Source organism: Streptomyces sp. NRRL S-340 (assembly GCF_000720185.1).
In the GTDB taxonomy this organism is placed as follows: Bacteria; Actinomycetota; Actinomycetes; order Streptomycetales; family Streptomycetaceae; genus Streptomyces.
Genome location: NZ_JOIY01000033.1, coordinates 171,699 through 226,299 on the forward strand (window position 1 = coordinate 171,699; position 54,601 = coordinate 226,299).

Genomic DNA, 54,601 nt, shown 5'->3' on the forward strand with positions numbered 1-54,601 from the left:
GCCGAGTTCCTCGCAGATGACGAAGGTGCGGTGGACCTTGTCGAGGAGCAGGCCCAGTTCCGCGGGGCCGGCGCCGGGCGCGGTCAGTACGGCGACCTTGGTGTGGGCGCGGCAGACGTTCACGGCGCGGCGCAGGGTGCGTTTGTGGGCGACCACCACCTGGGCGTCGTCCCAGGGCATTCCGGCGCGGGCGAAGGCGGCGGCGACCGACGAGACGGCGGGGACGACCTCGACCTCCAGGCCGAACTCGGGTGCGCGCAGGGTCCGTACGACGCCGAAGAAGCCGGGGTCCCCGTCGGCGAGGACGACGGCGGTGCCGCGGTGGCCGGCGATGCGTCGGGCGGCGAGGGCGACGCTGCCGAGGCGGATGCGCTCGGCGCCGGGGGGCACCTCGGGCAGCGCGAGGTGGTGCGCCGCGCCCGCCACGAGGGTGGCTGCGCCGAGGGCGCCGCGCGCCGCGTCGGTCAGCGGCGAACCGTCCCAGCCGATCACCGTGACCCGGTCGGCCATCGTTGTCAGTCTCCAGGGGGATGATGCAGGTCGTCAGGGGCGACGCCCGAGTGCGGGCTCCGTGAGATTACCTGGTGGAGCCGCGGGGCGCGCGGCGGGGCGGCGGTGCGGCGGGGCCGCGTCCGGTCAGTTCCAGTCGGGGAACGAGCGGTAGCCGCCGGAGTCGGCGAGTTCTTCCTCGGCGCCGTCCAGGTCCTCCGGGAGCAGGCTCCACACGATGAAGTCGGTGCGCACGTCGGTCCAGGTGCCGTCCTCGGCGCGCACGTGGGCTATGCAAGCGTTGCGGAGCACGCCCTCGCTGATGCAGCCGATCTTCTGGGCGACCTGCTGGGAGGCGGTGTTGCCGGCGGCGGTACGCAGTTCGATGCGTTCGAACTCCTGGTCGCCGAACAGCCACTGGGCGGTGGCCAGGGCGGCCTCGGAGGCGTAGCCCTCGCCGCGGGCCCAGGGGGCGATGATGTACGACAGTTCGGTGGCGCGGACGTGCCAGTTGGTCTTGCTCAGCTGGACGATGCCGACCAGACGCTGGGTGAGGAACTCGGTGACCGCGAGGTCGAGGCCGCGGCCCGCGGTGCGTTCGGCGGGGGCGTGGCCGCCGATCCAGCGCAGGGCGGCCTCCTCGGTGAAGGGCTGGGGGACGTCGGTCCAGGCGGCGACCTGTTCGTCGTTCATCATCGCGGCCAGCGCGGGGGCGTCGTCCTCGTCGAGGGGGCGCAGCACCAACCGCTCCGTGCTGATGGAGATGTTGGGGAAGGTGCTAGTCATGGCGCCGCTCCGTAACCTTCGGAAATACCGTCAGGGCCTGCTGAACTGTCCAGCATGCAGCATCCGCGCACCGCGTCGCACCACGGGGTCCGCCCCCGTGCGGAGGCGGACCCCGGGTGCGGCGGTGCCGGGCGGATCAGAACGCCGGGACGACGGCTCCGTCGTACTTGTCCTCGATGAACTTCTTGACCTCGGGCGAGGTGAGCAGCTTGGCGAGCTTCTTCACGCGCGGGTCGCTCTCGTTGCCCTTCTTCACGGCGAGGAAGTTGGCGTACGGGTTGCCCTTGGCGGACTCGGCGGCGAGCGCGTCCTTGGCCGGGCTCAGCTTGGCCTCCAGGGCGTAGTTGCCGTTGATCACCGCGGCGTCGACGTCGCCGAGCGAGCGCGGCAGCTGGGCCGCCTCGAGCTCCTTGAACTTCAGGCCCTTGGGGTTGTCGGTGACGTCCTTGGGGGTGGCCTCGTAGCCGGCGCCGGCCTTGAGCTTGAGCAGCCCGTTGGCCTCCAGCAGCTTGAGCGCGCGGGCCTCGTTGGTGGTGTCGTTGGGGAGGGCGACGGTGGCGCCCTGCTTGAGGTCCGTGAGCTTCTTGACGCTCTTGGAGTAGACACCGAGCGGTTCCAGGTGCACGGTGCCGCCCGGGACCGGCACGATGTCGGTGCCGTTCTTCTTGTTGAAGTCGTCCAGGTAGGGCTTGTGCTGGAAGTAGTTGGCGTCGACCTGGCCCTGCTGGACGGCCGTGTTGGGGGTCACGTAGTCGGTGAACTCCTTGACCTCCAGCTTGAGGCCGGCCTTCTGCGCCAGGTGGTCCTTGACGTAGGAGAGGATCTCGCCCTGCGGGGTGGGGGTGGCGGCGACGGTCAGCGTGGCGTTCGCGTCGCTCTTGCCGGAGCCGGAGTCCGAGCCGCCGCAGGCGGTGAGCCCGAAGGTGAGGGCTCCGGCGGCCAGGACGGCAGAGGTGATCTTGGCGGTGTTACGCACGAAAAGTGCCTTTCCTTGGGTGGTGCGACCCCGTAGGGGGGAACGGGGAGTCTGGTACGGGCGGGGCGGGACCCGGCGGCGGGTCAGGCCGCCTTGCTCACGTCGGCCGTGGCGGGATCGCCGCCTTTGCCGGTGCCGTCGGCCGCGCCGGCCTTGAGCAGCCGCAGCCTGGGGGCCGGTCCGGAGCGGCCGCCGCGCCGGTGCAGGGAGCGGGCGGCGAAGTCGCCGGCGAACTGGATGAGCGAGATGACCACGGCCAGGATCGCCACGGTGATCCACATCAGCTGGGTCTCGAAGCGCTGGTAGCCGTAGCGGATGGCGATGTCGCCGAGGCCGCCGGCGCCGACCGTGCCGGCCATCGCGGAGTAGCCGATGAGGGCGACGACGGTCGTGGTGGTGCCGGCGATCAGGGACGGCAGGGCCTCGGGCACGAGGACCTTGCGCACGACCGTCCAGGTGTTGCCGCCCATGGACTGCACGGCCTCGACGAGGCCGCCGTCCACCTCGCGCACGGAGGTCTCCACCAGCCGTGCGAAGAACGGGATGGCGCCGATGGCGAGCGGCACGATGGCGGCCTCGCGTCCGATGGTGGTCCCGGTCACCCAGCGGGTGAAGTCCATCAGGGCGACCATGAGGATGATGAACGGCATCGAACGGGCGATGTTGACCGTCTGGCCGATGACCTTGTTGGCGAGGACGTTCTGGAGCAGGCCGCCCCGGTCGGTGAGGACCAGCAGGACGCCGAGCGGCAGCCCGCCGACGACGGCGATCAGCGTGGACCAGCCGACCATGTAGAGGGTGTCCCAACAGGCCTGGGACAGCAGCGGGTGCATCTCGGACCAGCTCATCGGGCGCCTTCCTTCACCAGCGGGCCGTCCTGGCCGACGACGTCGATCTGCAGGCCCTGCTCGCGCAGGAAGCCGACGGGTACGACGTTGTCCTCGTAGCGGCCGGGCAGTTCGATGCGCATCCGGCCGACCTGGAGGCCGCCGACGGTGTCGATGGCGGCGCCGAGGATCGATATGTCGATGTTGTAGGTGCGGGACAGCTGGGAGATGACGGGCTGGGTGGCGGCCTCGCCGTGGAAGGTGACGTCCAGGACGGTCCGGTCCTCGCCGCCGGCCTCGCCGCCCACCGGGAACAGCGCCGAGGCCAGCTGGGAGCCCGGCGTGGCGAGCAGTTCGCTCACGGTGCCGGACTCGACGATCCGGCCCCGCTCCATGAGCGCGGCGGAGTCGCAGATCGACTTGACGACGTCCATCTCGTGCGTGATGAGCAGGACGGTCAGGCCGAGCTGCCGGTTGAGGTCGCGCAGCAGCTGGAGGATGGAGCGGGTGGTCTCCGGGTCGAGCGCGCTGGTGGCCTCGTCGGACAGGAGCACCTTGGGGTCGCCGGCCAGGGCGCGGGCGATGCCGACGCGCTGCTTCTGGCCGCCGGAGAGCTGGGCGGGGTAGGCGCCGGCCTTGTCGGCGAGACCGACCAGGTCGAGCAGTTCGAGCGCCCTGCGGGAACGTTCCTTCCCTGACCTGCCGAGGATCTCCAGAGGCAGTTCGACGTTGTCCCGGACGGTGCGCGTGGACAGCAGGTTGAAGTGCTGGAAGACCATGCCGATCCGGCTGCGCGCCTGCCGCAGCTCCCGGCCGGCCCGCGGGCCGCGCCCGGCGAGGGCGGTGAGGTCCTGCCCGGCCACGGTGACCGTGCCCGAGGTGGGCCGCTCCAGCAGGTTGATGCAGCGGATCAGCGAGGACTTGCCGGCACCGGACTGGCCGATGACGCCGTACACCTCGCCTTCGCGGACGTGCAGGTCGACGCCGTCGAGGGCGGTGACCTCGCGTCCGCGCGAGCGGTAGACCTTGGTGAGGCCCGATGTGGTGATCACGTGGGTTTCCGTCACTGTCGAGTGCGCGGCGCGTCGTGGGCGCCGGGCACGGCGTTCATGGTCGGGTGCGGCCGGAACGCGGCACGTCCCGCAGCGGAGGAACGGGACGCGCGCGGGGGCACGGGCTCAGTCGCCCGCGGCGGACGGGCCGGGCGCGGACATGAGCGGGCACTCGCTTCGGGGCGCGAGGCTCAGGTGGTGCAGGGGCCCTCTAGAAGGCGCGCATTCGACGCACAGGACACATACAACGAGCACCGGGCGTCATCGTCGCCTCGGTCGCAGGGATGCGGCAGCTCGTCGTGGTCATGCGATCAGTAAACCAGACCCATGGTGCTGACACGGCACCGCTGTCCGCATCGTGGACGTTCTTGGGACGCCCCCGGGCGGCGGCCGGGCACGGCCTCGCCCACGCCGCTGACCAGCGGCGACAGGTCCGGCGGGGGTCCGCCCGCGGGGGCACCCGGAGCCGGTCACGGGCCGGGCTGTGGCCAACGCCACGGCCGCACCCGAGCGCGCCGGGCGCCGGCGCCGGGGCGGGCGCGGTGGGGTCTTCGCCCCGTAATAGGGTCACAGGCATGCTTGATGCCCTGACGCTGGTGACCGGCGTCGCCGCGTTGCTGCTCGCCGCCTGGTGCGGCTGGGCCGCCTACCGTGACCAGCCGACGAAGGACTGGCACTTCATCGGGATGGCCGTGGTCACCGTGCTGGCCCTGGTCCAGCTGGTGATCGGGATCGTGCAGCTCGCGCGGGGCGAGAAGCCGGACCAGGGGGCGACGATCTTCGTGGCGTACCTGCTGGGCGCCTTCGCGTGCGTCCCGGCGGCCGCCTTCATGTCGCTGGCGGAGCGCACGCGCTGGGGCTCGGTGACGGTCGCGGCCGGCGGGGTCGTCCTCGCCGTCCTGGAAGTGCGGCTCTACGACATCTGGGGAGGCTGAGATGGCCACTGTCGACCAGAAGCCGGCCAAGGCGGCGAAGGCCCGGCTCATCAGCGGACCGGGCATCCTGCTCGTCTGGCTGTACGGCGTGATGGTGGTCGGCGCGGTCTCCCGCTCCGTCTACCAGATCGCGACCGACTTCGGCCGGGCCCCGCTCGCCTACTCGCTCTCGGCGGTGGCGGGCGTGGTCTACGGCTTCATCACCTACTCGCTGGTGCGCGGCGGGGAGAAGGCCCGCCGGGCGGCCCTGGTGTGCTGCGCCGCCGAGCTGGTGGGCGTGCTGACGGTGGGGACCTGGACGCTCGTCGAACCGTCCGCCTTCCCCGACGCGACCGTGTGGTCCGACTACGGCATGGGGTACGTCTTCATCCCCGTGCTGCTCCCGCTGTCCGCGCTGTACTGGCTGCGCAAGGCCCGCAGGCAGGGACCGGCGGCCGCCTGAGCCGCCGCCGGGACCCGCCCCGAGCCGGACGGGAGACCCTAGGCGGTCGCCACGTACGTGCCGGCCGGCTTCTCCAGGAGGATCATCGGGACGCCGTCGGGGCTGTCGAAGGTGCCCACCGTCTGGTAGCCGACGCGGCGGTACAGGCGCAGGTTGCCCTCGCTGCGGTGGCCGGTGTGCAGGCGGAAGCGGGTGGCGCCGCGCTCCTCGGCCAGGGCCGCCTCGACCGCGCGCAGCAGCCGGGCGCCGATGCCGTGGCCCTGCAGGCGGGGGTGGACGCAGAGTTTGCCGATGGCGGCCGCGCCGTCCTCGGTCGTGCTGCCGCGCACCGAGCCCACCACCTCGTCGCCGAGCCGGGCCACGAAGACGCAGTCGGCGGCGACCTCCTGGCGGAGTGAGTCGAGGCTCTGCACGAGCGGGTCGATGCGGTAGTTGCCGTACAGCGCCGCCTCGCCCTGGAAGCACAGGTACTGAAGCTTGAAGATCTGCTCCGCGTCCTGCTCGGTCGCCGCCGAGATGGTCACGCTCATGCCCATGTGCGCACGCCTCCCGCTCACCTGATCACCTGTTGTCCCCCACTCCTATCCCCGGGCTTCGCGCGCCGCAACCTCCGGCGCGAGCAAACGCCGCAGACATCCCAGACATCTGGAACGTTCCGGTCCGAGGCTGCCCTGTGAGATACCCAACTCCCCGGCGATCTCCCGGTAGGTGAGGTCCCTCGGCGACAGCAGCGCCTCCAGCAGCCGGGGGCAGCGGCCCGGCAGGCGGCCCACCGCGTCGCGCAGCGCGCGCCCCCGCGCGGCGGCCAGCGCCATGGACTCGGGTCCGCGCTCGCTGTCGTCGGCGGGTTCGAGGCCGTACGGACGCTCGATGGTGACGGTGCGTCGGGTCCGGCGCGCCTCGGAGCGGACGGCCCTGCGCAGCCAGCCCTGGGGGTCGTGCGGCGGCCCGTCCGTCTCCAGGCGCTCCAGCAGCCGCAGCCAGACCGCCTGTTCCAGGTCGCCCGGTTCCGTTCCGGAGGCATGTGCCTCGGCGGAGGCCTCCGCGGCGAGCAGCGGGCGCAGGGCGGCGAGCATGTCGGGTGTCATATGCGGCACGACGCGCCCGCCCCGGCGCGGGGTTGCCGGGGCGGCCACGGGTTCACACCGACGGGGGCGGAACGGGTTCAGCGGTTGACGGACCGGCGGCTCAGGAAGTCCTCCCGGGCGAGCAGGCCGGTGTCGGCGTTGTCGGTGAAGATGCCGTCGATGCCGGTGGCGAAGTAGGCCTGGAAGAGGCCGAAGGCGTCACCGTAGGCGTCCTTGGCGGTGCCCTTGCGGAACTTCGGCGGCAGGAACGGGTTCTCGTTGCGCATGGTGTATGGGTGCAGGACCAGTCCCGCCGCGTGCGCGTCCCGCACCAGCGTGCTCGGCCTGCCGAGGTTGCCGTCCGCCTCCTTGGGGATGACCAGGTCCACGGTCGGGCCGATGCCCTGCGCGTAGGAGGCGATCTCCTTCAGGCCCTCGGGGGTGATGAGGTCGGCCACCGTGCGCGGGTCGCCGGCCTCGACGAAGTCGTACGGGCGGCTGTCGGCGCCGGACAGGAGCACGGCCAGGGGGTTGTCCACGAGCCGGCGCAGCCGCTGGATGCTGCTGGGCTCGAAGGACTGGAGGATCACCGGCGAGTTCCTGCGGTCCTTGCCGTGCCTGCGCAGCAGCTTCGCCACCCGCTCCTCCAGGCCGAGGCCCAGCTTGCGGAAGTAGGTGGGGTGCTTGGTCTCGGGATAGATCCACACCTGCCGGCCGCGGCGGCGGGTCTGCTCGTCCTGCCACTTCAGGACCTCTTCGAAGGTGGGGATCTCCCAGCGGCCGTCGTAGAGGGTGTTGTGCGGGCGGTTGGCCGGGATGCGTTCGACGGCGCGCAGCGTCTTCAGCTCGGCGAGCGTGAAGTCCTCCGTGAACCAGCCGGTGGTGGGCACCCCGTCGAGGACCTTGGTGGTGCGGCGGCCGGCGAACTCGGGGTGGTCGGCGACGTCCGTGGTGCCGCCGATCTCCGGCTCGTGCCGGCACACGAGGTGGCCGTCCCGGGTGGGCACCAGGTCTCCGGCCTCGACGACGTGGGCGCCGAGGTCGAGGGCCAGCTCGTAGGAGCCGAAGGTGTGCTCGGGCCGGTATCCGCTGGCGCCGCGGTGGCCGATGACCGTCGGCACGGGCAGGCTCCCGAGACCGCCGCGCCGGCCGGTCCCGCCGTGCCCGGCCGCGGCCGGGGTCTGTGCGGGCCCCGCCTGTGCGGCGCCGGCCGTGCCGGGCGCTCCGAGGACCGCTCCCCCGGCGCCGAGCACGGCGGCCCCGAGCAGCGTCCGGCGCCCGGTCCGGCCCGTGCGCCCGTCGGACTCCCGCGCCTGCCCCTGCCGCTGCGGCTCCTGCGTCCCCATGCCCGCCTCCTGGTCTCGTGTCGTCGGTGCGCGCCGATCGTAGGGGGGCCGGGGTGACGGCCGGGAGGCCCCGGACGGAACACGGGGGTGACGCCGGATGACGCGCCGGCGGGACAGGAGGGACGGACGGGACGGACGGGACGGACGGGAACGAAGGGAGGGGACGGGCCGGGACCGGCGGGTGACGCCCCGTAACCTCCGTCACACCGTTGCGTGCCGTTCACCGGGGCGTGACGGGGCTCCCGCGCAGGTAAACGTACGTCAACAGTACGTAAGAGGTGGTGAGCCCGATGTGCATTCGGGGCCGCGCCGCGAGTATCGTCCTCACCTGCACAGACTTCATAGAGAATCCCTTGACACCGGAGGGCCCGTTGTCCCGCTTCGCGCTCATCAAGGCAGTGCTCGGTCCGATCATGCGCCTGATGTTCCGCCCACAGGTGGAGGGCGCGGAGCGCATTCCCGGCGACGGTCCGGTCATCCTGGCCGGCAACCACCTGACGTTCATCGACTCGATGATCCTCCCGCTGGTCTGCGACCGTCAGGTGTTCTTCATCGGCAAGGACGAGTACGTCACCGGAAAGGGCTTCAAGGGCCGCCTGATGGCCTGGTTCTTCACCGGTGTCGGCATGATCCCGGTCGACCGCGACGGCGGCCGGGGCGGGGTCGCGGCGCTGATGACCGGGCGCCGCATCCTGGAGGAGAACAGGATCTTCGGCATCTACCCCGAGGGCACCCGCTCGCCCGACGGCCGGCTGTACCGGGGCCGCACCGGCATCGCCCGGCTGACGCTGATGACGGGCGCGCCGGTCGTTCCGTTCGCCATGATCGGCACGGACAAGCTCCAGCCGGGCGGGGCGGGGCTGCCCCGTCCGGGCAAGGTCACCGTGCGCTTCGGTGAGCCGATGGAGTTCTCCCGCTACGAGGGCATGGACCGCGACCGGTACGTGCTGCGGGCGGTGACGGACTCGGTGATGACCGAGGTCATGCGGCTGTCGGGGCAGGAGTACGTGGACATGTACGCCACCAAGGCGAAGGCGGCGTAGAGCCGCGGACACAAGCGGGCCCGGTCAGCGGGCGGTGTCCGGTGCGTGCGGTCGCAAGGCGCAGGAAGGCCCCGGCAGCGGAGCTGCCGGGGCCTTCCTGCGACACGGCGAGGGTGCGTGCGGAGCGCCGGTCGCCGGGGCCCGCTTGTGTCCGCGGCTCTTGGGCCCGCGGCGCGCGGGCGGTCGGGCGCCGCGGGGGTTCCTGCGGTCCGCCGGGTGCGGAGCCGGGGTGGCCGGCCGCGTCTACGCGGCGGGAGCCGCACACGGACACGGCCCCGCGCCCCTCTCGGGGTGCCGCCTCACCGGGGTTCGGAGTTCCCGGGCCGCCGGTCTCAGAGCTTCTCGTTCTTCAGCAGGACCCATGCCGCCGCCGCTGCCGCCAGCAGGACCGCCGCGCCGGCGCCCGAGGCCAGGTGAAGGCCGTGGACGAAGGCTTCGCGGGCCGCGGAGAGCAGGGATTCGGCCGTGGGCGCCGGCAGGCCGGCCGCCGCCTCCACCGCGCCGCCCAGGGACTCGTGGGCCCGCGCCGGTGTGCCGCTGGGGCCGCTGAAGCCGCGGTAGGCGGCGGTCACGATGGAGCCGAGCAGGGCGATGCCCAGGGCCGCGCCCAGTTCGTACGCCGTCTCCGAGACCGCGGAGGCGGCGCCCGCCTGGTCCTTGGGCACGCTGGAGAGGATCACGTCGGCGGTCACCGTGAAGGAGAGGCCGGCGCCGACGCCGACCACCAGCAGGGCAGCGCCGAGCAGCGGGTAGCCGGTGGCACCGCTGAGCGCCGTCAGCGCCGCCAGGGCCAGGCCCACCGCGGCGAGTCCGCCGGAGACCACCGCCCGCACCGAGAAGCGCCGGGCCGCGCGGCCGGCCACCAGACCGGCCGCCACGGCGCCCACGGCGGCCGGCAGTTCGGCCAGGCCCGCCTCGAACGGCCGCCTGCCCTGCACCAGTTGCAGGTACTGGGACAGGAAGAAGACCAGTCCGGACATGCCGAGCACGGTCAGCAGGTCGGCGAGGACGGCACCGCTGAAGCCGCGGCTGCGGAAGAGCCGAATGTCCAGCAGCGGCACGGGCATCGTGAGCTGGCGGCGGACGAAGCCGTACAGCGCGGCCACGCCCAGCAGGCCCGTCCCCAGGACCGCCCAGGTGAACCCGTGCGCGGCGGCCTCCTTGACCGCGTACACGGTGGCGATCATGCCGACCAGGGACAGCAGGACACTGGCGAGGTCCCACGGGCCCGGGTGGGGGTTGCGGGACTCGGGCAGCAGGCGGATGCCGACCAGGACGAGGACGGCCATCACGGGCAGGTTGATCAGGAAGACCGAGCCCCACCAGAAGTGTTCGAGCAGGAACCCGCCGACGATGGGCCCCACGGCCATGCCGGCGGAGGCGGCCGCGCCCCAGACGCCGACGGCGAGGCTGCGCTCACGCGCGTCGTGGAAGAGGTTGCGGATCAGGGCGAGCGTGGCCGGCATCAGGGTGGCGCCGGCGACACCGAGCAGCGCCCGGGCCAGGATCATCATCTCCGGCGTGGCCGCGTAGGCGTTGAGCACGGAGATCAGGCCGAACGCGGTGGCACCGCCGAGCAGGATGCGCTTGCGGCCGATGCGGTCGCCGAGGCTGCCCATGGAGACGAGCAGACCGGCGATGACGAACGAGTAGACGTCGCCTATCCAGAGCAGCTGGGTGCCGGAGGGCTCCAGGTCCTCACTGATGTAGGGGGTCGCGAGACCGAGGACGGTCGCGTCGACGGCCACCAGCAGCACGGCCAGGACGAGGACGCCGAGCGCGAGCCAGCGGCCCGGGCGCTTCTCCGTCTCCGCCGCCGCGGCCGGCTGCAGGGTGCTGGTCATGATTCCTCTCTCCGTGGTTCGTCCGTACGCAGGGCGCCGCCGAGCAGCAGCTCCACGATCATGTAGGTGTAGTCCTTGGGGGCCACCCGGCCCTCGGCCACGGCCCAGGCGCCGGAGGCCATCAGGCCGTACAGCGCCTCGGTGAGCCAGGCGGGGGTGAGGTCGATGCGGAACTCACCGCTGCGCTGGCCGCGCCGGAACAGGGCCTCGATCCGTTCGTCGATCCGCGCCCAGCCCGCGTTCCGCTCCTCGCCCTCGAACAGCTGGTTCTCGGAGTAGAGGAAGGCCAGCAGACCGGCCGCGGACTCCGTCTCGCGCACCAGCCGGTGAACGGCCTCGCGCGCCGGGCCCTCGTGGGTCCTGGCCGCGTCGAGCGCGGCCTCGCACTCCTGGATGCCGAGCGCCTCCAGCGCCCGCACGAGCGCGTCCCGACCGGCGAAGTGCCGGTGCAGGGTGGCGCGGCTGATCCCGGCCGCCCGGGCGACCTCGTCCATCGTGGCGGTGGACTTGCGGGTCAGCAGGGCCGCGGCGGTGCGCAGCACGTGGTCACGATCGACAGCCATGAGACAACCATACACCGAATGAGACAACAATGTCTCACGAGCCGCATACGCGTCTCAGAGGCCCGCCGCGCGCGGGAGCGCGGCGGGCCGGAGGGAGAGACGGGTGCGGGGGCGGCGGGGCTCAGTGCCAGGGCAGGCGGGCGCGCCCGTCCCAGTAGGCGCGCGGCTCCTCGGCCAGGGCGTCGAGGCGGGCCGCCTGCTCCTCGTCGAGGTCCACGGCCGGGGCGCGCAGGTTGGAGGCGAGCTGGTCGAGGGTGGCCGCGCCGGAGAGGACGACGCCCGCCCACGGGCGGCGCAGGACCAGGGCGAGGGCCACCGCGTCGCAGCCGTAGCCGGTCTGCCGGGCCACCTCCCGCAGTGCCTCGGGTGCCTGCGGGCCGGCCAGCCGCCCGTTGGCCATGCCCTCCTTGACGATCACGGTGAGCCCGGCGTCATGGGCCTCGGCGAGGGCGGGTCCGGCGGAGGTCTCCAGGGCGTTGTACGTCGACTGGACCGTACGGAAGAGGGGCTCGCCGTCGACGGTCACGGCCAGGGCGGCCCGGATCGCGTCGGCCTGGGCGGGGCCGCTGGTGGAGAAGCCGACGGTCGTGCCGGACGCGGCGGCCTCGGCGAGGCGGGCGTGCAGTTCCTTGTCGGTCAGGGCCGGGCTGTCCGGGGTCACCGAGTGGATCTGGTAGAGGCCGATGCGGTCGCCGAGCAGTGCGGCGCTCTCCGCGCGCTGCCGCTCGTAGGTGGCGAGGCTGTGGTCCTTGACCTCGTGCCGCTCGGCGTCGGTGCGCCAGTCGGCCGTGTAGGTGTACCCCCACTTGCTGCCGACCACCACGTCGCCGGTCTGCGGCCGGGCGCGCAGCCAGTCGGCGAGGAACTCCTCGGAGCGGCCGTAGGAGCGGGCGGCGTCGACGTAGCGCACGCCCTGGGCGTAGGCCGCGTCCAGGAGTTCGTGGGTACGGGCGCGCAGGGCGTCGACGGAGCGGTCGGCGCCGAGGTCGCGGTCACGGCCGAGGTTGATGTACCCGGGGCGCCCGACGGCGGCGAGGCCGAGGCCGAGGTGACGGGTGGGGGTGGTGGCTGCGGCCATGGGGGTACCTCCCTGCTCGAGCGGAGCCGAGAGCCCGTGGGGAGCGCGAAGGGCATCGCGGGCTCCGTTCCGGTCGGCTCCGTGCTGCGACCAACCTACCCGCGACGCCCCACGCGTCACTCACCCGCTACTTCCCGGCGTTCGCCCATGCGTGCTGGGCGGCCAGGTCGGCCTTGACCTCGGCGAGCTGGACGGCGACCGCACTGGGGGCGGTGCCGCCGCGCCCGCTGCGGGAGGCGAGGGCGCCGGGCACGTTGAGCACCGTGCGCACCTCGGGCGTCAGGTGGGCGGAGATCTTCGCGAACTGCTCGTCGGTCAGTTCGTCCAGCTCCTTGCCCTCGGCCTCGGCGGCCTTGACGCACTCGCCGGCCACCTCGTGCGCCACCCGGAACGGCACACCCTGCTTGACCAGCCACTCGGCGACGTCGGTGGCCAGGGAGAAGCCGGCCGGCGCCAGTTCCTCCATGCGCTCGCGGTGGACGGTGAGGGTGGCCATCATGCCGGTGAAGGCGGGCAGCAGGAGTTCGAGCTGGTCGCAGGAGTCGAAGACCGGCTCCTTGTCCTCCTGGAGGTCGCGGTTGTACGCCAGGGGCAGGGCCTTCAGCGTGGCCATCAGGCCCGTCAGGTTGCCGATGAGGCGGCCGGACTTGCCGCGCGCCAGCTCGGCGATGTCCGGGTTCTTCTTCTGCGGCATGATCGACGAGCCGGTGGAGAAGGCGTCGTGCAGCGTCACGAAGGAGAACTCCTTCGTGTTCCAGATGATGATCTCCTCGGCGATGCGGGAGACGTTGACGCCGATCATCGCGGTGATGAAGACGAACTCGGCGACGAAGTCGCGCGAGGCGGTGCCGTCGATGGAGTTGCCGACGCTGCCGCGCTCGAAGCCCAGGTCGCGGGCGACCGCCTCCGGGTCGAGGCCCAGCGAGGAGCCCGCGAGGGCGCCCGAGCCGTAGGGCGACACGGCGGTCCGCTCGTCCCACTGGCGCAGCCGTTCGGCGTCCCGGGACAGGGCCTGCACGTGCGCGAGGACGTGGTGGGCGAAGAGGACCGGCTGGGCGTGCTGGAGGTGGGTGCGGCCGGGCATCGCCACGTCCGGGTGCGCCTCGGCGAGGGCGACCAGCGCGTCCTGGAGGTCGGCGATCAGACCGCCGATGATCCGGGCGTGGTCGCGCAGGTACATGCGGAAGAGGGTGGCGACCTGGTCGTTGCGGGACCGGCCGGCGCGCAGCTTGCCGCCCAGGTCGGGGCCGACGCGCTCCAGCAGGCCGCGCTCCAGGGCGGTGTGGACGTCCTCGTCGGCGAGGGTGCCGGTGAAGGAGCCGTCCGCCACGTCGGCCTCGAGCCGGTCGAGTCCGGCGATCATGCGGGTCAGCTCGTCCTCGCTGAGCAGACCGGCCGTGTGCAGCACGCGCGCGTGGGCACGCGATCCGGCGATGTCGTAGGGCGCGAGCCGCCAGTCGAAGTGGACGGACGCGGACAGTTTCGCCAGGGCCTCGGCGGGTCCGTCGGCGAAACGGCCGCCCCAGAGCCGTACGTCACCGCTGTTGCTGCTCACTCGCTCAGCTCCTAGGGAGGTGTGGGTGTACGAACCGTACTCGTGCCGGGTCCGCGCCGGGCCGTGCCGTGCCCGCGGCACGCGCCGCACGGCGGGCTGGCATGCATGAGTATGCAGAAGTCTGCATGGATCGTCAATCGAGCCGCGATCCGTCGCCGCGTCCCGGCCCAGGGACGCGGCGCCCGGGCCGGCGACGGCCGTCCGGTCCGGGGCGCACTGCCGGACCGAGCGCGCCGGAGCCGCAATTCCTTAGACAGGCGAACGAGTTGCGCGGATAATCGGTGGACATGGGAAAGACCTATGAGCGCATAGACGGCAGGCTCCGTACCTTCATCGAGGAGCAGCCCCTCTTCTTCACCGCGACCGCGCCGCTCTCCGGCGAGGGCACGGTCAACCTCTCCCCCAAGGGGCTCAAGGGCTGCTTCGCGGTGCTCGACGAGCACACCGTGGCCTACCTGGATTTCGCCGGGTCGACCGCGGAGACCATCGCGCACCTGCGGGAGAACGGCCGCATCACCCTCATGTGGTGCGCCTTCCAGGGCCCGCCCAACATCGTCCGCGTCCACGGCCGGGGCGAACCCGTCTTCCGCGACGATCCGCGGTTCCCCGAACTGCTCGCCCGGTTCCCCGACATCGACCCGGCGGCGCACGGGCTGCGCGCGGTCGTGGTCGTGCACGCCTCGCTGATCCGCGACACCTGCGGCTACGCGGTGCCCTTCATGGCGTACGAGGAGGACCGCGACCTGCACGGCAGGCGCTTCGCCCGGGAGGACGACGCCTCGCTGAGCGAGTACTTCACCAAGAAGGAGCACGTCGCGACCAGTCTGGACGGGCTGCCGGGGCTGCCGCTGCCCCTGCCGCCGTCCCCGGTCTGAGCCGCCCCGACGGCAGGTCACCCGGCGACACCGTCCCGTCCGGCCGTGCGCGGGTCACCCGGAGACACCGTCCGGTCCGGCCGTGCGCGGGGCGTCCGCGGCGCCTTTTCCTTCGGCCGTGCGCCGGTCGTCCGCAGGGCCGTCCTCGCCGGCGGGCAGCCGCACCGTGAACGCCGTCGAGCCCGGGCGGCTCTCCAGGCCCACCGTACCGCCGTGCGCCTCGGTCACCGCGGCCACGATCGACAGACCCAGGCCCGCCCCGGCACCGCCGGAACTGCCCGCGCGGCGGCGGTCGGCGCGGGTGAAACGTTCGAAGACGCCCGGCCGGACCTCGTCGGGGACGCCGGGACCGTCGTCGTGGACGCGCAGGACCACGCCGGTGCCGCCGGCCTCGCGGACCACCTCCAGGGAGACCGTCGCCTTCGTCCCCGCGGGGGTGTGCAGCCGCGCGTTGGCCAGCAGGTTGGCCAGCACCTGGTGGAGCCGGTGGGCGTCGCCGGTCACCGTCACCGGGTCTTCGGGCAGCTCCAGCGCCCAGTGGTGGCCCGGCCCCGCCGCCCGCGCGTCCGTCACCGCGTCCAGGACCAGGCGGGTCAGGTCGACCGGACGGCGCTCCAGGGGGCGGCCGGCGTCCAGGCGGGCCAGCAGCAGCATCTCGTCGACCAGTTCGCCCATCCGCGCGGACTCGGCGGCGATGCGCTCCAGGGCGCGGGTGACCTCGGGCGGCACCGGCCCCGGGTGGAGCAGCGCCAGCTCCGCGTGGCCGCGCACCGAGGCGACCGGGGTGCGCAGCTCGTGGCTGGCGTCGGCGGCGAAGCCGCGCAGCCGTTCCTCGCTCGCGTGCCGCTTGGTCAGCGCGTCCTCGACGTGGTGCAGCATGCGGTCGAAGGCGGCCCAGACCCGGCCCACCTCGCTGCGCGGATCGACGTCGCCGGTGCGCGCCGGCAGTGCCACCTCGCCGCTGGCCAGCCGGAGTTCGCTGACGCGGGTGGCGGTGGCCGCCACCCGGCTGAGCGGCCGCAGCGACCAGCGCACCCACAGGGCGCCCGCGACGCCCGTGACGGCGAGCCCGAGTCCGAAGACGCCCCCGGCGACCAGTTCCAGCCGGTGGACCGCGGCCCGCACCGGCTCCATGGGCAGACCGGTGACCAGGACGTCACCGTCGCGTCCCGGGCAGGCCGCCAGCCGGTAGTCGCCGAGCGCCGACAGGTGCGCCGTGTGGCCGGTGCGGTCCGCGGGGAGGGCCGCCAGGGCGGTGCGGTCGGCGGCGGTGAGGGTGACGTCGAAGCCCGGATGGGAGCGGGAGGGGACCACGGCCGCGTTGGTGATCCGGCCGGCGACGAGCCGGGCGCCGAAGGTCGCGGCGGCCTGGCGGCGGGTGTCGCCGTGCTCGTCGCCGTCGTGGTCCGACGGCTTGACGGCCCCCTCGGCCCCGGCCCCGTAGGCGCCCTCGGCCGCCCCGGTGCCCTTGGACCCCTTGGCCACCTTCGACCCCTCGGGCCCGTAGGTCCCGTGCTCCAGGCTCTCGGCGAAACCCGCGCCGGTCTGCCGCAGCTGCTCGTCGAGCCGGCCGGTGAGGAAGCCGTCCAGTTCCAGCACCGCCGCCACCCCGACGGCCGCGCAGCTCACCGCGAGCAGCACGACGAGGCCGGCGGTCAGCCGGGCCCGCAGCGTCCGCGGCCACGGCAGCCGCCGTGCCGGCCCGGAGGCGGCGGCCCGCGCGCGGGCGCTCACGGCGCCGGCTTCAGGACGTACCCGGCCCCGCGCACCGTGTGGATCATCGGATCGCGGCCCGCGTCCACCTTCTTTCGCAGGTAGGAGATGTACAGCTCGACCACGTGGGCCTGCCCGCCGAAGTCGTAGGACCACACCCGGTCGAGGATCTGCGGCTTGCTGAGCACCCGGCGCGGGTTGTGCATCAGGAGGCGGAGCAGTTCGTACTCGGTCGGGGACAGCTCGATCAGTTCCCCGGCCCGGGTGACCTCGCGGGCGTCCTCGTCCATGACCAGGTCGCCCACGGTCAGCCGCGGGCCGTCCGCCTGCTGCCGTGCCATGCCGGCCCGGCGCAGCAGCCCGCGCAGCCGCGCCACCACCTCCTCCAGGCTGAACGGTTTGGTGACGTAGTCGTCGCCGCCCGCGGTGATGCCCGCGACGCGGTCCTCCACCGCGTCCCGGGCGGTGAGGAAGAGCACGCAGACGTCCGGCCGCACGGCGCGCAGTTCCCGCAGCACCGAGAAGCCGTCGGTGTCCGGGAGCATCACGTCGAGCACCACGGCGTCCGGCCGCAGGGCGCGGGCACCGGCCACCGCGGCGGCTCCGTCCCCGGCCCCGCGCACCTCCCAGCCCTGGTAGCGCAGGGCTCCGCAGAGCACCTCGGCGAGATCCGGGTCGTCGTCGACGACGAGGACGCGGACGGGGGAGCCGTCGGGCCGGGTGAGCGCGGGGAGGCCGGAGGCGGCCGGGCGGGGTGTGTCCATGGCCCTTCCAGCATCGCCGACCGTCCGCGCGGGCGGGACGGCGGGCGCCTCTGAGTTCTCTGTGAAGGGCCGGCACGGGCCCCGTTTCAGAGCCTCCTCAGAGGTTCGGCCCGCACAGTGGCGTCCAGGACAGGTGAAAGGACGGACGGGCATGACCACGGTGTACGAACGGCGGGCGGCACCGCCCGTGCCGCCGGTCCCCCGGCGCTCACCGGTGGGCGCCGTGTCCGTGCTGCTGTGGGCCGGGGCCGCCGCGGTGCTCGCCCTGTGGTGGTCGGACACGGCCTCCGTCGTGGGCGCGGCGGGCTGGCTGACCGGCGCCGGACGGATCACGGGGCTGCTGTGCGGCTACTCGTGCGCGGTGCTCGTCGGGCTGATGGCCCGGGTGCCGCTGCTGGAACGCGGCGTCGGTTCGGACCGGGTGGCCCGCTGGCACGCGCGGGCGGGCCGGTACACGGTGTGCCTGCTGGCCGCGCACGTCGTGCTCATCCTGGCCGGGTACGCCGCCCAGGACCGCGACTCGGTGCTGCACGAGGCGGTCACCGTGGTCCTGGACTACCCCGACATGCTGATGGCCACCGCGGGCACGGTGATCCTCTTCGCCGCCGGTGTCACCTCGGCGCGTGCGGTGCGCCGCCGGACCAGCCACGAGTTCTGGTACTACACGCACCTGCTCACCTACGCCGCCGTCTTCCTCGCCTTCTGGCACCAGCTCGCGCTGGGCGAGCAGTTCAACGGCAGGGCCGCCGCCACCGCCGCCTGGTACACGCTGTACGGGGGCGTGAGCGCGCTGGTGCTGTGGTTCCGCGTGCTGGTCCCGGTACGGCTCAACCTGCGGCACCGGATGCGGGTCGAGTCGGTGCACCGGGAGGCGCCCGGCGTGTACTCGGTGGTCGTCCGGGGCCGGAACCTGGACGAACTCGGCGCCCGGCCCGGCCAGTTCTTCCGCTGGCGGTTCCTGGCCGAGGGCATGGCCCGGACGTCGACGCCCTACTCCCTGTCCGCGCCGCCCCGCCCCGGCCTGCTGCGCATCACCGTCAAGGCGCTCGGCGACCACAGCGCGGCCGTGCCGCTGCTGCGGCCGGGCACCCGGGTGTGGGCGGAGGGCCCGTACGGGTCGCTGACCGCCGAGCGGCAGACCTCGCCCCGGTCGCTGCTGATCGCGGCCGGGGTCGGCATCACCCCGCTGCGGGCGCTGTTCGAGACGCTGCCCGGCGAGGTCACCCTGCTGTACCGGGCCCGTACCGCCGGGGACCTGGCCCTGGGCGCCGAGCTGGAGGCCGTCGCGCGCTGGCGCGGCGCCCGGGTGCTCTACGCGCTCAACGACGCGGAGGGCCGGCGCCCCGCCCTCACCGCCGCGGCGCTGCGCGAGGCCGTCCCCGGCCTGTCCGGGCACGACGTGTACCTGTGCGGTCCGCACGCCTTCGCCCAGGACGTGTACGCGGCGCTGCGGGCCGCCGGGGTGCCGGACCGGCGCATCCACCACGAGTCGTTCGAACTGTGAGGCACCCGTGCACCCGTTGAGGAAGAACCGTCCGCTGCGCCGGATCGTGCTGGCGAGCGCCGCGACCGTCTCCGGTCTCGTGATGCTGCTGTCCCTCAAGCCGCACACGCCCGCGACGATCGTCGCGGCGCCCGCACCGGCGCAGGCGTCGGCGCCCGCCGCGTCGGGCGGCAGCGATGCCGCCGGCGGATCCCCCGGCGGGGCCACGGACGGGTCCACCGGCACCAGGACCGTCACCGGTGACAGCGTGCAGACCCGCTGGGGTCCCGTCCAGGTGCGGATCACGGTCGGCGGCGGCCGGATCACGGAGGTGACCGCGGTCGCCTACCCCACGGACAACCCCCGTGACCAGGAGATCAACAGCTACGCCCTGCCCGCCCTGCGCAGGGAGGCGCTGACCGCGCAGAGCGCGGAGATCGACTCGGTCTCCGGGGCCACGTACACCAGTGACGGCTACCGGCGCTCGCTCCAGTCCGCGCTGGACCGGGCCCGTGGCTGAGGGCGCGGCCCGGGCCGTCGTGCGGCACGCCGAGGAGGTCATGGGCACGGTCTTCTCCTTCGACGTCCGCGGCGGGGAGAGCGGCGCGGTGCGGGCGGCGCTGGCCGCGGCGGTGGCCTCGCTGCACCGGGTCGACGAGCGGTTCAGCACCTACCGCGCGGACAGCCAGGTCTCCCGGCTGGCGCGCGGCGAGATCACCGAGCGGGAGTGCGCTTACGAGGTCGCCGAGGTGCTCGCGCTGGGCGCCGAGGCGGAGCGGGTCAGCGAGGGCTGGTTCAGCCTGCGCCACGGGGGGTCCCTCGACCCGACGGGCATCGTCAAGGGCTGGGCGGCCGAGCGGGCGGCGCGGCGGATCGCGGCGGCGGGAGCGGACGCGGTCAGCGTGAACGGCGGCGGGGACGTGCAGGTGCTGGGCGCCCCCGGACCGCGCCGGCCGTGGCGGGTCGGCGTGTCGGATCCGTCGTGTCCGGGGGCCCTGGCCGCGGTGGTCTCGTCGGCCGGGAGGGCGGGGCTGGCCGTGGCCACCTCCGGCACGGCCGAGCGCGGCGCCCACATCACCGATCCGCGCACGGGCAGGCCCGCGGTGACCGACCTGGTGGCGGTCACGGTGGTGGCCCCCGAGCTGACCTGGGCGGACTGCTGGGCCACGGCCGCGTTCGCGAGGGGTTCGCGGGCGGGACTCGCCTGGCTGGAGTCGCTCCCCGGTGTGGAGGCGCTGATGATCACGGCGGACGGTACGGCACGGTCCACGAGCGGCCTGGCAGCCCACCTGGACTGACCGGATCCGCGCCCGCGCCCCACCCCGGCCGATCGAGCCTGCCGCCCCCGCCTCGCCCCGGCCGGCCGAGCCTGCCGGCCCGCCCCAGCCGGCCGGGCCCGGGGTCGCGGCGCCCGCCCGTCGGCGGGACGGCCGCGGCCGAGCCGGTGGGGTGCGGGTCAGTGCCCGTTCTGCGCCAGTCTCAGCAGGTGGTCGGCGAGGGCCTGGCCGCCGCTCGGGTCCCGGCTGATCAGGAGCAGGGTGTCGTCGCCGGCGATGGTGCCGAGGATGTCGTGCAGTTCGGCCTGGTCGATGGCCGAGGCCAGGAACTGCGCGGCACCCGGCGGGGTGCGCAGCACCACGAGGTTCGCCGACGCCTCCGCCGAGATCAGCAGCTCCTGCGAGAGCCGCCGCATCCGCTCCTCCTTGGCGGACTCGCCCAGCGGTGCGCGGGGCGTGCGGAAGCCGCCCTCGCTGGGGACCGCGTAGATGAGGTCGCCCTCGTTGTTGCGGATCTTGACGGCGTTCAGCTCGTCGAGGTCGCGGGAGAGCGTCGCCTGGGTGACGCTCAGCCCGTCGTCCGCCAGCAGCTTGGCCAACTGGCTCTGCGAGCGCACCGGTTGCCGGTTGAGGATGTCCACGATCCTGCGGTGGCGTGCGGTGCGGGTCTGCGGCAGGGCGGGCCCGGCGGCTGAGCCGTCACTGTGCTCGTGGTCCTGTGCCTGACTCATCGTCGTCCCATTTCTGCGGATCATCCCTCCCCGTCGGCCCCGTCCAGGACGCCCGGCAGTGCCCCGAGGAACGCGTCCACGTCGTCGTCGCCGAGGTTCAGCGGCGGCATCAGCCGGACGACGTCGGGAGCGGGCGCGTTCACGAGGAAGCCGGCCTCCTGGGCCGCCTGTTGCACCTGTGGCGCGTGCGGCCCGGTGAGCACGATACCCAGGAGCAGCCCCGCGCCCCGGACGTGGTCGACCAGCGGGTGGCCCAGGGCCTCGATCCCCTCGCGCAGCCGTTCACCCTGCCGTTTGACGTTCTCCAGCAGCCCCTCGCCCGCGATGGTGTCCAGGACCGCGAGTCCGGCGGCGCAGGCGACCGGGTTGCCGCCGAAGGTGGTGCCGTGCTGCCCGGGCCCGAGCAGGTCGGCGGCGCGGCCGAACGCGACCGTCGCACCCAGCGGAAGTCCGCCGCCGAGGCCCTTGGCGAGGGTGACGACGTCGGGCAGGACGCCGTCGTGGGCCTGGTACTCGAACCAGTGCCCGGTGCGGCCGATGCCGGTCTGCACCTCGTCCAGGACGAGCAGCGCGCCGGTCGCGGCGGTGATCGCGCGGGCCGCCTTCAGATAGCCGGCCGGCGGTACGACGACGCCGTTCTCGCCCTGGATCGGCTCGATGACGACCAGGGCGGTGTCCTCGGTGACGGCGGCGGCCAGCGCTTGCGCGTCGCCGTACGGCACGTGCGTGACGTCGCCGGGCAGCGGGCGGAAGGGCTCCTGCTTGCCGGGCTGGCCGGTCAGGGCCAGGGCGCCCATGGTGCGGCCGTGGAAGCCGCCCTGCGTGGCGACCATGTGGGTGCGCCCGGTGAGCCGTCCGATCTTGAAGGCGCCCTCGTTGGCCTCGGCGCCGGAGTTGCAGAAGAACACCCTGCCGTCGCGGCCGAAGTGCTGGAGCAGCCGTTCGGCGAGGGCGACCGGCGGTTCGGCGACGAACAGGTTGGAGACGTGGCCCAGGGAGGCGATCTGCCGGCTGACGGCCTCGACGACCGCCGGGTGGGCGTGGCCGAGGGCGTTGACCGCGATGCCGCCGACGAAGTCGAGGTACTGCTTGCCGTCGGCGTCCCAGAGCCTCGTGCCCTCGCCGCGGACCAGGGGCAGGCGCGGTGTGCCGTAGTTGTTCATCAGCGCGCCCTGCCACCGGGCGGTCAGCTCCGCGTTGCTCACGACTCCCCCTCTTCGTCCGGCACGACCATCGTGCCGATGCCTTCGTCGGTGAAGATCTCCAGCAGGATCGAGTGCTGGACCCGGCCGTCGATGACGCGGGCGGTGTTCACCCCGCCGCGCACGGCGTGCAGGCAGCCCTGCATCTTCGGCACCATGCCCGAGGACAGGTCCGGCAGCAGCTTCTCCAGCTGGCTCGCGGTGAGGCGGCTGATCACCTCGTCGGAGTTCGGCCAGTCCTCGTAGAGGCCTTCGACGTCGGTGAGGACCATGAGGGTCTCGGCGCCCAGTGCCGCAGCGAGTGCCGCAGCCGCCGTATCAGCATTGACGTTGTAGACATGCCCCTTGTCACTGTCGTCCTGGGAGCGGGCGATCGAGGAGACGACCGGGATGCGGCCGTCGGCGAGCAGGGCCTCGATCGCGCCGGTGTCGATCGCGGTGATCTCGCCGACGCGCCCGATGTCGACCGGCTCGCCGTCGATCTCGGGGGTGTGCCTGATGGCGGTGATGGTGTGCGCGTCCTCGCCGGTGAGGCCGACGGCGAACGGGCCGTGCTGGTTGAGCAGCCCGACCAGTTCGCGCTGCACCTGCCCGGCCAGCACCATCCGTACGACGTCCATGGCCTCCTCGGTGGTGACGCGCAGGCCCGCCTTGAACTCGCTGACGATGCCGTGCTTGTCGAGGGCGGCGCTGATCTGCGGGCCGCCGCCGTGCACGACGACCGGTTTGAGTCCGGCGTGCCGCAGGAAGACGACGTCCTGGGCGAAGGCGGCCTTCAGTTCCTCGTCGACCATGGCGTTGCCGCCGAACTTGATGACGACGGTCCTGCCGTGGTGGCGGGTGAGCCAGGGCAGGGCCTCGATGAGGATCTTGGCCTTGGGCAGTGCCGTGTGTTTCCGCGTCGTGGTCATGAGGAGTACGCGCTGTTCTCGTGGACGTAGTCGGCGGTGAGGTCGTTGGTCCAGATCGTGGCGGTCTCGGAGCCGGCGGCGAGGTCGGCGACGATGTGCACCTCGCGGTAGCGCATGTCGACCTTCTCGCGGTCCTCGCCGACCGAGCCGTTCTTGCAGACCCAGACGCCGTTGATGGCGACGTTCAGCCGGTCCGGCTCGAAGGCGGCCCCGGTGGTCCCGATCGCGGACAGGACGCGGCCCCAGTTGGGGTCCTCGCCGTGGATGGCGCACTTGAGGAGGTTGTTGCGGGCGATGGAGCGGCCCACCTCGACGGCGTCGGCCTCGGTCGCCGCGCCCACCACCTCGACCTGGATGTCCTTGCTGGCGCCCTCGGCGTCCCCGATGAGCTGGCGGCCGAGGTCGGCGCAGACCTGCCGTACGGCCTCGGCGAACTCCTCCCGGCCGGGCGTCACCCCGGAGGCACCCGAGGCGAGCAGCAGCACGGTGTCGTTGGTGGACATGCAGCCGTCGGAGTCGACGCGGTCGAAGGTGACCCTGGTGGCCGCGCGCAGCGCCTCGTCCAGGGCGTCGGCCTCCAGGTCGGCGTCCGTGGTGAGGACGACGAGCATGGTGGCCAGGCCCGGGGCGAGCATGCCCGCCCCCTTGGCCATGCCGCCGACGGTCCAGCCGTCCCCGGTGACGACCGAGGTCTTGTGGACGGTGTCGGTGGTCTTGATGGCGATGGCGGCCTTCTCCCCGCCGTGCTCGCTCAGGGCCGCCGCGGCCGTCTCGACGCCCGGCAGCAGCTTGTCCATCGGCAGCAGCACGCCGATCAGGCCGGTGGAGCAGACGGCGACCTCGACGGCGCCGACCCCGAGCACCTCGGCGGCCTTCTCGGCGGTGGCGTGGGTGTCCTGGAAGCCCTTGGGGCCGGTGCAGGCGTTGGCGCCGCCGGAGTTGAGGACGACGGCGGAGACCCGGCCGGTCTTCAGGACCTGCTCGGACCACTGCACCGGGGCGGCCTTGACGCGATTGGAGGTGAAGACGCCCGCGGCGGCGCGGCGGGGCCCGGTGTTGACCACGAGGGCCAGGTCGGGGTTGCCGTTCTCCTTGATCCCGGCGGCGATGCCCGCCGCCTGGAATCCCTTGGCTGCCGTGACGCTCACGGTGCGACTCCGATCGTCGTAAGCCCGGTGGTCTCGTCGAGTCCGAGGGCGATGTTCATGCTCTGCACGGCACCGCCCGCGGTGCCCTTGGTCAGGTTGTCGATGGCGCTGATCACGATGACGCGGTGCGCGGCGGGGTCGTACGCCACCTGGAGCTGGACGGCGTTGGAGCCGTACACGGCGGCGGTGGCGGGCCACTGCCCCTCGGGCAGCAGGTGGACGAAGGGCTCGTCGGCGTACGCCTTCTCGTAGGCGGCACGGACGGCCTCGGCGCCGACACCCGCGCGGGCCCTGGCGCTGCAGGTGGCGAGGATGCCGCGGGGCATCGGGGCGAGGGTGGGCGTGAAGGAGACGGTGACCGGCTCGCCCGCCGCCGCGCGGAGGTTCTGCATCATCTCGGGGGTGTGCCGGTGGCCGCCGCCGACGCCGTACGGGGACATGGAGCCCATGACCTCGGAGCCCAGCAGGTGCGGCTTGGCCGCCTTGCCCGCGCCGGAGGTGCCGGAGGCGGCGACGACGACCGCCTCGTTCTCGACGAGCGCGGCCGCGTAGGCGGGGACCAGGGCGAGGGAGACGGCGGTCGGGTAGCAACCGGGCACCGCGATGCGCCTGGCCCCCTCCAGCGCGGCGCGGCCACCCGGAAGTTCGGGCAGGCCGTAGGGCCAGGTGCCGGCGTGCGGGGAGCCGTAGAACCGCTCCCAGTCGGCCGGGTCCTTCAGCCGGAAGTCGGCGCCCATGTCGATGACGAGGACATCGGGGCCGAGCTGCTCGGCGACGGCCGCGGACTGGCCGTGCGGCAGCGCGAGGAAGACGACGTCGTGCCCGGCGAGCACCTCGGGCGTGGTCTCGGCGAGCACCCGGCCGGCCAGCGGCAGCAGGTGCGGCTGGAGCGCGCCGAGCCGCTGACCGGCGTTGGAGTTGCCGGTCAGGGCACCGATCTCGACCTCGGGGTGCGCCAGCAGCAGACGCAGCGCCTCTCCGCCCGCGTATCCGCTGGCACCGGCGATCGCCACACGTACAGCCATGAGCCCTCCTCCTCGATGGCATGACTATACGTATGGATGCACGTTTATGCAATCCTAGGCGAGGTCCGCCTTGGGCAGCATGATCCAGCGGGAGACGACGAAGGTCACCGGGATCGCCGCCGCGGACGCGAGCAGCGGCGCGAACCGGCTCCCCGCGTGCAGCACGTCGACGATGAGGTAGACACCCGCCGTGGTGATCAGGAAATTGGCCGCGTTCGTCAGCGGGAACAGCAGGAATTTCCGCCAGGTCGGCCGGGTCCGGTAGGTGAAACGCGCGTTCAGGAAGAAAGAGCCGATCATGCTGAGGAAGAAGGCGAGCACATGCGCGAGGAGATACGGCAAACGCGTGAGGAACAACAGGTAAAGAACGTAGTACGTCGCCGTATTGAGAACGCCGACCACGGCGAAGGTGACGATCTGCCTCGTCATCGGGTTACGCATCAGGGAATGAGATCCTTCGTTCGCTCCACATTGCTCTCCTTCACCAGGAAGTGCGGGCGTCCCTTCACCTCGTAGTAGATCCGGCCGGTGTACTCCCCGATGACACCGAGCATGACCATCTGCACGCCGGCGAGCGCGGTGACGGCCGTGATGATCGTGACATAGCCGGGGGTCTGCACGCCGTTGACGAGCGCGGCCCCCACGATCCACGCCGTGTACACCCCGGCGCACAGCAGCAGCCACATGCCCAGGTGGAGTGCGGCGCGCAGCGGCCGGTTGTTGAACGAGAGCAGTCCGTCGAGACCGTAGTTCAGCAGGGACTTCAGGGTCCAGGAGCTGCTGCCGTGCTCGCGGACGGCGTTCTCGTACTCGAAGGTGGTGGTGGGGAAGCCCACCCAGGCGAACAGGCCCTTGGAGAAGCGGTTGTACTCGGTCAGCCCCAGCACCGCGTCGACCACCCGCCGCGACAGCAGCCGGAAGTCGCCCACGCCGTCCTTGAGTTCCACGTCGACCAGACGGTTGACGAGGCGGTAGTACAGGCGGGCGGTGAGGGTGCGGGTGAGGCGGTCGCCATTGCGGCTGCGGCGGGCCAGCACCTGGTCGTAGCCCTGGTCGCGCAGCTCGACCATGCGCCGGATCAGCTCCGGCGGGTGCTGGAGATCGGCGTCCATGACGACCACGGAGTCCCCCGAGGCGTGGCGCAGGCCGGCGAGCAGGGCGGCCTCCTTGCCGAAGTTGCGGCTGAAGGAAACGTAGCGCACCCGCGCGTCGGCGGCGGCCAGTGACTGGAGCAGCGTGAGCGTCCGGTCGCGGCTGCCGTCGTCGACGTACACGAACTCCATGTCGTGGCCGAGCGGCAGCAGGTCCTCGGCGACCTTCTGGACGGCTTCGTGGAAGCGTTCGACGACGTCTTCCTCGTTGTAGCAGGGGGCGACGATCGAGATGAGCATGGTTCTCTCCCCGGGGGGCGCGGTCAGAGAGCGCTGGGCGTGCGCTCGCGCGGGCGTGTGGGTGTGCGGTGCGGGGCGGGACGGTCGGCGGCCCGCCGGCGGCGGACGGCGCCGAGGACGCCGAGCAGGGCCAGGACCAGGAGCGAGGCACCGCCCGCGGCGGTGCCCAGGCGCAGGCCCGGCGGGTGGAAGGTGCAGGTGACGCCGGTCGCGGAGCCGTCCAGGGGGACGGCGATCAGGCCGTAGTACTGCTCGGCCGGGGTCTCGGGACCGCCGCCCGCCGCACACCGCCAGCCGGCGATCCGGGGCGCGGCGACGACGGCGGTGCCGGTGCTGCCGGCCGGGAGGCGGGCGTGCAGCGTGCCGTCCGAGACGGTCACCTCGCTCGCGCCGGTGGCCTTGAGGTGCTCGACGGCGGTGTGCAGCCGGGCGGTGTCCAGGCAGCCGACGGCGCCGTCCGGGACGGTCCCGGCCCTGGTCGGGGCCAGCTCGATCCGCAGCAGCCCGGAGGCCGGGACCCGGCCGAGCCGCTGCATGGCGGCGATCTTGGCGGCGTCGGAGGTGAACCGCCCGGTCGGACCGTAGGCGGCGCCGCCCGCTCCGGTGCCGCCCGCTCCGGTGCCGCCCGCCGGGGTGGCGGTCAGGCGGGCGGTGCCGGAGAAGTGCGGCGCCCACAGGTAGACCTCGCTGCCGGCCGGGCACCGGGCGGTGATCGACGGCTTGCGCGCGGGGCCCTGCCCGGCGGTGCGGCGGGCGGTGCCGATGCGCAGGCCGGGACGGGCCGCGTCGCCGTCGCGCTCCGGCCGCTCCCCGCCCCAGGTGCGCACGGTGAGGGACGGCACGGTGTAGACGCGGGCCCCGAGCACCAGCTCCTGGTTGCGGTACGGCGACGGACCGAGGGCGGAGACGCCGGCCGTGCCGGGCGCGGCGGCGCCGTACGGGCGTACGGTCACCAGCGCGGGCACGTCCTGGCGGGACACGGTCAGCGGACTGCGGTCGCGCGGGTTCCAGTGCTGGTGCTGGTCCGGCGGGGAGTGCACGCGGGCGCCCACGGAGAAGATCGCGTCCGTGACGGCGTTGTCCAGGCTCTGCACGTTCCGGCCGCGGGAGGTCCAGCCGTCGCCAAGGGCGGTGAGCATGCGGCTGAGGACGTCGGCGGTGAGGCTGCTGTAGTACTGGGCGCCCTGGCCGCCCACCATCATCGGGTCGTTGCCCACGGTCTGCTCACGGCCCGGGTCGGTGCGGTAGCGGGGCCAGTCCTCGGCCCTCGCTATGGCGTCCGCCTGCCGCTGCTGCCGGCCTCCCCAGGGCGCGTAGTCGTCCAGGTGGGCCAGCCGCAGCCGGGTCGCGACGGCGGAGGTGGCGGTGGCCTCGCCCAGCTGGGCCCCGACGAGCAGCAGGGCCGCAAGACCGAGCAGACCGGCACGGCGCCGTCCGGCGGCGGCGGGCCGAGGGCGCGGGACACCTGCCGGGTGCGCGCCGGCGGTCGGCGGGCTCGAGGCGTCGGGGGACGGCCGTGCGTCGCCGGCGGCGGGCCGCGCGTCCTCGTCCGCCGGCCGGACCGGTTCCCCGGGGGCGGCCACGGGCACCGCGTCCCCTGCCGGCTCCCCGGCCCCCCTCGTCTCCCCGCGCTCCGCGCGGCCGAGGAGGAGCAGGCCGCCGACGGCGGCCGCGGCGGCCAGGAGCAGCACCGGCCAGGCGAAGGAGCGCACCAGGCCGCTGCCGCTCGCGGCGGCGGCGATCACGGCGAGCAGGGCGCCCGCCGCGCCGAGCGCGCGCGGGCCCGGGGTGCCGTACGAGAGGGCGTACCAGGCGGCGGTCACCAGCAGCGCGCACAGCACGAAGGCCTGGCGGTACGGGCTGCCGTTCGGGGTGGCGAAGGCGTGCCAGGCCAGGTGGGTGGGCGTCCACTGCAGGGACAGCGTCACGGCGGCCACCAGCAGGGGCCATCCGGCGCGCACCCGCTTCGGGGCTCCCCGGTGGAAGGGCAGCGCGAGGGCGAGCAGCAGGGCCGTGGTGCCCACGAAGAGGGCGGGGCTGCCGAAGCCGTAGGTGGTGGGCAGCAGGCGGGCCAGCAGGTCCTCGGTGGGCACCGGCGTGAAGTGCGTGACCCGGCCCGGATAGGCGTGCTTGGTACCGAGGTAGATCACCGTCACCAGCGGTGCGGCCAGTCCCACGCCGAGGACGACGGTGACCGTGGCCCGCCCGGCGGCGGCCAGGGCGCGCCGGCGCGGCAGGCGGCCCAGCCAGAGCCGCAGCAGCAGCACCAGTGCGGCACCGAGCGTGGCCATGTAGGCGGTGTAGAAGTTGGCGGTCCAGGCGAGCGCCACGATCACCACACCCAGCAGCGGGCGCCGTCCGGTGAGCGCCCATTCGCCGACGAGGCACAGCAGGGGCAGCGCGACGAGGCCGTCCAGCCACATGGGGTTGTACGAGGCGTCCGCGAGGGACCATCCGCACAGGGCGTAGGCGGAGCCGAGCAGTCCCGCCGCCCACCAGCGGCCGGGGCGCAGGCGCAGCAGCAGCCAGGCCATGGCGGCGCCGGCCGACGCGGTCTTCAGTACGGTCACGGCGTAGACCGCGAGGTCGATCTCGTCCCGCGGGAAGAGGGCGACCAGCAGGGCGAAGGGGCTGCTGAGGTAGGTCCCGAGGTCGGGCAGGAAGCTGGATCCGTAGCCGGACTGCCAGTTGACGAGGAGGCCGCCGTCGGCGCGCCCGTGGAGCAGGTCCCACAGGTGGGCGTGGAAGGGCACGTACTGGTTGCCCAGGTCGTTGACGCTGCGGGTGCGGGGGCCGAAGGGGTAGCTGCCGGCCACGGCGTCGGCGGCGCAGAAGGCGGTGGCGGTGAGCAGCGCGGCCAGCAGGGCGGCCGACTGCCCCGGCCGCCGCCACCAGGGCGGGGCGGGCGGGCCGCCGTCCGGGGCGCCGGCGCCCCCGTCCGCTCGTCGCCGCGCGGCTCCGAAAACGGTCCTCGGCAGGCTTGGGCGATCCATTCTCGGCAGGCTCCCAGGGAATTCGGGACGTACGGCGTCTCGTCGGGGGGAGGGGAGATCACTCCCCGCGCGTTGCTGATTCGCCGGCCTGGACGGCCGGAGTTCCCGTTGGCCGTTGCCGTCGCCCAGAATTGGTGCCGCGAATTCGAATGCGCAGCAGTATTCTCCGGCACCCTGTTTCCGTCAGGGAAACTCGAACCGTCGCGTAAATGATCCGGCGGTTAATTGAATTGCCGCCGGGTGTCGGGGCGGTGACGCCACGGCCCACGGAGGGGCGGGCCGCGGCCCACGGGGTGGCTCACGCGGCGGCTCACGGGGGTGGCGTGCGGCTCGCAGGGCCGAGGGGGCGGGAGGTGCCGGGGGGCCGCTCTTGACCTGGAGCGCACTCCAGGTTCTACGGTCTTCCCATGACCAGTGGACAGCCCCGACCGCGAGGCCGGGGAACGACTCTGACCATCGCCGAGGTCGCCGAGCGCACCGGCCTCACGCACGACACCCTGCGCTACTACGAGCGGGCCGGCCTGATCGAACGGGTCGGCCGCACCACCGGCAACCAGCGGCGTTACGAGGCGGCGGACCTGGCCTGGCTTGAGTTCCTGCTGCGGCTGCGCGAGACGGGCATGTCGATCGCCGACATGCAGCGCTTCGCCCGGCTGCGGGCCCAGGGCGAGGCGACGGTCGGCGACCGGCTGACGATGCTCCGGGAGCACCGGGCCGAGCTGGCCGCGCGGATGCGGGCGCTGCGCCGCAGCGCGGGCGCGCTGGACGAGAAGATCGATCACTACGAACGACTGCTGCACGAGCAGCGGACGGGGACGGACGACCCGACATGAGCGAGAGCACCACCCGTGAAGAGCGCTTCGCCCGCGGCCTGGAGGTCCTGCGGAGCGTGGACGGCGAGGGCGGGCAGCGGGTCATCGACTCGCTCGCCGACATCAGCCCCGAGCTGGGGCACCAGGTCGTCTCCTGGGGCTTCGGCGAGATCTACGCGCGCCCCCAGCTCGTCCCGCGCGACCGCCAGCTGGTGACCCTGGGGATGCTGACCGCGCTCGGCGGCTGCGAGCCCCAGCTGGAGGTGCACGTGAACGCGGCCCTCAACGTCGGTCTGACGCCCGAGCAGATCGTCGAGGCGATGCTGCACGCGGCCGGGTACTGCGGTTTCCCGAAGGCCCTGAACGCCACCTTCGTGGCCAAGAAGGTCTTCGCCGAGCGTGGGCTGCTGCCGCTCGGACAGCAGCCCACGGCGTAGGGGTCCGGCCCGGCCGGCTACTTCTGCCTGATCCTGAGGGCTTCGTCGTCGACGGCCCGGTTCTGGCCGCAGCCGGTGACCAGGGCGGGGACGACGGGCAGGGGCATGGCGCCGACGTCCTCGGCGAAACGGAAGTACTCGTAGTAGCCGAGTCCGTAACTCCGGTTGTAGCCCCGGAAGTCGGCGTTCACCGCCCGCTGCTCGACCGGGCCTACGGTGTCCTTCCACTGGTAGGAGCGCTTGCGCTGCCAGCCGGAGACCTCGCTGTAGTCCTGCATGGAGCCGGTGTTGACCAGGCAGCCGCCGGGGAAGCGGACGAAGCCCGGGTGCAGGGCGGCGACCCTCTCGGCGAGGTCCTTGCGCAGGCCGTTGGGCTCGTGCCGCTAGGTGTCGCGCGGGAAGAGCGAGACCATGTCGAGGGCGGCGGCGCCCGAGGAGGCGACGGTGAGGCGGCCGGTGGTACTGGTGCGGGTCGCGGTGAAGGCGGCCCGGTACCGGGCCCAGCCGCCGCGCACGGCCACCCGGCGCGCGGTGGCGAGGGGTCCGGAGGCGTCCTGGAGGGCGACGGTGGCGGCGGCCACCAGGAGGGCGCTCGCCGTGAGACCGAGTCTCCAGCGGGTGCGGACGGTGCGTGAGATGGACACTCCACGGCCCGCGGCTCAGTTGATCGTTCGAAATATCGGCCAATGGTCAGCACTTCGAACGGCAAGATAGGCAGGGGCGAGAGCCCGTCAATGGGGCCGACGGGGTCCTGTCGTCGGCCTGCTGAGGGCCGGCCGGCGCGGGCAGGACCGGCCGGGCCCCGCACCCGGCGGCACGCGAGCGGAGGGCGGAACACGATGGGCGAGTACTGGCCGGTGCCGGACACGCTGGCCTACCTGGCCGGGCGGTGGCGGGCCGAGCGGTCGGTGCGGGACCTGGCCAGCGGCGACGAAGGCGTCTTCACGGGCGTGACCGACTTCGCTCCGCTGGACGGCGGCGGGCTGCTGCACCACGAGTCGGGCACGTTCGTCTGGCGGGGCGTGGGCCGTCCCGCCGAGCGCACCCTGCGGTTCCTGCCGGGCACCTCGCCGGGCGGGGCGGACGTGCGGTTCGCGGACGGGCGGCCCTTCCACGACCTGGACCTGACCTCGGGCCGGCACATCGCCGACCACCCCTGCTCGGCGGACCTCTACCGCGGCGAGTTCACCGTCCGGGACGCGGACCACTGGCGGACGGTGTGGCGGGTGGGCGGCCCGGCGAAGGACCTGGTGCTCACCACCGACTACACGCGCTGCCCGCGCGAGAGCTGAGCCCGTCCCTCGTCAGGGAATCCCGCCCCGGCGGAGGAGCCGAGCCCCCGTCTCACTCGAAGACGAGCGCCATCCACTGGCCGGGGCGCTCCAGCGGCCGGAAGCCCAGCTTCTCGTAGACGCCGTGCGCGTCGTGCGTGGCCAGCAGGATCCGGCGCAGTCCGTGGGGCCGCAGGTGTTCGCGGACGGCGACGACGAGCGCGGTGCCGATGCCCTTGCCGCGGACCGTCCGGTCGACGTACACATCGCACAGCCAGGCGAAGGTCGTCAGGTCGGTGATCACCCGGGCGTACGCGACCTGTTCACCGCCGGCGGTGTCGAACACACCGAAATTGAGCGACCCGTCGATGGCCCGGTCCTGCTTCTCCCGCGCCCGGCCGTGCGCCCAGTACGCGTCCGTCGACAGCCAGTGGTGCACGCGCGCGGCGTCGATGCGGGCGCGGTCGGTGGAGATCTCGTAGCCGTCGGCCAGGCGCGGGATGTCGTCCATGCCGGGAGGCTGCCAGCCGGGACGGTCCGTGTCGACCGGGTTTCCCGCCGACGCGGGCCGCCGCGGCGGCGCCGTGGGCCGGGCGCGTCCAGCCGGGCGCGTCCAGCCGGGTGGGGGTCGAGCACGTCCGGCCGGGCACGCCGGGCCCGTGACGGCCGCCCGTGGAGGCCGGGCACGCCGGACCAGACGTGCCCGGGGGGCGTGCGCGCCGGGACGGTCGTCAGGGAAGGGACTCGGCGCAGGCTGTGCGCAGGCGGCGCACGCCTTCCGTGATCTCCGCGGTGCCGCCGACCGCGGCGAAGCTCAGCCGGGCGTACGCGGCCGGGGGCTCGGCGCTGAAGTACGGGCGGCCCGGGGTGAGCGCGACGCCCGCGCGCAGGGCGGCGGCCGTGAAGACGGTCTCGTCCGTGCCGTCCGGCAGGCGGACCCACAGGTGGTAGCCGCCGGACGGGACGTGGGGGAGGGCCAGTTCGGGCAGGTGCAGCCGCAGCGCACTCGTCATGGTGTCCCTGCGGGCCTTCAACTCGGCGGCCAGCGACCGCAGATGCCGCGGCCAGGCGGGCGATCCGACGAGTTCCAGGGCCGCCTCCTGCAACGGCCTGGGCACGAAGAAGGTGTCGACGACCTGGATCGCACGCAGCCGCTGCAGGACCGGCCCGCGGGCGGCGAGCGCGCTCACCCGGAAGCTGGGCGAGGTCGCCTTGGTCAGGGAACCGACGTGCACGACGACGCCGTCCGGGTCGTCGGCGGCCAGCGGCGGCGGCAGGGGGCCGGCGTCCTCGTGCACGAGCCGGCGCACGAAGTCGTCCTCGACCACGAACGCGCCGGCCTCCCGGGCGATCCGCACCACCTCGGCACGCCGGCTCGGTGCGAGCACGGCACCCGTGGGGTTCTGGAACAGCGGCTGGCAGACGAAGACCCGCGCACCGCTCGCCCGGAACGCGTCGGCCAGCAGCTGCGGCCGCACTCCGTCGGCGTCGACCGGTACCGGGACCGGCCGCAGCCCGGCGGAGCGGGCGATGGCCAGCATCCCCGGGTAGGTCGGTGACTCGACCAGCACCGGGGCGCCGGGCGGGGCGAGCGCGCGCAGCGCCGTGGTGAGCGCCGACTGACCGCCCGCCGCGATCAGCACCTCGGCGGCGGTGACCGTCCCGCCGGGGCCGCCGATGCTCCGCGCGAACCACGCGCGCAGCTCGGGGAGCCCGTCCAGCGGCGGCCTGCCCCAGGCGCCGGGGCGGCGGCCCGCGCGGGAGAGCGCGGCGGCCATGGCCCGCTCGGGCTGGAGCGAGGGGTGCAGGTAGCCGCCGCTGAACTCCACCACCCCGGGCGGCGGCGCGGCGAGCGAGACGGTGACACCCCAGGCGTCGACCGTGCGCGGTACGAGGTCGGCGGCTCCGTCCGCGCTGAGCGCGACCGCCTGCCAGGAGGTGTCGCCGGCCGCGGGGGCGGAGGCCGGCGGCGCGGCCCGGAAGGCGCCGGCCCCGGGACGCGTGACGACGAGCCCCTCGGCCGCCAGGTGCGCCAGGGCGCGGGAGACGGTCACCGGGCTCACCCGGTACCGCTCGACCAGGGCCCGGCTGGACGGCAGCTTTCCACCGGGAGAGTAGCGCTCCAGCTCCTTGCGGAGTTCTTGGGTCAACTCCCCCACACTGCTACGCTCATGCATGGAAGCAGAGAGTAGCGCTACTGCGCGAAAGTCGATAGCGGTCGACAGCCCCGCACCCGGAACTCCGGACGGGCCCGGGAAGGCTCCGGGGCCTGCACCGGCTCCGGACGCACCCGCGGGAGCTGACGGACCCGCGAGGGCTGACAGGCCCGCCGGGCCCGCCGCGGTTTCCGGCCGGACGCGGTCCGGGCTCCTCCAGGCCGCCGCCGGTGTCCTCGCCTTCTCCCTCACCTTTCCCGCCACCGCGTGGGGCCTTCGGGGCTTCGGCCCCTGGTCGCTGGTGGCCGTGCGCAGCGTGCTCGCCGCCGCCGTCGCGGGCGGCTGCCTGCTGGCGCTGCGCGTGCCCCCGCCCGCGCGCCGCCACCGGCCCTCGCTCGCGGTCGTCGGCGCCGGGGTGGTCCTGGGCTTCCCGCTGCTCACCACGCTGGCCCTGCGCACCTCGACCACCGCGCACGCCGCGGTCGTGGTCGGCCTGCTCCCCCTCACCACGGCGCTGCTGTCGGCGCTGCGGGTCGGCGCCCGTCCGTCGCGGACGTTCTGGGCGGCGGCACTCGCGGGCGCGGGGGCCGTGGTCGCCTTCACCGTGCAGCAGAGCGGCGGCGCGCTGACCGCCGCCGACGGCTTTCTGTTCGCCGCGCTGCTGGTGTGTGCGGCCGGCTACACCGAGGGCGGCCGGCTGGCCCGCCTCATGCCGGGCTGGCAGGTCATCGGCTGGGCGCTGGTGCTGTGCCTGCCCGTCGCGGTCCCGCTCACGGCGGTCGCGCTGGCGTACGAGCCGGTGCACCCGGGGGTCCACGGCGTGGCCGGGCTGCTGTGGCTCGCGGTCGGCTCGCAGTTCGTCGGGCTCGTCCTCTGGTACCGGGGCATGGCGGCGGTGGGCATCCCCAGGGCCAGCCAGTTGCAGCTGGCCCAGCCGCTGCTCACACTGGTGTGGTCGGTGCTGCTGCTCGGCGAGCGCCTGACGCCGGCCGCCCCGCTGACGGCCGCCGCCGTGCTCGTCTGCATCGCCGTCACCCAGCGGGCGCGCGGCTGACCGGCCTCACCGGCGCCGACCGCACACCCGGTTCCGGCCGCACGCCGGTCCGGCCGCGCTCCGCGCCGTAGACTCGGGAACCGAGGACCGCTGCTCCCCCGCATGGTGAGGAGGCCCCGCAGATGCGCGCAGCCAAAGGCGACAAGCTCGTGCAGCACGGCCGGGTGGTCGGCCAGCACGACCAGGTCAGTGAAGTGGTCGAAGTGATGGGTACGGAGGGCAACCCGCCCTACCGTGTCCGTTTCCCGGACGGGCACGAGGCCGTGATGTCACCCGGCCCCGACTGCCAGGTCCGTCATCACCAGGAAGAACGGCAACAGCCCCGGTGATCCGGCGCGGCACCCGGTTCCGCAGCCGGTGCCGGGTACCGCGGATACCGGACGATCAGCGCGGGGGGCGCGCCGGCTGCCGGTAGTGGCCGGCGACCACCCGTGCCATCGCGCCCGCCGGGTCCGCCGCGACCTCCTTGGCCGCGAAGAAGACGTGCCCGCGCACTTGGGGGTACTTCTTCGCCAGCGTGAGGTGCCGGGACAGCTCGTCCGGGTCGCGCCACGCCTTGCCCTGGCTCGCGTCCCCGGCCTTGTAGAGCGCCTCCCCGAGGTAGAGGCGGGTCCGGCTGCCGCGCGCCACCTCGGCCCACCAGGGCACCAGCTTCGCGTAGTCGGCGGCGCTCAGGCCGATGTTCCAGTACAGCTGGGGCACGATGTAGTCGATCCAGCCCTTGCGGACCCAGGTGCGGGTGTCCGCGTACAGGTCGTCGTAGGACTGGGCGCCCGCCCTGGTGTCGGAGCCGCGCGCGTCGGTCGAGGCGTTGCGCCACACGCCGAACGGACTGACCCCGAACTGGGTGCCGGGCCGGACCCGCGCGATGCCCGCCGCCGTCTCCCGGACCAGGCGGTCGATGTTGTCCCGCCGCCAGGCGGCCCGGCCCGAGAAGCCGCCGCCGTGCCGGGCGAAGGCCGCGTCGTCGCCGAAGGAGTGGCCGGCCACCGGGTACGGGTAGAAGTAGTCGTCGAAGTGGACGCCGTCGACGGGGTACCGGCGCACCGCGTCGAGCATCGCCTCCTGCACGAAGGCCCGGACCTCGGGCAGGCCCGGGTTGTAGTAGAGCTTCCCGCCGTACGGCACCACCCAGCCGGGGTGCTTGCGCGCGGGGTGCGAGGCGGCGAGCCGGGACGGGTCGTCGTGCAGGGCGACGCGGTAGGGGTTGAACCACGCGTGCAGCCTCAGCCCGCGGGCGTGCGCCTCCTCGACGGCGGTGCCCAGCGGATCCCAGCCGGGGTCCTTGCCCTGGGTGCCGGTGAGGAACTGCGACCAGGGCTCGTACGGCGAGGGCCACAGCGCGTCGGCGGTGGGCCGCGCCTGGAAGAACACCGTGTTGAGGCGGCGGCGCACCGCCGCGTCGAGCAGCGCGGTCAGTTCGCCGCGCTGTCTGGCCACGCTCAGCCCGGTCCGCGAGGGCCAGTCGCGGTTGGCCACGGTCGCCAGCCACATGCCGCGCATCTCGGTCGCGGCGCCGTCACCGCGCGCGCCGTCGGCACGTGCTCCGTCACCGCGCGCTCCGTCACCGCGTGAACCGGCATCGCCCGCGCCGTCACCGGGCGATCCGCCGCCGTGGGGCCCCCGGCCGCGCGTCCCGGCAGGAACGCCGGGGGGCTGGGGCGCCGCCGTGGCGCCCGGTGTCACCGCAAGGGTCGACAGGGCCGCCACCGTGAACGCCCGTCGTGTCACTCGGCCCATCCGGGCACCCCCAGTACGCCGTGGATCCGCGCCGTCACGGATCGTGCACCGGGCCAGCATGCACGACCCGGCCGGGCGATCGGCGTCACGACGGGGGTAACGTGCTCGATCGGAGCAGGCACCGCACACATGGGCCGCCTGCCACAGCCGTAGATCAGCAGCGAAAGGGACGATGTGACCGACATCGAACGCGTCGGAGTGGTGGGCTGCGGCCAGATGGGCGCGGGCATCGCCGAGGTGTGCGCCCGGGCCGGCCTGGACGTGAAGGTCGCCGAGACCACCGGCGAGGCCCTGGAGATCGGCCGCACCCGGCTGTTCAACTCCCTGGCCAAGGCGGCCGAGCGCGGCAAGATCACCGAGGAGGAGCGGGACGCCACCCAGGCGCGGCTCACTTTCACCACCGACCTCGGCGAGTTCGCCGACCGCGACCTGGTGATCGAGGCCGTGGTGGAGAACGAGCAGGTCAAGACGGAGATCTTCCAGGTCCTCGACCAGGTGGTGACCCGGCCGGACGCGATCCTGGCGTCCAACACCTCCTCGATCCCGCTGGTCAAGCTGGCCGTCGCCACCGCGCGCCCCGACCAGGTGATCGGCATCCACTTCTTCAACCCGGCCCCGGTGCAGCAGCTGGTCGAGCTGATCCCGGCGCTGACCACCTCCGAGGGCACCCTGAGCCGGGCGCAGCTGTTCACCGAGAAGGTGCTCGGCAAGCACGCCATCCGCGCCCAGGACCGCTCCGGCTTCGTGGTCAACGCGCTGCTGATCCCCTACCTGCTCTCGGCGATCCGGATGTTCGAGTCGGGCATCGCCAGCCGCGAGGACATCGACAACGGCATGGAGCTGGGCTGCGCCCACCCGATGGGCCCGCTGAAGCTGTCCGACCTCATCGGCCTGGACACGGTCGCCTCGGTCGCGTACTCGATGTACGAGGAGTACAAGGAGCCGCTGTACGCCGCTCCCCCGCTGCTCCAGCGCATGGTCGACGCCGGCCGGCTGGGCCGCAAGAGCGGCTCGGGCTTCTACACCTACGGCTGACCACGCAGCGCGACGCCCCCGCGGGCCCGGCACCTGGATGGTGCCGGGCCCGCGGCGTTCACACGGCGTGTGCGTACCGGACTCGCATATGCCGTTCGCACACTCTCCCCCCGCGCCCACCAGGCGAGTTGACTCCTCATGCACATGCAAGGGATGTGAGACGACTACGGAAAGGAGCGGATCTGTGACCGCCGATCCCGAGCATCCCGCCGTTCCCGGAGAACTCGCAGAGTTACGACGCCGTCTGGACGTGGCCTACGCCCGCGTGGAGGGCGGACTGGCGCTGCTGAACCACCGGACCGAGGAGACCGCGAAGGAACTCGACGAGCTGAGCGCGCGGCTCGTCACCGTCGAACACTCCCGCTGGCCGCTGCCCGCCGTCTCGGCGCTCGCGGCCGTGGGCGCCCTCGTCGTGGCCGTGTGGCAGGCACTGGGCCGCTAGCTAGGGCGTGTCGCGGAGGTCCCGCCCGCCCCGGGGCGCGGGCGGGGTGTCCTGCCCGAGCCGGAGATGGTGCAGGAGCAGTAAGGCCGCCGCCATGTTGGCGGCCGGGACCTCACCGCGGGCGACCATGTCGGGTACGAGCTTGAGGGGGACCCATTCCCGGCGGTCCGACTCGAAGTCGTCCACGGGGTGTCCGACGTACTCGCCCTCGTCCGCCCAGTAGATGTGGTGCCGGGCGTCGGTGAGACCGTTGGACGGCTCCACGCTCATGAGGTGGTGCAGCCGTCCCGGCCGCCAGCCGGTCTCCTCCTCCAGTTCCCGGGCCGCCGCGTGCGCGATGTCCTCGCCGTCCTCGACGACGCCCGCGGCCAGTTCCCAGCCCCAGCTGTCGGTGATGAAACGGTGGCGCCACAGGAGCAGGACCTCGTTGGCGTCATTCACCACCGTGGCCACGGCGACGGGCCGCAGCCGTATGAGGAAGTGGTCGAGGTGCCGGCCGTCCGGCAGCGCCACGTCCGCGAGATTGACGGTGAACCAGCGGTTTGCGTACACAGTCTGTTCGCTCTGTTTCGTCCACTGCACGGTTCTGCCACCTTCCGTCGGGTCAGTGGCAATATCGCAGCCGGGGCGGTCCATGAGGCAGGCGCACGGCGAGCCGCGCACGGCGCAGCGGCGGGCGCAGAGCGGCCGACGGGGGCGGACGCTGCGGGCCGCGGGCCCGGTCCTGGGCGCGCTGGGCAGGCCGCGGGCGCGGCGGCCGGGTCGCGGGCGCGGGGCCAGGCGGCGGGCGCGAGGGGTCAGCGGGTCGTGAACAGCGGTACGCGCAGCGCCCCGTCGATGAGTTCGGCCGCCTCGGCCGTACCCGCGCAGCCGCTGCGCGCCAGGTGCTCGCGCACCGCCCGCAGTCTGTCCCGCAGCCGCTGCGACTCCATCCCGCGGGCCTGCTCGGTCATCCGCACCGCCGTGGCCACGGCCTTGTCCACGTTGCCCCGGCGCAGCTCGATGGTGCTGAGCATGGCCAGCCGGTGCACCCGGCCGCGGTCGTGCGCGGGGGTGTCCACCGCCGCCGCGGCGTGCTCCTCGGCCGCCGCCAGCTCGCCGAGGCTGAGCAGCGCCTCCGCCACCTGGACGTTGACCAGACCGGGCTGGACGTAGCCGGTCTCGTCGGGCTCGTGTCCGCGCCGGATGCGCTCGGCGGCCTGCTCGGCGCGCCGGATGCAGGACAGCGCGCTCGTGCCGTCGCCGAGGTGGGCGTACGCCTTCGCCTGCATCGCGAACAGGTCGGAGGCGAGCGCGGGGGTGATGTGCCGGCCGGCGGTGCGCAGCGCCGCCTCGGCGAAGGCGACGGCCTGCCGGTACTCCCGCATGAACAGCGACTGGTTGACCAGCAGCGCTATCACGTACGCCCCCAGCCCCCGGTCCCCGCTCGCCTTGGCGAGCCGCAGCGCCTGGTGGAAGTAGCGCTGGGCGAGCCCGTGCGCGTCGGAGTCGTACGCGCAGATGCCCGCGACCGCCACCAGCCCGCCGGTGGCCCGGTGCAGCTGGCGTCCGGTGGCGTCGGTGTAGCCGCCGCGCAGCAGCGGGGCCGCCTCGGTGTTGAGGAAGCCCACGACGCGGCTGCGGGTCGCCACCCCGCCGGCCTTGCGGTACATCTGCTCGTAGTGCGTACGGGCCGCGCGCAGCATCTCGATGTCGGCCGGGGTGACCCGGTGCCGGCCGCCCCGGGAGACGTCCACGTCCTCGGGCGGGTTCTCCCACTCCCACACCGGCATCACCGCGGGGGTGCCGGTCACGGCGGGCGCGCCCAGGACGTGCGGGCGCTGCTGCTCGTCGGAGCGCCACAGGGCGGTGGCCCGTTCGACGAAGCCGGACAGGGAGGTGCCGTGCGGGGCGGACGGCTCGCCGGGCACCCCCAGGCCGATGTCGTCGAGGGTGACGGGCCGGTGCAGGCGGGCGGCCAGCACCTCGCAGATCAGGTCGGGCACCTGGCCGCGGGGCCGCTGGCCCTTCAACCACCGTGCGACGGCGGTGTGTTCGTAGCGCAGGGCGAGGCCGCGTGCCCGGCCCGCCTGGTTGACGTGCGCGGCCAGACCGGCGTGCGAGATGCCCGCCTCGTCCAGGATCGCGTCGAGCAGTGTGTTGGGCTGCATGTCGGGCCCCCCGGGTGGCTCGGTGCGGACAGCGTAGTGCGGCCCGGTTCACACGGGGTGTGAACCGAGTGCCCGCATCCGGACCGTGCGCGCGCTGTCGCGCAGCGTGGGCGGCCGGTTGACTGAGATGCCTCCTCCAAGAGGCCGGCCGGACCGCCGGCTCCCCCTCGTACAGTGCGGCGGTCCGCTTCCGCGCCGCCCGCTCCGCCGTCTGCCCGACACTCCATGGCGGAGCGGGCGGCGACCGGGACGGCGGGGTGAGCGCGAGCGCCTCACGGGCAGCGTCGGACGACGAGGACGGCCGCGTCGTCCGCGGGCCGGTGACCGGTGTGCCCCAGGAGGCGGGTGAAGACGGCCCGCAGCAGCGACTGCGCGGCGAGCGGGCCGGGGCGGCTCGCCTCCGCGAGCACGGCCCGCAGCGGGAAGAACCGGCCCCGGGCGTCCCGGGCGTCCGCCACGCCGTCCGTGTGGAGGACCAGGCTCTCGCCGGGCAGCAGACGGCCGAATTCGGCGACGGGCAGGCGGGAGGGCAGCGGGAAGAGGCCGAGCGGCGGCAGCGGGACCGCGCGGGAGACGGGCTCCACGGTCCTGCCGCTCAGCCGGTACGGCCACGGGTGCCCGCAGTTGAGGGCGTGCAGGGTGCCGTCGTCGGCGACCTCGACCACGAGGACGGTGACGAAGTCCTCGGCGGCCGGGTGGTCCGGATCGTCCCGGACGTGCGGCCTGCGGGCGAGGGCCCGGTCCAGGCGCCGCAGCACACCGGCGAGATCGGCCTCGTCGTGGGCGGCCTCGCGGAAGCTGCCGAGCACGGTGGCGACGGTACCGAGTGCGGCCAGGCCGTGGCCGCGCACGTCACCCATGACGAGCCGTACGCCGTGCTCGGTGGCGAGCACCTCGTACAGGTCGCCGCCGACCGCCGCGCCCCGGTCGGCGGACAGCTGGGCCGCCGCCACGTCCAGTCCGGCGACGCGGGACGGCAGGGGCCGCAGCAGCACGCTCTGCGCGGCGCCCGCGACCGCGCGGGCCTGCCGCAGCTCGCGCAGCATCGTCCGCCGGGCGTGCAGGAAGAGGCCGGTGCAGGTGCCCACGGCCAGGAACACGGCGCCCTGCCGTACTCCGCGGGGAGCCCCAGCCCTGATGCGGATCATGACCATGGCCCCCCAAGAGGCGCTGCCAGCGCGGACCGGCCCCGAAGGGCCGGTCCGATTCTGTCGATCGTGCGCAGAGTCAGGGCCGGATCACCGGGCCCGCCACCCGAACGAGTGACCGTGGTCTCCCGTTCCGGCCGCACCCTCATGCGCTCGTGCTGTGGCCGGGAAGGTTCGCCGGGAAGCTCGCGGCGACGCGGCGAGGTGCCGGGCGTCGCGAGCCGTTGAACCTTCCCGGTCGCAGCACCAGGGCGCGTTTCGAAAGTCCCGCCTGCCCCGCGGCGCCTGGCACGCGCGCTCGCCGCGTTGTCGGGATCGTCCACGTACGCCCGGTACGAGGACGACCCTCACCGGCGCCCTCGCGCAGCGCGGCCTCCACGTCGGCGGCCGGGACCGGCTTGTCGACGACGAGGGCGACGTCCTGCGTGGCGACCGGGAACGCGGAGATCCGCGGCGCCCGGGTGATGCCGTCCCCGGCCCGCTGGAGCAGGTCGAGGTCGATCTCCATCGCGCAGGTGCGCTCCGGCAGGTGCATCGCCTTGACCACGCGCGGGTGCAGCTCACCGGCGTGGCCGACGAGGGTCTCGGCACCGTCCACCTCGGCGTACAGCGCAGCGCACCGGCCGGGGTGCCAGGGGGCGTGCTGGTCGGCGCGGATGCTCAGCTCCGCACCGGCCTCGCGGGCCACGGTCCGGGCCGCCTCGATCGCGTCCGCCCAGTCGGCCGGGCGGCCCTTGCCCCACCAGCCGGCCTGCTCCCGGGCGCCGGCGAGCACCACGGCGGCCCGGCGGGGCTGGCGCGGCAGCGCGGCGTCGAGGGCGGCGAGCTGCTCGTCGGTGGGCCTGCGGTCGGCAGGCAGCCGGACCGCGGGCTCCTCCTGCCCGGTGGGCCGGAAGACGAGGCCGGTCTCGAACAGCGCCAGGTCGTGGCTGCCGCGTCCGACGTTGCGGCGCAGCGCGCCGAGCAGGCCCGGCAGCAGCGTCGTCCGCAGGGAGGGCTCCTCGTCGGAGAGCGGGTTGAGCAGGGTGACACGGGTGCGGCGCGGGTCGTCGGCGTCCAGGCCGAGCTGGTCGAGCACGGCCTCGCCGAGGAACGGGTAGTTCGGCGCCTCGACGTACCCGGCGCCTGCCAGGGCACGGCCGACGCGGCGGTGCAGCCGCTGGCGGGCGGTCAGACCGCGGCCGGGCAGCGGCCGCGGCAGCGTGGAGGGCAGGTTCTCGTAGCCCTCCAGGCGGATGACCTCTTCGGCCAGGTCGTTCGGGTCGGTCAGGTCGGGCCGCCAGGACGGCACGGTGACGATCAGCTCGTCCTGCCCGTACACGTCGCAGCCCACCTGCTGGAGCCGCCGTACGACGGTCTCCCGGCCGTAGGTGACGCCCGCGACCTTGTCGGGGTGGTCGGCCGGGATGGTGATGGTGCGCGGCGCGGAGGGCGCGACGACCTCGGTGACGCCCGCCTCGGCGGTGCCGCCGGCGAGCAGGACCAGCAGGTCGACGGTGCGCTGCGCGGCGGCGGAGGCGGCCTGCGGGTCGACGCCCCGCTCGAAGCGGCGGGAGGCCTCGGAGGACAGCTTGTGCCGGCGGGCGGTGCGCGCGACGGCGACCGGGTCGAAGTGGGCGGCCTCGATGACGACCTCGGTGGTGGTGCCCTCGGTGTCGTCGATCTCGGTGTTGGCGCCGCCCATGACGCCCGCCAGGCCGATCGGGCCGCGGTCGTCGGTGATGACCAGGTCCTCGGCGGACAGCGTGCGGGTGACCCCGTCGAGGGTGGTGAGCTGCTCGCCGCGCTCGGCCCGGCGCACGCCGATGGTGCCCTGGACGCGGGAGCGGTCGTAGGCGTGCAGCGGCTGGCCCAGCTCCAGCATCACGTAGTTGGTGATGTCCACCGCGAGCGAGATCGGGCGCATGCCGGCCTTCTGCAGGCGGCGCTGGAGCCAGATCGGGGAGCGCGCCTCGGGGTCGAGGCCGGTCACCGTGCGGGCGGTGAAGCGGTCGCAGCCGAACGGGTCGGCGATCTTCACCGGGTGCCCGAAGGCGTTCGGCGCCGGGACGTCCAGCAGGGCCGGGTCGAGCAGCGGGCGGCCGTAGGCGATGGCGGCCTCGCGGGCGACACCGCGGATCGACAGGCAGTAGCCGCGGTCGGGGGTGACCGCGATGTCCAGGACCTCGTCGACGAGCTGGAGCAGCTCGATGGCGTCGGTGCCGACCTCGTGCTCGGGCGGCAGCACGATGATGCCGTGCGTGCCGTCGTCGCCCATGCCCAGCTCGTCGGCCGAGCAGATCATGCCGTGCGAGACCCGCCCGTAGGTCTTGCGGGCGCTGATCGAGAAGCCGCCGGGCAGGGTGGCGCCGGGCAGGACCACGACGACCTTGTCGCCGACGGAGAAGTTGCGGGCGCCGCAGACGATCTCCTGCGGCTCACCGGTGCCGTTGGCCCGGCCGACGTCGACGGTGCAGAACCGGATCGGCTTCTTGAAGCCCTCCAGCTCCTCGATGGTGAGCACCTGGCCGACGACGAGCGGCCCCTTGAGGTCGGCGCCGAGCTGTTCGACGGTCTCGACCTCGAGGCCCGCCGGAATGAGCTTGGCCTGGACGTCGCGCCCGGTCTCCGTCGCCGGCAGGTCGACGTACTCCCGCAGCCAAGAAAGCGGGACCCGCATCAGATCTCCATCCCGAACGGCCGGGTGAACCGGACGTCACCCTCGACCATGTCTCGCATGTCTTCGACGTTGTGGCGGAACATCAGCATCCGCTCGATGCCGAACCCGAAGGCGAAGCCGCTGTACTTCTCCGGGTCGACGCCGCAGGCGGTCAGCACCCGCGGGTTGACCATGCCGCAGCCGCCCAGTTCGATCCAGCCCTCGCTGGAGCAGGTGCGGCAGGGACGGTCGGGGTTGCCGACGGACTCGCCGCGGCAGACGTAGCAGACCATGTCCATCTCGGCGCTGGGCTCGGTGAACGGGAAGAAGTTCGGCCGCAGCCGGGTCTTCATGCCCTCGCCGAACAGCGACTGCACCATGTGGTCGAGGGTGCCCTTGAGGTCCGCCATGGTCAGGCCCTCGTCCACGGCCAGCAGCTCGACCTGGTGGAAGACCGGGGTGTGCGTGGCGTCCAGCTCGTCGGTGCGGTAGACCCGGCCGGGGCAGATCACGTAGACCGGCAGCTCACGGCCGAGCAGGGAGCGGATCTGCACGGGCGAGGTGTGGGTGCGCAGGACGAGACCGGAGTCGGCCCCGTCGTCGCCCCGCACGAAGAACGTGTCGTGCTCGCTGCGCGCCGGGTGGTCGGGGCCGATGTTCAGGGCGTCGAAGTTGAACCACTCGGCCTCGACCTCGGGGCCCTCGGCGACCTCGTAGCCCATGGCGACGAAGATGTCCTCGATGCGCTCCGAGAGCGTGGTCAGCGGGTGCCGGGCGCCGGCCGGTACGCGGTCGTGGGGCAGCGTGACGTCCACGGCCTCCTCGACCAGGACGCGGGCGTCGCGCTCGGCCTCCAGCTCGCCCTGCCGGGCCGCGAGGGCCTTGTTCACGGCGCCGCGGGCCATGCCGACGCGCTTGCCCGCGTCCGCCTTGGCGTGCGGGGGCAGGGCGCCGATCTCCCGGTTGGCGAGCGACAGAGGGGAGGCCGGGCCGGTGTGGGCGACCTTGGCCTCGTGGAGCGCGTCGAGGGAGTCCGCGGCGGCGAAGGCGGCGAGCGCCTCGTCCCGCATGCGCTCGATCTCTTCCGGTTTCAACGCCTCGACCTCGACAGGGTCGTACGACTTATTCGGTGCCGACATCTCTTCCCGTGCTTCCGATTGTCCCCCAGCTACCGCTGGGGCCAGGCTGACGGTCCCCGTCTGCGACTCGTGGACGAATCGTCTCCGTTTCTGGGACGCAAAGGTGCCAAAGGCCGAGTCTAACGGGGCTGGGGAAAGCGGATGCGCCCGTGGGGCCCGGCCGGTGCTCAGAGCAGGTGCGCCGGGGTGCCCACGGGCAGCGTAAATCGGAACCGAGCGCCGCCGCCGGCGGCGCGTCCGACCGTGATGGTGCCGCCGTGGGCCTCCACGATGCCCTTGACGATGTAGAGCCCGAGGCCCGTGCCGCCGCGCTTGCTGCCCCGCCAGAAGCGGGTGAAGACGCGGTTCATGGACTCCTCCGGGATGCCGGGCCCCTCGTCGCTCACCGTGACCGACGTGCCGGCGTCCTCCCCGTCCCGGGGCGACGTCGCGGGCGTGATGTCGATGGTGACGGTTCCCTCGCCGTGCCGCACGGCATTTTCGATCAGGTTGCTGAGCACCTGGTCGATCTTGTCCGGGTCGGCCCACAGGTCGGGCAGCGGCTGTTCCAGGCGGACCAGGAACCGGTCGGCGGGCTGGCCCGCGGCGACGTAGGCCTGGACGTGCCGGCCGACCGCGGCCCCTATGTCGACGAGCTGGCGGCGCACCTCCAGGCGGCCGGAGTCGATGCGGGAGATGTCGAGGAGTTCGGCGATGAGCCGGGTGACGCGGTCGGCGTCGGCGTCGACGGTCTCCAGCATCAGCCGCTTCTGGTCGTCGGTGAACCGCTCCCACTTGGCGAGCAGGGTGGCGGTGAAGCCCTTGACCGAGGTCAGCGGCGAGCGCAGCTCGTGGGCGACGGTGGCGATCAGCTCGGCGTGGCTGCGTTCGGTGCGGCGGCGCGCCTCGGTGTCCCGCAGGCAGACGACCACGCGGCGGACGGGTCCGGTGGGACGGTCGCGCACGTACCGGGCGGACACGAGGACCTCCCGGCCGCCGGGCAGCAGCAGGTTGCGTTCGGGCTGGGCCACGCGGATGGCGAGGCCGCCGTAGGGATCGGTGAGCTGCCACCAGCGGCGGCCCTCCAGGTCCTCCAGCGGCAGGGCCTTCTCCAGGTGCTGCCCGAGGGCCCGGTCGGCGGGGACGGCGGTGATGCGGGCGGCGGCGGTGTTGAAGCGGACGACCCGGCCGTGCTCGTCGGCGATCACCAGCCCGTCGGGCAGGTCGTCGGGGTCGACGGCCCCGCCGGCCACCTCGGCGGCGGCCGGTGGCGCGGGCGTCCGGGGCGCGCCGCGTGTGCCCGGTACCGCCCCGCTCGTGCCGACACTCATCCCGTACCCCACCTTCCCGACGGTGCAGCAGGCCCCCGAGCTGGTCACCCTACTAGGGTCTTTCGTTCGCAAGAGGCCGGATCAGGGAGCGGGGCCGGCGCCGGGGGCACCCCGCGCGCCGTCCGGCCGGCGGGGCCCCCTCACCGGGCGCCGCGGGCTTCCCGGCGGACCTTCCCGGCGACAGCACTAGCCGGCGGTGCCGGAGCGGCATCCTCCGCGGGCGCGCTGCGCGCGGGCCGACGCGTACAGGCACACGGCGGCGGCGGTGGCGAGGTTCAGGCTCTCGGCCTTTCCGTGGAGGGGGACGCGGACCACGGCGTCGGCCAGGTCCCGGGTCTCCTCGGGCAGGCCCCAGGCCTCGTTGCCGAACACCCAGGCGGTGGGGCCGCCCATGGTGCCGCGGTCCAGCTCGTCGTCGAGGTCGTCCGCGCCCGCGCCGTCGGCGGCCAGCACGCGCACTCCGCTCTCCTTGAGGCCGGCGACCGCCTGTTCGACGGGGACACCGACGGCGACCGGCAGGTGGAACAGCGACCCCACGGAGGCCCGTACCGCCTTCGGGTTGTACAGGTCGACGGAGGCGTCGGTGAGGATCACGGCGTCGGCCCCGGCGGCGTCGGCGCAGCGCAGCACCGTACCGGCGTTGCCCGGGTCGCGTACGTGCGCGAGGACCGCGACCAGGCGGGGGCGGGCGGCGAGGACCTCCTCGAACGGGGTGTCGAGGAACCGGCAGGTCCCCACCAGGCCCTGCGGGGTGACGGTGGTGGAGATGTCGGCGATCACCTCGTCGGCGGCGAGGTGGATCCGGGCGCCGGCGGCGCGGGCCTCGCCCACGATGTCGGCGTAGCGCTCGGCGGCCTCCACGGTGGCGAAGAGTTCCACGAGTGCGGCGTCGCCGCCCGGTGTCCGGTGCGCGGCGGCCTCCCGCACGGCCTGGGGCCCCTCGGCGAGGAACAGCCGGTCCTTCCCCCGGAAGTTCCGCTTGGCCAGCCGCCGGGCGGCGGCAACACGGGCGGAGCGGGGGGAGATCAGCTCAGGGGTGGCGGGGGGCATCCTCTTACCTTCGGAGAACTTCGTGCGGCGGCGTACACGCCCGTCAGGGGCGCGGGGCGGTTGCGGCGGGCGGCTGCGCCGCGCGGGCGCGGGCGACCGCGGCGGGCCCGCGGCCGGACGGCGGCCGCGGGCCCCCAACAGCAGGACCCGCAAGCCTCGGAAGCTTGCGGGTCCTGCGACACCGGGTCATGGCCGGTGCGGCGTCACGCGGCCTTCGGCGCGTTGACGTCGCTCGGCAGAGCCTTCTGCGCGACCTCGACGAGCGCGGCGAACGCGTTGGCGTCGTTGACGGCCAGCTCGGCCAGGATCTTGCGGTCGACCTCGACGTTGGCGGCCTTCAGACCCTGGATGAAGCGGTTGTAGGTGATGCCGTTGGCGCGGGCAGCGGCGTTGATGCGCTGGATCCACAGCTGGCGGAAGTCACCCTTGCGCTTCTTGCGGTCGTTGTAGTTGTAGACCAGCGAGTGGGTGACCTGCTCCTTGGCCTTGCGGTACAGGCGCGAGCGCTGACCGCGGTAGCCGGAGGCCTGCTCGAGGATCGCCCGGCGCTTCTTGTGGGCGTTGACTGCCCGCTTGACGCGTGCCACTTGTTTGACTCCTTGTAGCGGGGCCGTGGGTGTGCTCACACGGCCCGGAAACGATTGGGTCCCGGTCCTGACGGACGGCGCGCGGGGTCGGCCGGTACGAGATCAGCCGGCCGGGCGCCGCGGCGTCACTTGCCGAGAAGCTTCTTGATCTTCTTGGCGTCGCCCGGGGCCATCTCGGCGTTGCCGGTGAGGCGACGCGTCAGACGGGACGACTTGTGCTCGAGCAGGTGGCGCTTGCCGGCGCGCTCACGGAGCACCTTGCCGGAGCCGGTGACCTTGAAGCGCTTGCTGGCACCGCTGTGCGACTTGTTCTTCGGCATAGCGCCGTTCTCTCCTCGTCGGTGGCGCTCCGGTGCCCGGTCGCGAGAACCGGGCACGATGGAGCGTCGCTCTTGTTTCGGTTACATCCTGGGACGCGGGGTCCCGGGGGTCACGCCTCGGCGTGCTCCTCGGCGGGCTCCTCGGCAGACGCGTCGATGTCCGCGGCGTTCTGCGAGCGGCCGGGGTTGGCCTTCGCCTCCGCCTTGCGGGCCTCCTGCGCCTGGCGGGCCTCGGCCATCGCCTCGGTCTTCTTCTTGTGCGGACCGAGAACCATGATCATGTTGCGGCCGTCCTGCTTCGGGTTCGACTCGACGAAACCGAGGTCCTGGACGTCCTCCGCGAGACGCTGCAGCAGCCGGTAGCCCAGCTCGGGGCGGGACTGCTCGCGGCCACGGAACATGATCGTGATCTTGACCTTGTCGCCCTGCTTGAGGAACCGGACGACGTGACCCTTCTTGGTGTCATAGTCGTGCGGGTCGATCTTCGGCCGGAGCTTCATCTCCTTGATGACCGTGTGCGCCTGGTTCTTGCGCGCCTCACGGGCCTTCATGGCCGACTCGTACTTGAACTTCCCGTAGTCCATGAGCTTGCACACGGGCGGACGGGCGTTCGCCGCGACCTCGACCAGGTCCAGGTCGTACTCCTGCGCAAGCTCCAGTGCCTTGGCCAGGGGGACGATGCCCACCTGCTCGCCACTGGGACCGACAAGTCGCACCTCGGGAACGCGAATCCGGTCGTTGATGCGGGGCTCGGCGCTGATGGATCCTCCTCGGTAGCACCACACGGCGGTCTGGCGGACAGCCGCGTACGTCTGTGTTCGATAGACCTAACCGCGCCGAAGCAGCAAAAATGCCCCGGACGATCACAGGCGGGGCTCCTCGAACTACCGGAGCGACCGCCGCGATGGCCGCGGGGCGCGCGTTTCGGGCGGGTCACCGCCGCTGGGACGGGACCGCCTGACCGGTGACCCGCCGCCCGGGAGGCGGTCAGGTGGGAGTTCGAAGCCTCCACTTGTGGGCCGGAACCGTTAGCCCTGGGGCACACGTCTCCGACCGGTCGCCCACCAGATTAGCAGGAACGCTTGACAAGGGCTAACCGGAGCCCGGCCGACGGGACCGCCTATCGTGTGGGGCATGAGTGAGACCCCTCCTGAGACCCCCGACTTCGACGCCATGACCCGCGACATCGCGGAGGTCCCCGCGGTCGAGGTGATCGTGACGGTCGCCGTCAACCTGATGAGCGCCGCCGCCGTGAAGCTGGGACTGACCGAGGAGGGCGACACCTACAAGGACCTGGACGAGGCCCGCAAGCTCGTGACCGCGCTCGCCGGGCTGCTGGACGCGAGCGCGACCGAGATCAGCTCCTTCCACGCGGCGCCGCTGCGCGACGGCCTGAAGTCCCTGCAGCTGGCCTTCCGCGAGGCGTCGCTCGTCCCGGACGAGCCGGGCCAGGGCCCGGGCGAGAAGTACACGGGCCCGGTCTACGGCTGACCCGTCCGTCCCGTCCGCGCTCGTACGGGACTCATCCGCGCACGTACAAGGGCTCGCCCGGCGGCGTCGCCCCGGCCGGCAGCAGTGCCAGGTCGAGGCCGCGCACCAGGCGGGCCCTCAGCGTGTCACTGGCCGCCAGGCGGGCGGCGACGGCACGGGCGGTGCCGGCCGGGGCCCCGGTGGCCGCCGGGTCGAGGACGAGGGCGAGGGTGCCGTCGGCCCGCCCCGGCCCCAGGCTGGCGCTCAGCACGGCCGGCTCGGCGGCCACCGCCTCCCGTACGGCCGCCACGACCGCCGGGTCGGCCAGCGGGTCCGCCGTCGTACGGCCCTCGGCCAGCGCGCGCAGCGCGGACCCGGTCAGCTCGAAGGGGACCGGTCCGGCCAGGTCCAGCACGACCGTGTCCGCCTTCTCGTGCGCGGCGGCCTCCAGCGCCTGGTGCAGGGGCACGGCGACCGGGCGGGCCGCCGGGTCCCACAGCGCCAGGGAGGCGGTCGAGGTGAAGGCGGGCAGCGCGGTGCGGTGACCGGCCTTCAGGGTCGGCACGGCCATGTCGCTCGTCTTCTCCCGGCGCAGGCCGTTCTCGTCCTCCTCCACCTCACCGAGCACGGCGACGACGGGCACGAGCAGCCGGGCGCCCTGGAGCGCGCCCAGCACCGGGTCCACGGCGGCGCGGTCCTCGGCCCAGGCGGCGAGCGCCGCGCTCAGCGCCGGGTCGGCGGAGCCGTCGTCGTCGGAGAAACCGGGGTCGGGGATGTTCTTGTTCGCCACGGTCCCGACCCTATCCGGGGCCGTTCACCGTTTTCTCAGGGTCCCCTGACGCCCGTCTCACGCGGGTCCCACGGCACCCGCAGCCGCCGCCACCAGCATCGCGGCCATGGGTACCCCCTCCCCCGGCCCCCGGCGCCGACGCCGCGCCCGCCCCTCCCGGCGCGGGCGCCTGCTGCGCGCCGCGCTCGTCCGCGCCGTCATCGCCGACGGCACGGCCGCGGGCGCCTCCCGGTCGACGGCCCGGACGGGCTTTGCCGGGCCGGGCACCGTATCGTCACCGGCGGCGCCGGCACCGTCCCCGGTGTCAGGGCCGGCTTCGGTGTCCAGTGACGGAGCGGGGGTGGAGGCGGTGGCGGACCGCGCGGCGCTGCCGGCCGCGGCGATGCGGTCGGTGGCGGTGCCCGAGGGCGCCGCCGTGTCGGTGTCCGTCCTCGGCCTGGACTCCGGCCAGGTCGCAGGGTACGGCGACGGGACGTTCGAGACGGCGTGCATCGTCAAGACCGACATCCTGGCGGCCCTGCTGCTCCGGGCCCAGGACGCGGGGCGGCGGCTGACCGCGCAGGAGCGTGCGTACGCCACCGCCATGATCGAGAACAGCGACAACGGCTCCGCGTCGGCGCTGTGGCGCAGCATCGGCGGGGCCGGCGGGCTGAACGCGGCGAACCGCCGGTTCGGGCTGACGGCGACGGCCGGCGGCGACGGCCCGCTGTGGGGCCTGACCCGGACCACCTCCGCCGACCAGCTCACCCTGCTCAGGCAGGTGTTCGGGGACGGTCCGCTGCTGAGCACGGCCTCGCGGGCGTACCTCCAGGAGCTGATGGGGCGGATCGCGGACGGCCAGGACTGGGGTGTGTCCGCCGCCGCCGACGGCTCCGCGTGGGCCCTCAAGAACGGCTGGCTGCCGCGCGGCACGACCGGTCTGTGGGTCGTCAACAGCATCGGCAGGGTGACGGCGGGCGGGGACGACTGCCTCGTGGCGGCCCTCTCGCACGGCAACGCGACGAAGGAGGCCGGCGTTTCGCTGGTGGAGGAGTCGGCACGGGCGGCGGTGTCGGTGGTCACGGCGCCGACGGCCTCCGCCCCGCCTTCCGCCCCGCCTTCCGCCCCGCCTTCCGTCTCCGGCTCGTCCGTCTCCGGGGCAGGCTGACCGCGGCGGAGCGGAGGGGGCGGGGCGCGGGACGGGCCGTGCGCCCCCGGCCCGGGGTGCCTACGGCTGGAAGTCGCGGGGGCCGACGCGTCGGCGCCGGCCGCGCCACAGGACGGTTGCGGCCACCAGCAGCACGCCGCCGGCGCCGCCGGCCAGGGGCCCCGCCCAGTCCGCGTCGCCGTCCGGTTCCGCGGTGTGGGGGCCGGCACCGAAGTACCGCTCGCCGTACGCCGTCGCGCGCAGCCCCGCGGGCTTCAGCCGGCCGGCTGCCTCGATGGCGGCCACCGGGTCGATCATGCCGAAGCCGCGGGAGTCGTCCCGTCCGCCGACGGGGGCGTCGCGTGCGGTGTCCTCCAGGAGCTTCTTGATCTGCGCGGGCGTCAGGCCGGGGTGCGCGGCCTCGACGAGCGCGACGACACCCGAGACGAAGGCCGAGGCCGCGCTCGTCCCCCAGCCCTTGTAGTACGCGTGGTCCGGCTCGGCGATGACGACGTCCACACCGGGCGCGCTGACCGTGGCGTACCAGCGGCGGGTGGAGAAGGCGGCGCGGGTGCCGTAGCGGTCGACGGCGGTCACCGCGATCACGCCCGGGTAGGCGGCCGGGTAGGAGACGTGGTCGCCCTTGTCGCCGCCGTTGCCCGCCGAGGCGACGACGACGGTGCCCTTCTTCAGCGCGTACTGGACGGCCTCGTCCTCGGCGGGCTCGGGGTGCGCGGAGTCGGAGTCGTCGCCGAGGGAGAGGTTGATGACGTCGGCGCCGTGGTCGGCCGCCCAGCGGATGCCGTCGGCGAGCGCGCCGCCGCGGCTGGTGCGGGCGCGGGCGCGGGCCTTGTCGCCGTCCTCGAGGATCACCCGCACGGGCAGGATCTTCGCCTCGGGGGCGACGCCCATGACGCCGTCGGCGCCGCCGCTGCCATGGCCGTGACCGGCGATGATGCCGGCCATGGCGGTGCCGTGCCGCGCCCAGGTGTCGTCGCCGCGCCGCGCGCCGAAGCCGATCAGGTCCTTCGCGGGCAGCACGTTGCCCGCGAGGTCGGGGTGGTCGGTCTCGACACCGGTGTCCAGGACGGCGACGGTGACGCCCTTGCCCTTGGTGTGCTGCCAGGCCTGCGGGAGGCGCAGGGCGTCCAGGGCCCACTGCTGGGCGCGGATGCCGTCGGCGTGCGCGGCGGTGGCCGGTACGAGGGCGAGCGCGGCGGCGAGGAGCAGGCCGAGGAGGCCGCCGCGGCGCGTGAGGGCGGGTTCGGCGGGGACGTTCACGAGGGCTTCTCCGTGGCGGAGCCGGCGGTCTTGCGGAAACCCCGTTCGATGCGGTCGGCCAGGCCCTGGGCCTCGTTGCCGAGCCCCGCCTGGGCGACGGCCGTGGCGGCACCGGCCTTCGTCGCGTCGGCGGCCGACTGGGGGGTGTCGACGGTGCGGCCGTCGGCCCAGCCGGAGACGGCGTAGACGACCACGGGGGCCTCCGTCAGCACGGAGACGGTCCAGGAGGCGCGCTGCCGGACGCCGAAGGCGGCGGCGACGGTGCCCCCGGCCGCGTACGGGCGGGGCATGAGGTCCGTGCGCCTGCCGAGCCCCTCGTTCCTGAACCGGGCGGCCAGGGAACTCATGGCGGGCGCGTCGGCCGTGGTGAAGAGCAGGCCGACCGTGGTGACGAAGCTCTGGGTGGCGTCCGTGTAGGTGGCGCGCAGCAGGCGCGCGCAGCCGACCGGGGCGAGGGTCTCGCGCAGCAGCGGGTCGAAGGCGTCCGCGCAACCGCTGTCGGGGGCGACGGCGACCCGGGTCCAGGTGCGGTCGGCTCCGCCGGGTCCGGCGCCCCGGCCCTCGACCGTGGGCGGGAAGAGCCGGTCGACCGGGGTGCTGTGCCACAGGGTGCCGGCCGTGGCGAAGGACCCGGCGGTGGCGCTGTCGCCCGTCTCCCCGGTGAGCCGGCTGCCGGCGACGGCGCCGCCGATGAGTCCGAGCCCGAGGACCAGGCAGGCGGCGGCGACGGCGGTCCGGGGCCGTATCCGCACGCCGAGGGCGCGTCCCCGCCCGTGTTCGTCGTACCCCTCGGGCGCGCCGAGGGTCACGAAGGGCCGGGCCGCGGCGGCGGGACGGCCCCCGGCCACCGCGTAGGCACCGGACGCGCTCCGGACCGGCGCCGCGGCGGACGGCGTGGCGGTGCGGGCGGGGGCGGGCGGGTACGCGTCGCGGTCCCGGTCACGAGAGGGGCGCGCGGAGGGCACGGGGGGCACCGGGGCTTCGGGACGTGCGGGTTCTCCGGGCGCCCAGGTCGCCAGTCCGGCCCGGCCCGTGCGGGGCGGCGCGTCGGGGAAGCGCGCCGAGGCGGGGGGCGGGGGCGGCGCGGCGGGGTCCGCGGGGCGCCGGACCGGGGGCGGTCCGGGGGGGG

54 protein-coding genes and 1 pseudogene (1 of these 55 running past the window's edge) are annotated in these 54,601 nt (G+C 73.9%); 16 read left to right on the forward strand and 39 right to left on the reverse strand.

The window, feature by feature from the left end:
- The 5 genes from cbiE to IG64_RS25085 all read right to left on the reverse strand — a co-directional run.
- Positions 1-510 carry the 5' end (the start) of a precorrin-6y C5,15-methyltransferase (decarboxylating) subunit CbiE gene (cbiE, locus tag IG64_RS25065; protein ID WP_037860111.1) on the reverse strand. 735 nt of this gene lie to the left of the window's left edge, so only the first 510 of its 1,245 coding nucleotides appear in the window; the start codon lies at positions 508-510; its stop codon lies off the left edge, out of view.
- Between the two features lie 126 nt (positions 511-636).
- Positions 637-1,275 carry a GNAT family N-acetyltransferase gene (locus IG64_RS25070; RefSeq protein WP_037860115.1) on the reverse strand — a complete coding sequence of 213 codons (639 nt, stop codon included), beginning with the start codon at positions 1,273-1,275 and terminating at the stop codon, positions 637-639.
- Positions 1,276-1,411: 136 nt separating this feature from the next.
- Positions 1,412-2,251, reverse strand: coding sequence for a MetQ/NlpA family ABC transporter substrate-binding protein (locus tag IG64_RS25075; RefSeq protein WP_037860120.1), 840 nt, complete (start codon positions 2,249-2,251; stop codon positions 1,412-1,414).
- Between the two features lie 83 nt (positions 2,252-2,334).
- Positions 2,335-3,099, reverse strand: coding sequence for a methionine ABC transporter permease (locus tag IG64_RS25080; RefSeq protein WP_037860122.1), 765 nt, complete (start codon positions 3,097-3,099; stop codon positions 2,335-2,337).
- On the reverse strand, positions 3,096-4,130 hold the full coding sequence (locus tag IG64_RS25085; RefSeq protein WP_037860125.1) for a methionine ABC transporter ATP-binding protein: 1,035 nt from the start codon (positions 4,128-4,130) through the stop codon (positions 3,096-3,098). The genes IG64_RS25080 and IG64_RS25085 overlap by 4 nt, the downstream gene beginning before the upstream one ends.
- 575 nt (positions 4,131-4,705) lie before the next feature.
- Here IG64_RS25085 and IG64_RS25090 point away from each other — a divergent pair.
- Both IG64_RS25090 and IG64_RS25095 read left to right on the forward strand, forming a co-directional pair.
- Positions 4,706-5,065, forward strand: coding sequence for a hypothetical protein (locus tag IG64_RS25090; protein ID WP_037860126.1), 360 nt, complete (start codon positions 4,706-4,708; stop codon positions 5,063-5,065).
- Between the two features lies 1 nt (position 5,066).
- Complete coding sequence (locus IG64_RS25095) at positions 5,067-5,507, forward strand: hypothetical protein (RefSeq protein ID WP_037860127.1); 441 nt, start codon at positions 5,067-5,069, stop codon at positions 5,505-5,507.
- Positions 5,508-5,545: 38 nt separating this feature from the next.
- On the opposite strand, the gene IG64_RS25100 is transcribed toward IG64_RS25095, so the two are convergent.
- The 3 genes from IG64_RS25100 to IG64_RS25110 form a co-directional block, all read right to left on the reverse strand.
- Positions 5,546-6,043 (reverse strand): GNAT family N-acetyltransferase, encoded by a 498-nt coding sequence (locus tag IG64_RS25100; protein WP_037860128.1) that lies wholly within the window; start codon positions 6,041-6,043, stop codon positions 5,546-5,548.
- A gap of 45 nt (positions 6,044-6,088) precedes the next feature.
- The gene (locus tag IG64_RS25105; protein ID WP_037860130.1) at positions 6,089-6,595 is read right to left on the reverse strand and encodes an RNA polymerase sigma factor; all 507 of its coding nucleotides are present in this window, start codon (positions 6,593-6,595) and stop codon (positions 6,089-6,091) included.
- A gap of 77 nt (positions 6,596-6,672) precedes the next feature.
- Positions 6,673-7,920, reverse strand: a complete 1,248-nt coding sequence (locus tag IG64_RS25110; RefSeq protein WP_037860132.1) for a glycerophosphodiester phosphodiesterase — start codon at positions 7,918-7,920, stop codon at positions 6,673-6,675.
- A gap of 290 nt (positions 7,921-8,210) precedes the next feature.
- On the opposite strand from IG64_RS25110, the gene IG64_RS25115 reads away from it, so the two are divergent.
- Positions 8,211-8,963: a lysophospholipid acyltransferase family protein gene (locus IG64_RS25115; RefSeq protein ID WP_078884201.1), complete on the forward strand. Its 753-nt coding sequence runs from the start codon at positions 8,211-8,213 to the stop codon at positions 8,961-8,963.
- A 332-nt stretch (positions 8,964-9,295) separates the two neighbouring features.
- On the opposite strand, the gene IG64_RS25120 is transcribed toward IG64_RS25115, so the two are convergent.
- From IG64_RS25120 to argH, 4 genes are all read right to left on the reverse strand, one after another.
- The gene (locus tag IG64_RS25120) at positions 9,296-10,807 is read right to left on the reverse strand and encodes an MFS transporter (protein ID WP_037860135.1); all 1,512 of its coding nucleotides are present in this window, start codon (positions 10,805-10,807) and stop codon (positions 9,296-9,298) included.
- The gene (locus IG64_RS25125; RefSeq protein ID WP_037860138.1) at positions 10,804-11,370 is read right to left on the reverse strand and encodes a TetR/AcrR family transcriptional regulator; all 567 of its coding nucleotides are present in this window, start codon (positions 11,368-11,370) and stop codon (positions 10,804-10,806) included. The genes IG64_RS25120 and IG64_RS25125 overlap by 4 nt, the downstream gene beginning before the upstream one ends.
- A gap of 121 nt (positions 11,371-11,491) precedes the next feature.
- On the reverse strand, positions 11,492-12,448 hold the full coding sequence (locus IG64_RS25130) for an aldo/keto reductase (protein ID WP_037860140.1): 957 nt from the start codon (positions 12,446-12,448) through the stop codon (positions 11,492-11,494).
- A gap of 127 nt (positions 12,449-12,575) precedes the next feature.
- Positions 12,576-14,003, reverse strand: a complete 1,428-nt coding sequence (gene argH / locus IG64_RS25135) for an argininosuccinate lyase (RefSeq protein ID WP_037860142.1) — start codon at positions 14,001-14,003, stop codon at positions 12,576-12,578.
- 287 nt (positions 14,004-14,290) lie between these two features.
- On the opposite strand from argH, the gene IG64_RS25140 reads away from it, so the two are divergent.
- Entirely contained in the window at positions 14,291-14,878 is a 588-nt protein-coding gene (locus tag IG64_RS25140; protein WP_037860149.1) for a pyridoxamine 5'-phosphate oxidase family protein, read from the forward strand.
- A gap of 54 nt (positions 14,879-14,932) precedes the next feature.
- Here the strand turns inward: IG64_RS25140 and IG64_RS25145 are convergent, their stop codons facing one another.
- Both IG64_RS25145 and IG64_RS25150 read right to left on the reverse strand, forming a co-directional pair.
- Complete coding sequence (locus IG64_RS25145) at positions 14,933-16,612, reverse strand: sensor histidine kinase (RefSeq protein ID WP_234438604.1); 1,680 nt, start codon at positions 16,610-16,612, stop codon at positions 14,933-14,935.
- Positions 16,609-17,355 (reverse strand): response regulator transcription factor, encoded by a 747-nt coding sequence (locus IG64_RS25150; RefSeq protein WP_037860152.1) that lies wholly within the window; start codon positions 17,353-17,355, stop codon positions 16,609-16,611. Before IG64_RS25150 ends, IG64_RS25145 begins: the two co-directional genes overlap by 4 nt.
- A 151-nt stretch (positions 17,356-17,506) precedes the next feature.
- On the opposite strand from IG64_RS25150, the gene IG64_RS25155 reads away from it, so the two are divergent.
- The 3 genes from IG64_RS25155 to IG64_RS25165 are packed head-to-tail and all read left to right on the forward strand — an operon-like array spanning position 17,507 to position 20,136.
- Positions 17,507-18,859: a ferric reductase-like transmembrane domain-containing protein gene (locus IG64_RS25155; protein WP_037860153.1), complete on the forward strand. Its 1,353-nt coding sequence runs from the start codon at positions 17,507-17,509 to the stop codon at positions 18,857-18,859.
- Positions 18,860-18,866: 7 nt separating this feature from the next.
- Positions 18,867-19,358 carry an FMN-binding protein gene (locus tag IG64_RS25160; protein ID WP_037860154.1) on the forward strand — a complete coding sequence of 164 codons (492 nt, stop codon included), beginning with the start codon at positions 18,867-18,869 and terminating at the stop codon, positions 19,356-19,358.
- 40 nt (positions 19,359-19,398) lie between these two features.
- Entirely contained in the window at positions 19,399-20,136 is a 738-nt protein-coding gene (locus IG64_RS25165; RefSeq protein ID WP_037860267.1) for an FAD:protein FMN transferase, read from the forward strand.
- Between the two features lie 158 nt (positions 20,137-20,294).
- Here the strand turns inward: IG64_RS25165 and IG64_RS25170 are convergent, their stop codons facing one another.
- Genes IG64_RS25170 through IG64_RS25205 form a run of 8 tightly spaced genes read right to left on the reverse strand, consistent with a single transcriptional unit; the run spans position 20,295 to position 29,516 of the window.
- Positions 20,295-20,846 (reverse strand): arginine repressor, encoded by a 552-nt coding sequence (locus tag IG64_RS25170; RefSeq protein ID WP_037860155.1) that lies wholly within the window; start codon positions 20,844-20,846, stop codon positions 20,295-20,297.
- Positions 20,847-20,866: 20 nt separating this feature from the next.
- A complete protein-coding gene (locus IG64_RS25175; protein WP_037860156.1) occupies positions 20,867-22,051 on the reverse strand; it encodes an acetylornithine transaminase in 1,185 nt (394 codons plus the stop codon).
- Positions 22,048-22,959: an acetylglutamate kinase gene (argB, locus tag IG64_RS25180; RefSeq protein ID WP_037860157.1), complete on the reverse strand. Its 912-nt coding sequence runs from the start codon at positions 22,957-22,959 to the stop codon at positions 22,048-22,050. The genes IG64_RS25175 and argB overlap by 4 nt, the downstream gene beginning before the upstream one ends.
- A complete protein-coding gene (gene argJ / locus IG64_RS25185) occupies positions 22,956-24,107 on the reverse strand; it encodes a bifunctional glutamate N-acetyltransferase/amino-acid acetyltransferase ArgJ (protein WP_037860158.1) in 1,152 nt (383 codons plus the stop codon). Before argJ ends, argB begins: the two co-directional genes overlap by 4 nt.
- Positions 24,104-25,132 carry an N-acetyl-gamma-glutamyl-phosphate reductase gene (gene argC / locus IG64_RS25190; protein ID WP_037860161.1) on the reverse strand — a complete coding sequence of 343 codons (1,029 nt, stop codon included), beginning with the start codon at positions 25,130-25,132 and terminating at the stop codon, positions 24,104-24,106. Before argC ends, argJ begins: the two co-directional genes overlap by 4 nt.
- A gap of 54 nt (positions 25,133-25,186) precedes the next feature.
- Positions 25,187-25,573, reverse strand: a complete 387-nt coding sequence (locus IG64_RS25195; RefSeq protein WP_037860163.1) for a GtrA family protein — start codon at positions 25,571-25,573, stop codon at positions 25,187-25,189.
- Complete coding sequence (locus IG64_RS25200; protein WP_037860164.1) at positions 25,573-26,523, reverse strand: glycosyltransferase family 2 protein; 951 nt, start codon at positions 26,521-26,523, stop codon at positions 25,573-25,575. The genes IG64_RS25195 and IG64_RS25200 overlap by 1 nt, the downstream gene beginning before the upstream one ends.
- A gap of 23 nt (positions 26,524-26,546) precedes the next feature.
- Positions 26,547-29,516 carry a YfhO family protein gene (locus IG64_RS25205; protein WP_037860166.1) on the reverse strand — a complete coding sequence of 990 codons (2,970 nt, stop codon included), beginning with the start codon at positions 29,514-29,516 and terminating at the stop codon, positions 26,547-26,549.
- A gap of 407 nt (positions 29,517-29,923) precedes the next feature.
- Between IG64_RS25205 and IG64_RS25210 the strand changes: the two genes are divergently transcribed.
- Together IG64_RS25210 and IG64_RS25215 are read left to right on the forward strand one after the other, a co-directional pair.
- Positions 29,924-30,349 carry a MerR family transcriptional regulator gene (locus IG64_RS25210; protein ID WP_037860168.1) on the forward strand — a complete coding sequence of 142 codons (426 nt, stop codon included), beginning with the start codon at positions 29,924-29,926 and terminating at the stop codon, positions 30,347-30,349.
- On the forward strand, positions 30,346-30,765 hold the full coding sequence (locus tag IG64_RS25215) for a carboxymuconolactone decarboxylase family protein (RefSeq protein ID WP_037860170.1): 420 nt from the start codon (positions 30,346-30,348) through the stop codon (positions 30,763-30,765). Before IG64_RS25210 ends, IG64_RS25215 begins: the two co-directional genes overlap by 4 nt.
- A gap of 35 nt (positions 30,766-30,800) precedes the next feature.
- On the opposite strand, the pseudogene IG64_RS42900 reads toward IG64_RS25215, so the two are convergent.
- Positions 30,801-31,334, reverse strand: a pseudogene (locus tag IG64_RS42900) (alpha-N-arabinofuranosidase); the annotation flags it as partial.
- Positions 31,335-31,604: 270 nt separating this feature from the next.
- Here IG64_RS42900 and IG64_RS25230 point away from each other — a divergent pair.
- Complete coding sequence (locus IG64_RS25230) at positions 31,605-32,057, forward strand: DUF6314 family protein (RefSeq protein WP_037860176.1); 453 nt, start codon at positions 31,605-31,607, stop codon at positions 32,055-32,057.
- A 52-nt stretch (positions 32,058-32,109) separates the two neighbouring features.
- Here IG64_RS25230 and IG64_RS25235 read toward each other — a convergent pair whose 3' ends face one another.
- Positions 32,110-32,547 carry a GNAT family N-acetyltransferase gene (locus IG64_RS25235; RefSeq protein WP_037860177.1) on the reverse strand — a complete coding sequence of 146 codons (438 nt, stop codon included), beginning with the start codon at positions 32,545-32,547 and terminating at the stop codon, positions 32,110-32,112.
- Between the two features lie 220 nt (positions 32,548-32,767).
- A complete protein-coding gene (locus tag IG64_RS25240; RefSeq protein WP_037860179.1) occupies positions 32,768-34,213 on the reverse strand; it encodes a PLP-dependent aminotransferase family protein in 1,446 nt (481 codons plus the stop codon).
- Between IG64_RS25240 and IG64_RS25245 the strand changes: the two genes are divergently transcribed.
- Positions 34,212-35,246, forward strand: a complete 1,035-nt coding sequence (locus IG64_RS25245; RefSeq protein WP_063758835.1) for a DMT family transporter — start codon at positions 34,212-34,214, stop codon at positions 35,244-35,246. The genes IG64_RS25240 and IG64_RS25245 overlap by 2 nt on opposite strands.
- A gap of 122 nt (positions 35,247-35,368) precedes the next feature.
- Positions 35,369-35,575 carry a DUF1918 domain-containing protein gene (locus tag IG64_RS25250; RefSeq protein WP_037860183.1) on the forward strand — a complete coding sequence of 69 codons (207 nt, stop codon included), beginning with the start codon at positions 35,369-35,371 and terminating at the stop codon, positions 35,573-35,575.
- 55 nt (positions 35,576-35,630) lie between these two features.
- Here IG64_RS25250 and IG64_RS25255 read toward each other — a convergent pair whose 3' ends face one another.
- A complete protein-coding gene (locus tag IG64_RS25255) occupies positions 35,631-36,986 on the reverse strand; it encodes a glycoside hydrolase family 10 protein (RefSeq protein WP_107474347.1) in 1,356 nt (451 codons plus the stop codon).
- Positions 36,987-37,160: 174 nt separating this feature from the next.
- Here IG64_RS25255 and IG64_RS25260 point away from each other — a divergent pair, with 174 nt between their 5' ends.
- Both IG64_RS25260 and IG64_RS25265 read left to right on the forward strand, forming a co-directional pair.
- On the forward strand, positions 37,161-38,021 hold the full coding sequence (locus IG64_RS25260; protein ID WP_037860187.1) for a 3-hydroxybutyryl-CoA dehydrogenase: 861 nt from the start codon (positions 37,161-37,163) through the stop codon (positions 38,019-38,021).
- Positions 38,022-38,205: 184 nt separating this feature from the next.
- Positions 38,206-38,463 (forward strand): hypothetical protein, encoded by a 258-nt coding sequence (locus tag IG64_RS25265; RefSeq protein WP_037860189.1) that lies wholly within the window; start codon positions 38,206-38,208, stop codon positions 38,461-38,463.
- Here the strand turns inward: IG64_RS25265 and IG64_RS25270 are convergent, their stop codons facing one another.
- The 10 genes from IG64_RS25270 to infC all read right to left on the reverse strand — a co-directional run bounded on the left by IG64_RS25270 (position 38,464) and on the right by infC (position 49,590).
- A complete protein-coding gene (locus tag IG64_RS25270) occupies positions 38,464-39,045 on the reverse strand; it encodes an NUDIX hydrolase (RefSeq protein ID WP_051813316.1) in 582 nt (193 codons plus the stop codon).
- A gap of 215 nt (positions 39,046-39,260) precedes the next feature.
- On the reverse strand, positions 39,261-40,613 hold the full coding sequence (locus tag IG64_RS25275) for a hypothetical protein (protein ID WP_037860191.1): 1,353 nt from the start codon (positions 40,611-40,613) through the stop codon (positions 39,261-39,263).
- A gap of 272 nt (positions 40,614-40,885) precedes the next feature.
- Complete coding sequence (locus IG64_RS25280; protein WP_037860276.1) at positions 40,886-41,761, reverse strand: PP2C family protein-serine/threonine phosphatase; 876 nt, start codon at positions 41,759-41,761, stop codon at positions 40,886-40,888.
- A gap of 145 nt (positions 41,762-41,906) precedes the next feature.
- Entirely contained in the window at positions 41,907-44,420 is a 2,514-nt protein-coding gene (gene pheT / locus IG64_RS25285; protein ID WP_324609591.1) for a phenylalanine--tRNA ligase subunit beta, read from the reverse strand.
- On the reverse strand, positions 44,420-45,538 hold the full coding sequence (pheS, locus tag IG64_RS25290) for a phenylalanine--tRNA ligase subunit alpha (RefSeq protein ID WP_051813318.1): 1,119 nt from the start codon (positions 45,536-45,538) through the stop codon (positions 44,420-44,422). Before pheS ends, pheT begins: the two co-directional genes overlap by 1 nt.
- Before the next feature lie 167 nt (positions 45,539-45,705).
- The gene (locus IG64_RS25295; protein WP_037860193.1) at positions 45,706-46,848 is read right to left on the reverse strand and encodes a sensor histidine kinase; all 1,143 of its coding nucleotides are present in this window, start codon (positions 46,846-46,848) and stop codon (positions 45,706-45,708) included.
- Positions 46,849-47,034: 186 nt separating this feature from the next.
- Positions 47,035-47,898, reverse strand: coding sequence for a TrmH family RNA methyltransferase (locus IG64_RS25300; RefSeq protein ID WP_037860196.1), 864 nt, complete (start codon positions 47,896-47,898; stop codon positions 47,035-47,037).
- Positions 47,899-48,101: 203 nt separating this feature from the next.
- A complete protein-coding gene (gene rplT / locus IG64_RS25305; protein ID WP_006141703.1) occupies positions 48,102-48,485 on the reverse strand; it encodes a 50S ribosomal protein L20 in 384 nt (127 codons plus the stop codon).
- Between the two features lie 125 nt (positions 48,486-48,610).
- A complete protein-coding gene (gene rpmI / locus IG64_RS25310; RefSeq protein ID WP_007829094.1) occupies positions 48,611-48,805 on the reverse strand; it encodes a 50S ribosomal protein L35 in 195 nt (64 codons plus the stop codon).
- A 110-nt stretch (positions 48,806-48,915) separates the two neighbouring features.
- Positions 48,916-49,590 carry a translation initiation factor IF-3 gene (gene infC, locus IG64_RS25315; protein WP_078884204.1) on the reverse strand — a complete coding sequence of 225 codons (675 nt, stop codon included), beginning with the start codon at positions 49,588-49,590 and terminating at the stop codon, positions 48,916-48,918.
- A 349-nt stretch (positions 49,591-49,939) separates the two neighbouring features.
- Between infC and IG64_RS25320 the strand changes: the two genes are divergently transcribed.
- Positions 49,940-50,296: a DUF1844 domain-containing protein gene (locus tag IG64_RS25320; RefSeq protein WP_037860203.1), complete on the forward strand. Its 357-nt coding sequence runs from the start codon at positions 49,940-49,942 to the stop codon at positions 50,294-50,296.
- Between the two features lie 31 nt (positions 50,297-50,327).
- Here the strand turns inward: IG64_RS25320 and IG64_RS25325 are convergent, their stop codons facing one another.
- On the reverse strand, positions 50,328-51,065 hold the full coding sequence (locus tag IG64_RS25325; protein WP_037860205.1) for an SseB family protein: 738 nt from the start codon (positions 51,063-51,065) through the stop codon (positions 50,328-50,330).
- Between the two features lie 106 nt (positions 51,066-51,171).
- Here IG64_RS25325 and IG64_RS25330 point away from each other — a divergent pair, with 106 nt between their 5' ends.
- On the forward strand, positions 51,172-52,212 hold the full coding sequence (locus IG64_RS25330) for a serine hydrolase (RefSeq protein WP_107474348.1): 1,041 nt from the start codon (positions 51,172-51,174) through the stop codon (positions 52,210-52,212).
- Positions 52,213-52,272: 60 nt separating this feature from the next.
- On the opposite strand, the gene mycP is transcribed toward IG64_RS25330, so the two are convergent.
- Complete coding sequence (gene mycP, locus IG64_RS25335) at positions 52,273-53,472, reverse strand: type VII secretion-associated serine protease mycosin (protein ID WP_037860213.1); 1,200 nt, start codon at positions 53,470-53,472, stop codon at positions 52,273-52,275.
- On the reverse strand, positions 53,469-54,601 hold a 1,133-nt coding region (locus IG64_RS25340; protein WP_234438605.1), incomplete at its 5' end, for a hypothetical protein. The genes mycP and IG64_RS25340, both read right to left, overlap by 4 nt.

What these genes read in the sequence shown, in the direction of transcription:
- IG64_RS25070 (WP_037860115.1), bottom strand. Translation starts at nt 1,275, where the DNA reads ATGACTAGCACCTTCCCCAACATCTCCATCAGCACGGAGCGGTTGGTG.
- IG64_RS25080 (WP_037860122.1), bottom strand. Translation starts at nt 3,099, where the DNA reads ATGAGCTGGTCCGAGATGCACCCGCTGCTGTCCCAGGCCTGTTGGGAC.
- IG64_RS25090 (WP_037860126.1), top strand. Translation starts at nt 4,706, where the DNA reads ATGCTTGATGCCCTGACGCTGGTGACCGGCGTCGCCGCGTTGCTGCTC.
- IG64_RS25095 (WP_037860127.1), top strand. Translation starts at nt 5,067, where the DNA reads ATGGCCACTGTCGACCAGAAGCCGGCCAAGGCGGCGAAGGCCCGGCTC.
- IG64_RS25100 (WP_037860128.1), bottom strand. Translation starts at nt 6,043, where the DNA reads ATGGGCATGAGCGTGACCATCTCGGCGGCGACCGAGCAGGACGCGGAG.
- IG64_RS25105 (WP_037860130.1), bottom strand. Translation starts at nt 6,595, where the DNA reads ATGACACCCGACATGCTCGCCGCCCTGCGCCCGCTGCTCGCCGCGGAG.
- IG64_RS25110 (WP_037860132.1), bottom strand. Translation starts at nt 7,920, where the DNA reads ATGGGGACGCAGGAGCCGCAGCGGCAGGGGCAGGCGCGGGAGTCCGAC.
- IG64_RS25115 (WP_078884201.1), top strand. Translation starts at nt 8,211, where the DNA reads ATGTGCATTCGGGGCCGCGCCGCGAGTATCGTCCTCACCTGCACAGAC.
- IG64_RS25120 (WP_037860135.1), bottom strand. Translation starts at nt 10,807, where the DNA reads ATGACCAGCACCCTGCAGCCGGCCGCGGCGGCGGAGACGGAGAAGCGC.
- IG64_RS25125 (WP_037860138.1), bottom strand. Translation starts at nt 11,370, where the DNA reads ATGGCTGTCGATCGTGACCACGTGCTGCGCACCGCCGCGGCCCTGCTG.
- IG64_RS25130 (WP_037860140.1), bottom strand. Translation starts at nt 12,448, where the DNA reads ATGGCCGCAGCCACCACCCCCACCCGTCACCTCGGCCTCGGCCTCGCC.
- IG64_RS25140 (WP_037860149.1), top strand. Translation starts at nt 14,291, where the DNA reads ATGGGAAAGACCTATGAGCGCATAGACGGCAGGCTCCGTACCTTCATC.
- IG64_RS25150 (WP_037860152.1), bottom strand. Translation starts at nt 17,355, where the DNA reads ATGGACACACCCCGCCCGGCCGCCTCCGGCCTCCCCGCGCTCACCCGG.
- IG64_RS25155 (WP_037860153.1), top strand. Translation starts at nt 17,507, where the DNA reads ATGACCACGGTGTACGAACGGCGGGCGGCACCGCCCGTGCCGCCGGTC.
- IG64_RS25165 (WP_037860267.1), top strand. Translation starts at nt 19,399, where the DNA reads ATGGGCACGGTCTTCTCCTTCGACGTCCGCGGCGGGGAGAGCGGCGCG.
- IG64_RS25170 (WP_037860155.1), bottom strand. Translation starts at nt 20,846, where the DNA reads ATGAGTCAGGCACAGGACCACGAGCACAGTGACGGCTCAGCCGCCGGG.
- argB (WP_037860157.1), bottom strand. Translation starts at nt 22,959, where the DNA reads ATGACCACGACGCGGAAACACACGGCACTGCCCAAGGCCAAGATCCTC.
- argC (WP_037860161.1), bottom strand. Translation starts at nt 25,132, where the DNA reads ATGGCTGTACGTGTGGCGATCGCCGGTGCCAGCGGATACGCGGGCGGA.
- IG64_RS25195 (WP_037860163.1), bottom strand. Translation starts at nt 25,573, where the DNA reads ATGCGTAACCCGATGACGAGGCAGATCGTCACCTTCGCCGTGGTCGGC.
- IG64_RS25200 (WP_037860164.1), bottom strand. Translation starts at nt 26,523, where the DNA reads ATGCTCATCTCGATCGTCGCCCCCTGCTACAACGAGGAAGACGTCGTC.
- IG64_RS25205 (WP_037860166.1), bottom strand. Translation starts at nt 29,516, where the DNA reads ATGGATCGCCCAAGCCTGCCGAGGACCGTTTTCGGAGCCGCGCGGCGA.
- IG64_RS25210 (WP_037860168.1), top strand. Translation starts at nt 29,924, where the DNA reads ATGACCAGTGGACAGCCCCGACCGCGAGGCCGGGGAACGACTCTGACC.
- IG64_RS25215 (WP_037860170.1), top strand. Translation starts at nt 30,346, where the DNA reads ATGAGCGAGAGCACCACCCGTGAAGAGCGCTTCGCCCGCGGCCTGGAG.
- IG64_RS25230 (WP_037860176.1), top strand. Translation starts at nt 31,605, where the DNA reads ATGGGCGAGTACTGGCCGGTGCCGGACACGCTGGCCTACCTGGCCGGG.
- IG64_RS25235 (WP_037860177.1), bottom strand. Translation starts at nt 32,547, where the DNA reads ATGGACGACATCCCGCGCCTGGCCGACGGCTACGAGATCTCCACCGAC.
- IG64_RS25245 (WP_063758835.1), top strand. Translation starts at nt 34,212, where the DNA reads ATGGAAGCAGAGAGTAGCGCTACTGCGCGAAAGTCGATAGCGGTCGAC.
- IG64_RS25240 (WP_037860179.1), bottom strand. Translation starts at nt 34,213, where the DNA reads ATGCATGAGCGTAGCAGTGTGGGGGAGTTGACCCAAGAACTCCGCAAG.
- IG64_RS25250 (WP_037860183.1), top strand. Translation starts at nt 35,369, where the DNA reads ATGCGCGCAGCCAAAGGCGACAAGCTCGTGCAGCACGGCCGGGTGGTC.
- IG64_RS25255 (WP_107474347.1), bottom strand. Translation starts at nt 36,986, where the DNA reads ATGGGCCGAGTGACACGACGGGCGTTCACGGTGGCGGCCCTGTCGACC.
- IG64_RS25275 (WP_037860191.1), bottom strand. Translation starts at nt 40,613, where the DNA reads ATGCAGCCCAACACACTGCTCGACGCGATCCTGGACGAGGCGGGCATC.
- IG64_RS25280 (WP_037860276.1), bottom strand. Translation starts at nt 41,761, where the DNA reads ATGATCCGCATCAGGGCTGGGGCTCCCCGCGGAGTACGGCAGGGCGCC.
- pheT (WP_324609591.1), bottom strand. Translation starts at nt 44,420, where the DNA reads ATGCGGGTCCCGCTTTCTTGGCTGCGGGAGTACGTCGACCTGCCGGCG.
- pheS (WP_051813318.1), bottom strand. Translation starts at nt 45,538, where the DNA reads ATGTCGGCACCGAATAAGTCGTACGACCCTGTCGAGGTCGAGGCGTTG.
- IG64_RS25295 (WP_037860193.1), bottom strand. Translation starts at nt 46,848, where the DNA reads ATGAGTGTCGGCACGAGCGGGGCGGTACCGGGCACACGCGGCGCGCCC.
- IG64_RS25300 (WP_037860196.1), bottom strand. Translation starts at nt 47,898, where the DNA reads ATGCCCCCCGCCACCCCTGAGCTGATCTCCCCCCGCTCCGCCCGTGTT.
- rpmI (WP_007829094.1), bottom strand. Translation starts at nt 48,805, where the DNA reads ATGCCGAAGAACAAGTCGCACAGCGGTGCCAGCAAGCGCTTCAAGGTC.
- IG64_RS25320 (WP_037860203.1), top strand. Translation starts at nt 49,940, where the DNA reads ATGAGTGAGACCCCTCCTGAGACCCCCGACTTCGACGCCATGACCCGC.
- IG64_RS25330 (WP_107474348.1), top strand. Translation starts at nt 51,172, where the DNA reads ATGGGTACCCCCTCCCCCGGCCCCCGGCGCCGACGCCGCGCCCGCCCC.